Origin of the sequence: Paenibacillus sp. MMS18-CY102, assembly GCF_009789195.1 — a bacterium.
Classification (GTDB): Bacteria; Bacillota; Bacilli; order Paenibacillales; family Paenibacillaceae; genus Paenibacillus_T.
In genome coordinates this window covers 1-57671 of record NZ_WSTC01000006.1, presented here as the reverse complement: position 1 = coordinate 57671, position 57671 = coordinate 1, and the positions used below count along the sequence as shown (strand labels likewise).

57 protein-coding genes and 1 pseudogene (1 of these 58 running past the window's edge) are annotated in these 57671 nt (G+C 44.0%); 15 read left to right on the top strand and 43 right to left on the bottom strand.

Features of this window, described 5'->3' with window-relative positions:
- From GON22_RS05980 to GON22_RS05935, 10 genes are all read right to left on the bottom strand, one after another.
- Positions 1 to 850, bottom strand: the beginning of a protein-coding gene (locus tag GON22_RS05980; RefSeq protein WP_160395197.1) for a PEP/pyruvate-binding domain-containing protein. The gene continues 1124 nt to the left of window position 1, outside the view; 850 of the gene's 1974 nt are visible here — the first part of the coding sequence; its start codon is at positions 848 to 850; its stop codon lies off the left edge, out of view.
- Positions 851 to 902: 52 nt separating this feature from the next.
- Positions 903 to 1682 (bottom strand): MTAP family purine nucleoside phosphorylase, encoded by a 780-nt coding sequence (locus tag GON22_RS05975; RefSeq protein ID WP_160395196.1) that lies wholly within the window; start codon positions 1680 to 1682, stop codon positions 903 to 905.
- A gap of 13 nt (positions 1683 to 1695) precedes the next feature.
- Positions 1696 to 2559: a dTDP-4-dehydrorhamnose reductase gene (rfbD, locus tag GON22_RS05970; RefSeq protein WP_160395195.1), complete on the bottom strand. Its 864-nt coding sequence runs from the start codon at positions 2557 to 2559 to the stop codon at positions 1696 to 1698.
- Positions 2553 to 3059, bottom strand: coding sequence for a dTDP-4-dehydrorhamnose 3,5-epimerase family protein (locus tag GON22_RS05965; protein WP_160395194.1), 507 nt, complete (start codon positions 3057 to 3059; stop codon positions 2553 to 2555). The genes rfbD and GON22_RS05965 overlap by 7 nt, the downstream gene beginning before the upstream one ends.
- 16 nt (positions 3060 to 3075) lie before the next feature.
- Positions 3076 to 4074, bottom strand: coding sequence for an NAD-dependent epimerase/dehydratase family protein (locus GON22_RS05960; protein WP_160395193.1), 999 nt, complete (start codon positions 4072 to 4074; stop codon positions 3076 to 3078).
- Entirely contained in the window at positions 4075 to 5124 is a 1050-nt protein-coding gene (locus GON22_RS05955) for a hypothetical protein (RefSeq protein ID WP_160395192.1), read from the bottom strand.
- Complete coding sequence (locus GON22_RS05950; RefSeq protein WP_336604270.1) at positions 5124 to 6713, bottom strand: PEP/pyruvate-binding domain-containing protein; 1590 nt, start codon at positions 6711 to 6713, stop codon at positions 5124 to 5126. The genes GON22_RS05955 and GON22_RS05950 overlap by 1 nt, the downstream gene beginning before the upstream one ends.
- A gap of 35 nt (positions 6714 to 6748) precedes the next feature.
- The gene (locus GON22_RS05945; RefSeq protein WP_160395190.1) at positions 6749 to 7447 is read right to left on the bottom strand and encodes a hypothetical protein; all 699 of its coding nucleotides are present in this window, start codon (positions 7445 to 7447) and stop codon (positions 6749 to 6751) included.
- Positions 7448 to 7856: 409 nt separating this feature from the next.
- Positions 7857 to 8318, bottom strand: coding sequence for a GNAT family N-acetyltransferase (locus GON22_RS05940; protein WP_160395189.1), 462 nt, complete (start codon positions 8316 to 8318; stop codon positions 7857 to 7859).
- Positions 8319 to 8501: 183 nt separating this feature from the next.
- Positions 8502 to 9974 carry a catalase gene (locus GON22_RS05935; protein WP_160395188.1) on the bottom strand — a complete coding sequence of 491 codons (1473 nt, stop codon included), beginning with the start codon at positions 9972 to 9974 and terminating at the stop codon, positions 8502 to 8504.
- 148 nt (positions 9975 to 10122) lie between these two features.
- On the opposite strand from GON22_RS05935, the gene GON22_RS05930 reads away from it, so the two are divergent.
- Entirely contained in the window at positions 10123 to 10302 is a 180-nt protein-coding gene (locus GON22_RS05930; RefSeq protein WP_160395187.1) for a hypothetical protein, read from the top strand.
- A 231-nt stretch (positions 10303 to 10533) separates the two neighbouring features.
- Here GON22_RS05930 and GON22_RS05925 read toward each other — a convergent pair whose 3' ends face one another.
- The 3 genes from GON22_RS05925 to GON22_RS05915 all read right to left on the bottom strand — a co-directional run bounded on the left by GON22_RS05925 (position 10534) and on the right by GON22_RS05915 (position 13574).
- Positions 10534 to 11241 carry a DNA alkylation repair protein gene (locus tag GON22_RS05925; RefSeq protein WP_160395186.1) on the bottom strand — a complete coding sequence of 236 codons (708 nt, stop codon included), beginning with the start codon at positions 11239 to 11241 and terminating at the stop codon, positions 10534 to 10536.
- A 318-nt stretch (positions 11242 to 11559) separates the two neighbouring features.
- Positions 11560 to 12729 carry a DUF4317 domain-containing protein gene (locus GON22_RS05920; protein WP_160395185.1) on the bottom strand — a complete coding sequence of 390 codons (1170 nt, stop codon included), beginning with the start codon at positions 12727 to 12729 and terminating at the stop codon, positions 11560 to 11562.
- A gap of 191 nt (positions 12730 to 12920) precedes the next feature.
- Positions 12921 to 13574, bottom strand: a complete 654-nt coding sequence (locus tag GON22_RS05915) for a FusB/FusC family EF-G-binding protein (protein WP_160395184.1) — start codon at positions 13572 to 13574, stop codon at positions 12921 to 12923.
- 291 nt (positions 13575 to 13865) lie between these two features.
- Here GON22_RS05915 and GON22_RS05910 point away from each other — a divergent pair, with 291 nt between their 5' ends.
- On the top strand, positions 13866 to 15095 hold the full coding sequence (locus GON22_RS05910; RefSeq protein ID WP_160395316.1) for an aminopeptidase: 1230 nt from the start codon (positions 13866 to 13868) through the stop codon (positions 15093 to 15095).
- 92 nt (positions 15096 to 15187) lie between these two features.
- Here GON22_RS05910 and GON22_RS05905 read toward each other — a convergent pair whose 3' ends face one another.
- The 6 genes from GON22_RS05905 to GON22_RS05880 all read right to left on the bottom strand — a co-directional run bounded on the left by GON22_RS05905 (position 15188) and on the right by GON22_RS05880 (position 20752).
- The gene (locus tag GON22_RS05905; protein ID WP_160395183.1) at positions 15188 to 15511 is read right to left on the bottom strand and encodes a hypothetical protein; all 324 of its coding nucleotides are present in this window, start codon (positions 15509 to 15511) and stop codon (positions 15188 to 15190) included.
- Positions 15489 to 16556: a suppressor of fused domain protein gene (locus GON22_RS05900; protein ID WP_160395182.1), complete on the bottom strand. Its 1068-nt coding sequence runs from the start codon at positions 16554 to 16556 to the stop codon at positions 15489 to 15491. Before GON22_RS05900 ends, GON22_RS05905 begins: the two co-directional genes overlap by 23 nt.
- Before the next feature lie 426 nt (positions 16557 to 16982).
- The gene (locus tag GON22_RS05895; protein ID WP_160395181.1) at positions 16983 to 18095 is read right to left on the bottom strand and encodes a slipin family protein; all 1113 of its coding nucleotides are present in this window, start codon (positions 18093 to 18095) and stop codon (positions 16983 to 16985) included.
- Positions 18096 to 18699: 604 nt separating this feature from the next.
- Positions 18700 to 19248 carry a VanZ family protein gene (locus GON22_RS05890; RefSeq protein ID WP_160395180.1) on the bottom strand — a complete coding sequence of 183 codons (549 nt, stop codon included), beginning with the start codon at positions 19246 to 19248 and terminating at the stop codon, positions 18700 to 18702.
- 32 nt (positions 19249 to 19280) lie between these two features.
- Positions 19281 to 19850 carry an SF0329 family protein gene (locus GON22_RS05885; RefSeq protein WP_160395179.1) on the bottom strand — a complete coding sequence of 190 codons (570 nt, stop codon included), beginning with the start codon at positions 19848 to 19850 and terminating at the stop codon, positions 19281 to 19283.
- Positions 19851 to 19882: 32 nt separating this feature from the next.
- A complete protein-coding gene (locus GON22_RS05880) occupies positions 19883 to 20752 on the bottom strand; it encodes a phosphorothioated DNA-binding restriction endonuclease (RefSeq protein WP_160395315.1) in 870 nt (289 codons plus the stop codon).
- A gap of 144 nt (positions 20753 to 20896) precedes the next feature.
- Here GON22_RS05880 and GON22_RS05875 point away from each other — a divergent pair, with 144 nt between their 5' ends.
- Complete coding sequence (locus GON22_RS05875; RefSeq protein WP_160395178.1) at positions 20897 to 21355, top strand: GNAT family N-acetyltransferase; 459 nt, start codon at positions 20897 to 20899, stop codon at positions 21353 to 21355.
- Here the strand turns inward: GON22_RS05875 and GON22_RS05870 are convergent.
- Both GON22_RS05870 and GON22_RS05865 read right to left on the bottom strand, forming a co-directional pair.
- Positions 21352 to 21792, bottom strand: coding sequence for a GNAT family N-acetyltransferase (locus GON22_RS05870; RefSeq protein ID WP_160395177.1), 441 nt, complete (start codon positions 21790 to 21792; stop codon positions 21352 to 21354). The two genes, GON22_RS05875 and GON22_RS05870, sit on opposite strands and share 4 nt — an antisense overlap.
- A 43-nt stretch (positions 21793 to 21835) precedes the next feature.
- On the bottom strand, positions 21836 to 21997 hold the full coding sequence (locus GON22_RS05865; protein WP_160395176.1) for a hypothetical protein: 162 nt from the start codon (positions 21995 to 21997) through the stop codon (positions 21836 to 21838).
- Between the two features lie 182 nt (positions 21998 to 22179).
- On the opposite strand from GON22_RS05865, the gene GON22_RS05860 reads away from it, so the two are divergent.
- On the top strand, positions 22180 to 22941 hold the full coding sequence (locus GON22_RS05860) for a WecB/TagA/CpsF family glycosyltransferase (RefSeq protein ID WP_160395175.1): 762 nt from the start codon (positions 22180 to 22182) through the stop codon (positions 22939 to 22941).
- A 17-nt stretch (positions 22942 to 22958) separates the two neighbouring features.
- Positions 22959 to 23438, top strand: a complete 480-nt coding sequence (locus GON22_RS05855; RefSeq protein ID WP_160395174.1) for a GyrI-like domain-containing protein — start codon at positions 22959 to 22961, stop codon at positions 23436 to 23438.
- Between the two features lie 201 nt (positions 23439 to 23639).
- Here the strand turns inward: GON22_RS05855 and GON22_RS26700 are convergent, their stop codons facing one another.
- Entirely contained in the window at positions 23640 to 23837 is a 198-nt protein-coding gene (locus GON22_RS26700) for a VOC family protein (protein ID WP_442954356.1), read from the bottom strand.
- Between the two features lie 192 nt (positions 23838 to 24029).
- Here GON22_RS26700 and GON22_RS05845 point away from each other — a divergent pair, with 192 nt between their 5' ends.
- Complete coding sequence (locus GON22_RS05845) at positions 24030 to 24635, top strand: chloramphenicol phosphotransferase CPT family protein (protein ID WP_160395173.1); 606 nt, start codon at positions 24030 to 24032, stop codon at positions 24633 to 24635.
- A gap of 189 nt (positions 24636 to 24824) precedes the next feature.
- Here the strand turns inward: GON22_RS05845 and GON22_RS05840 are convergent, their stop codons facing one another.
- The 3 genes from GON22_RS05840 to GON22_RS05830 form a co-directional block, all read right to left on the bottom strand.
- The gene (locus GON22_RS05840) at positions 24825 to 25367 is read right to left on the bottom strand and encodes a cupin domain-containing protein (RefSeq protein WP_160395172.1); all 543 of its coding nucleotides are present in this window, start codon (positions 25365 to 25367) and stop codon (positions 24825 to 24827) included.
- Positions 25368 to 25657: 290 nt separating this feature from the next.
- The gene (locus tag GON22_RS05835; RefSeq protein ID WP_160395171.1) at positions 25658 to 26563 is read right to left on the bottom strand and encodes an aminotransferase class IV; all 906 of its coding nucleotides are present in this window, start codon (positions 26561 to 26563) and stop codon (positions 25658 to 25660) included.
- Between the two features lie 53 nt (positions 26564 to 26616).
- Positions 26617 to 27330, bottom strand: a complete 714-nt coding sequence (locus GON22_RS05830) for an aminotransferase class IV (RefSeq protein WP_160395170.1) — start codon at positions 27328 to 27330, stop codon at positions 26617 to 26619.
- 380 nt (positions 27331 to 27710) lie between these two features.
- On the opposite strand from GON22_RS05830, the gene GON22_RS05825 reads away from it, so the two are divergent.
- Entirely contained in the window at positions 27711 to 29882 is a 2172-nt protein-coding gene (locus GON22_RS05825) for an anthranilate synthase component I (RefSeq protein ID WP_160395169.1), read from the top strand.
- A 505-nt stretch (positions 29883 to 30387) separates the two neighbouring features.
- Here the strand turns inward: GON22_RS05825 and GON22_RS26695 are convergent.
- Positions 30388 to 30570, bottom strand: coding sequence for a transposase (locus GON22_RS26695; protein ID WP_442954355.1), 183 nt, complete (start codon positions 30568 to 30570; stop codon positions 30388 to 30390).
- Positions 30571 to 30754: 184 nt separating this feature from the next.
- On the opposite strand from GON22_RS26695, the gene GON22_RS05815 reads away from it, so the two are divergent.
- Positions 30755 to 31147 carry a GNAT family N-acetyltransferase gene (locus tag GON22_RS05815; RefSeq protein WP_160395167.1) on the top strand — a complete coding sequence of 131 codons (393 nt, stop codon included), beginning with the start codon at positions 30755 to 30757 and terminating at the stop codon, positions 31145 to 31147.
- A 73-nt stretch (positions 31148 to 31220) separates the two neighbouring features.
- Here the strand turns inward: GON22_RS05815 and pabB are convergent, their stop codons facing one another.
- The 7 genes from pabB to GON22_RS26530 form a co-directional block, all read right to left on the bottom strand.
- Positions 31221 to 33449: an aminodeoxychorismate synthase component I gene (gene pabB, locus GON22_RS05810; protein WP_237179041.1), complete on the bottom strand. Its 2229-nt coding sequence runs from the start codon at positions 33447 to 33449 to the stop codon at positions 31221 to 31223.
- Between the two features lie 61 nt (positions 33450 to 33510).
- Entirely contained in the window at positions 33511 to 34659 is a 1149-nt protein-coding gene (locus GON22_RS05805; protein ID WP_237179040.1) for a delta-aminolevulinic acid dehydratase, read from the bottom strand.
- Positions 34660 to 35047: 388 nt separating this feature from the next.
- A complete protein-coding gene (locus GON22_RS05800; RefSeq protein WP_160395166.1) occupies positions 35048 to 35833 on the bottom strand; it encodes an ABC transporter permease in 786 nt (261 codons plus the stop codon).
- Between the two features lie 16 nt (positions 35834 to 35849).
- A complete protein-coding gene (locus GON22_RS05795; protein ID WP_160395165.1) occupies positions 35850 to 36638 on the bottom strand; it encodes an ABC transporter permease in 789 nt (262 codons plus the stop codon).
- 1 nt (position 36639) lies between these two features.
- Entirely contained in the window at positions 36640 to 37635 is a 996-nt protein-coding gene (locus GON22_RS05790) for an ABC transporter ATP-binding protein (protein WP_160395164.1), read from the bottom strand.
- The gene (locus GON22_RS05785) at positions 37622 to 39679 is read right to left on the bottom strand and encodes an alpha-amylase family glycosyl hydrolase (RefSeq protein WP_160395163.1); all 2058 of its coding nucleotides are present in this window, start codon (positions 39677 to 39679) and stop codon (positions 37622 to 37624) included. The genes GON22_RS05790 and GON22_RS05785 overlap by 14 nt, the downstream gene beginning before the upstream one ends.
- Positions 39669 to 41171, bottom strand: coding sequence for a glycogen/starch synthase (locus tag GON22_RS26530; RefSeq protein ID WP_160395162.1), 1503 nt, complete (start codon positions 41169 to 41171; stop codon positions 39669 to 39671). Before GON22_RS26530 ends, GON22_RS05785 begins: the two co-directional genes overlap by 11 nt.
- 358 nt (positions 41172 to 41529) lie before the next feature.
- Between GON22_RS26530 and GON22_RS05775 the strand changes: the two genes are divergently transcribed.
- Positions 41530 to 42894, top strand: a complete 1365-nt coding sequence (locus GON22_RS05775) for an LLM class flavin-dependent oxidoreductase (RefSeq protein ID WP_237179039.1) — start codon at positions 41530 to 41532, stop codon at positions 42892 to 42894.
- Positions 42895 to 42930: 36 nt separating this feature from the next.
- The gene (locus tag GON22_RS05770) at positions 42931 to 44169 is read left to right on the top strand and encodes a glycosyltransferase (RefSeq protein WP_160395161.1); all 1239 of its coding nucleotides are present in this window, start codon (positions 42931 to 42933) and stop codon (positions 44167 to 44169) included.
- 112 nt (positions 44170 to 44281) lie between these two features.
- Here GON22_RS05770 and GON22_RS05765 read toward each other — a convergent pair whose 3' ends face one another.
- Positions 44282 to 45241: a D-2-hydroxyacid dehydrogenase gene (locus tag GON22_RS05765; protein ID WP_160395160.1), complete on the bottom strand. Its 960-nt coding sequence runs from the start codon at positions 45239 to 45241 to the stop codon at positions 44282 to 44284.
- Positions 45242 to 45943: 702 nt separating this feature from the next.
- On the opposite strand from GON22_RS05765, the gene GON22_RS05760 reads away from it, so the two are divergent.
- Entirely contained in the window at positions 45944 to 46693 is a 750-nt protein-coding gene (locus GON22_RS05760; protein ID WP_160395159.1) for a class I SAM-dependent methyltransferase, read from the top strand.
- Between the two features lie 153 nt (positions 46694 to 46846).
- On the opposite strand, the gene GON22_RS05755 is transcribed toward GON22_RS05760, so the two are convergent.
- Positions 46847 to 47869: a nitroreductase family protein gene (locus GON22_RS05755; RefSeq protein ID WP_160395158.1), complete on the bottom strand. Its 1023-nt coding sequence runs from the start codon at positions 47867 to 47869 to the stop codon at positions 46847 to 46849.
- Between the two features lie 365 nt (positions 47870 to 48234).
- On the opposite strand from GON22_RS05755, the gene GON22_RS05750 reads away from it, so the two are divergent.
- A complete protein-coding gene (locus GON22_RS05750) occupies positions 48235 to 48738 on the top strand; it encodes a MarR family transcriptional regulator (RefSeq protein ID WP_160395157.1) in 504 nt (167 codons plus the stop codon).
- 134 nt (positions 48739 to 48872) lie between these two features.
- On the opposite strand, the gene GON22_RS05745 is transcribed toward GON22_RS05750, so the two are convergent.
- From GON22_RS05745 to GON22_RS26690, 3 genes and pseudogenes are all read right to left on the bottom strand, one after another.
- Complete coding sequence (locus GON22_RS05745) at positions 48873 to 49499, bottom strand: type 1 glutamine amidotransferase family protein (RefSeq protein WP_160395156.1); 627 nt, start codon at positions 49497 to 49499, stop codon at positions 48873 to 48875.
- A 110-nt stretch (positions 49500 to 49609) separates the two neighbouring features.
- A complete protein-coding gene (locus GON22_RS05740; RefSeq protein ID WP_160395155.1) occupies positions 49610 to 50572 on the bottom strand; it encodes a helix-turn-helix transcriptional regulator in 963 nt (320 codons plus the stop codon).
- 283 nt (positions 50573 to 50855) lie between these two features.
- Positions 50856 to 51018: pseudogene (locus tag GON22_RS26690) on the bottom strand (phosphorothioated DNA-binding restriction endonuclease); the annotation flags it as partial.
- Positions 51019 to 51262: 244 nt separating this feature from the next.
- On the opposite strand from GON22_RS26690, the gene GON22_RS05735 reads away from it, so the two are divergent.
- Both GON22_RS05735 and GON22_RS05730 read left to right on the top strand, forming a co-directional pair.
- Complete coding sequence (locus tag GON22_RS05735; RefSeq protein WP_160395154.1) at positions 51263 to 51823, top strand: RNA polymerase sigma factor; 561 nt, start codon at positions 51263 to 51265, stop codon at positions 51821 to 51823.
- Positions 51810 to 52583, top strand: a complete 774-nt coding sequence (locus GON22_RS05730; protein WP_237179038.1) for a DUF4367 domain-containing protein — start codon at positions 51810 to 51812, stop codon at positions 52581 to 52583. Before GON22_RS05735 ends, GON22_RS05730 begins: the two co-directional genes overlap by 14 nt.
- Before the next feature lie 71 nt (positions 52584 to 52654).
- On the opposite strand, the gene GON22_RS05725 is transcribed toward GON22_RS05730, so the two are convergent.
- The 5 genes from GON22_RS05725 to GON22_RS26525 all read right to left on the bottom strand — a co-directional run bounded on the left by GON22_RS05725 (position 52655) and on the right by GON22_RS26525 (position 56730).
- Positions 52655 to 54082, bottom strand: coding sequence for a M56 family metallopeptidase (locus GON22_RS05725; RefSeq protein WP_160395152.1), 1428 nt, complete (start codon positions 54080 to 54082; stop codon positions 52655 to 52657).
- A 7-nt stretch (positions 54083 to 54089) separates the two neighbouring features.
- A complete protein-coding gene (locus tag GON22_RS05720) occupies positions 54090 to 54446 on the bottom strand; it encodes a BlaI/MecI/CopY family transcriptional regulator (protein ID WP_160395151.1) in 357 nt (118 codons plus the stop codon).
- A gap of 161 nt (positions 54447 to 54607) precedes the next feature.
- A complete protein-coding gene (locus GON22_RS05715; RefSeq protein ID WP_160395150.1) occupies positions 54608 to 55057 on the bottom strand; it encodes a hypothetical protein in 450 nt (149 codons plus the stop codon).
- Positions 55058 to 55633: 576 nt separating this feature from the next.
- The gene (locus GON22_RS05710) at positions 55634 to 55852 is read right to left on the bottom strand and encodes a hypothetical protein (RefSeq protein WP_160395149.1); all 219 of its coding nucleotides are present in this window, start codon (positions 55850 to 55852) and stop codon (positions 55634 to 55636) included.
- A 614-nt stretch (positions 55853 to 56466) separates the two neighbouring features.
- Entirely contained in the window at positions 56467 to 56730 is a 264-nt protein-coding gene (locus GON22_RS26525) for an integrase core domain-containing protein (RefSeq protein WP_160395148.1), read from the bottom strand.
- Between the two features lie 496 nt (positions 56731 to 57226).
- On the opposite strand from GON22_RS26525, the gene GON22_RS26685 reads away from it, so the two are divergent.
- A complete protein-coding gene (locus GON22_RS26685) occupies positions 57227 to 57520 on the top strand; it encodes an IS3 family transposase (RefSeq protein ID WP_442954357.1) in 294 nt (97 codons plus the stop codon).
- Positions 57521 to 57671: the final 151 nt, after the last annotated feature.

The following is a 57671-nucleotide window of genomic DNA, read 5'->3' as shown; positions in this document are numbered from 1 at the left end:
TATCTACAATGGCAGGAACATCCAGCGATCCTCGGAGTGATGTAACCGGGCGCAACTGCACGCAGTATAAATTCCCCTCACAGAGCCCCCATTCAAAATCAACCGCCCCTCCAACGAGTTGTTCGAATTCCTGTCCCCAATTCAGAAGCATGGCAACCTGTTCACGTTCCAAATGCGCAAGGATTGGCATATCGCCTGTTCGTGGAACTCTGGCAGAAAATCCCGAATGCTGGCCGCTAACGACCCCTTCGATACCGCCAACTTTGTAATTGAGCAGCATTTCGTTTCCATCGCTATATATATCTTGGCTAAAAGCCACGCCGCCAATTTCAAAATCAACAAACGTTTGCATCACGATAGCCGTACCTTCGCCAAAATGATTTTGTGTATACACTCCTTGCGTATAGGCCGAAGCAAAACAATTCAACACACACTGCAGGCATTCGTTATCATCTGTAATATTCGTATAGGAGGTATATAAGCCCGCCATGCTGGAGTTGGCTCCATCTTCTCCTGGCGCCGAGCTTCGAATGACTATATTCCCTCCGAGCTTTCTTTTCACTTCTAGCAGCATCATCCTATCTTCATCAGCGTAGGGGAGGCTGGCAATCATCTTCTGCAGCTTGGCAAACCGGTTAAGAACCTGTTCCGAGCGCAACAGCAGTTGGAATTCCTCAGTTAACCCTGCCTTGGCGATTAGCTGGTCGAGAAAATCATTGCGCAGCACATAACCCTCGGGAACACGGTAACCTCCTTGCAGCATGACACTCAGGAAGTAAGCTTTATTGCCTGTTCGATCACGCAACTCCATGACGGCAGGATCAAGAAGCGATTGTAACATGGGCTCCATGGGGGTTCCTCCCTTGTACTTTTTCGCCTGCATCCAAGCAAGCCTCCAGCCTTTATTTGTATGTAATCAAATCCAATGGCACTTGCGAACAACTGCATTCAACATGAACGTTTCTCAATTGAACGATTACCCCGGCTATGAGATCCTCCAGTTCACCGATCTTTTTTAATGTTTGTTCATAACAATCCTTTCTCGTTACTGGACCAGCAATGCCAGCCCCATAATTCACCACTAAAGCAGCAGAGGAGTAACAAATCCCACTCTCACGGGCCATGATGCATTCTTGCACATTGGTCATGCCTACTACGTCTCCTCCAAGCCGGTGAAACATCCTAACTTCAGCAGCGGTCTCATACCTTGGACCATCAACGCCGACATAACAGCCCGACTTATGATGCTCGATTTCTAATTGGCCACACACGCCAATCAGAAGCGCTCGTAGGCGCGAACAGTAGGGCTCCGTAAAATCGCAAAAGGCAAACTCATGCTCAAAAGCCGTAAACGGCGTACGTTTAGTAAAATCCAAAAACTGATCTAGTATTACAACGTCTCCTGGCCGAATATCCGGATTTAACGAACCTACAACGGAAGAGGATACAATCTGGGCTATGCCGAGTTTCTTAAAGGATGCCATAATTCCCTTGTAATTGACCTTATGCGGAGGGACGCATGAGCTTGCCCCGTTCCGGGTAGCCGCATAGATCGTTAGGTCGCCTACGTTAGCTTTACGGAAAGGGATATTGCCCCATTGCGTCTCACAATTGATGCCATCCCATTGCTCTGCTATTTTCGATAGGTCAAATCCCGTGCTCACAATCAACCCTACTTTCAAGCGGCACCATCCTTCATCTATAATTTCTGGCGATCAAATACCGGCCGACACTTTCCTGCCAACTGGCGTTTGCAATGCCTGCTTCACTCAGCTTTTTGCTGCTGAGTGCCGAATAAATCGGTCTTCGCGCAAGATTCAAATCGTTAACACGTTGGCTTATTGAAATAGGCTCGATTCTCTGCTTTAGATCCAAGAAACGAAAAACTTCCTCTAAAAGGCCATGCCAGGATGTCACGCCTTCATTGGCTGCGTGGTAGGTGCCGTAGCTTAAACCCTGCTCCCAAATATCAATGGAGATGCGAACCAAGTCCTCGACATAGGTTGGTGAAATAAACAAATCATCCACAACTTCGACGTTCAATCCTTGCTGAACGCGCTCCAGCATTCGTTCAATGAAATTACTCCCTTGGACACCGTACAGCGAGGACGTTCTGATAATAAAATGCCTGGAACAATGATTCTTAATCGCAGTCTCGCCGTTTAATTTGGTCATGCCATAGACCGATAACGGGTTTGTCCCATCATGCTCACTGTATGGCTTGTTGGTATAACCATCGAATACAAAATCGGAACTGAACCAAAGATGCGCCGCTTTAATTTCCTCACATATATTTGAAACGTTTCTTGCGCCCAACGCATTCACGAGAAATGCTTTTTCCGGGAATTTCTCGCAGCGGTCAGCATTCATAAAAGCGGACACGTTGATCACCAAGTCGGGCTTTAGTGATCGCAGGGCATCCGCAACAGCTATTGCATCCGTTACATCCAATTGGTTTTTAGCCAACGCCGTCACATGAAATTTTCCAGGTTCAAGCCTCTGGGCAAACGCTTTTCCAAGCATTCCGGCTGCTCCAAGAATCGCAATTTTTTTCACCATCCGCCTAGCCCCCATATTTGCCCATAATAATCAGATGGCCTCCTCAACTCATCCGGCTTTTCAGCATTGTAAGGCTGCGTTGTAACTGCTGTAATTTGTGATCCATTCATCAAAGCCATTGAACCGTGCTGAATTCCTCTTGGCACCCATAGAGCCATTGGCCGGCTTGCATCCATCACAAAACTATTCAAATGCTTATACGTGGGACTCTCTGCCCGTTCGTCCACAAGAATGAATTGAATCACGCCGTTTGTAACGAAAAACACCTCATCTTGTTCAAAATGCATATGAAATGCGCGAATAACATTAGCCTGATAATTGTTAACGAGATAAAGTTGCCCAAAAGGAATATAATCCTCTGAATCTTCCCTCAACAGTTCCGTTAGCCAGCCTCGGTTATCCGTTCGGGCGGCCAGTTCTTTAAACTTCACCCCTTGTATGGTGGCATGATTCGGTTTTTGTTTATATAATGCTTTATTTTCGAATGTCATGTGATCCATAATGCCCTCTCTCCTATTACGAAGATTTTACGAGACTGACCAATTTCATCCACTCGATATTGTATTGTCTCGGATGCATCAGTTCTTCAAAATTCGCTTTATATTTTTGATAGATGTCCGCGACGGCCTGTTCGATTTCAATAGAAGGCGAGAAACCAAGAACTTCCCTAGCTTTGCTGTTATTAACCCGATAATTGCGTGTCGTTTCGAGGGAATAGTCCATTTCGATCTCGCATTCGCATCCTTGCCGTTTCAATTCGTTAATGACTCGAAGACCTACTTCAGAAATCCGAAAATTCTTATAACTTATATTAAAAATATTATCTTCTAGCCCAATATTGGTTTGAAGTGCTCGGATATACGCATGGGCAACATCTTTTACCTCGATCATTGGGCGCCACATTTCGCCCCCTTTGTGCAAGCAGATTTTGCCCTTTACAATGGCATCTTTGATCATCGTGTTCACCACAAGATCAAACCTCATGCGCGGCGAAAGCCCAAACACTGTCCCTTTCCTCAGGATGATGGGCGTAAATTCGGCCGTTCGCAAACGGTTAATGCTGTTCTCCGCTGCGAATTTCGATTGCGAATAATGGCCGACCGGTTGAATCCGGCTGGTCTCCGACAACAACTCATCCGAATCACTGTCCAGGTTTTGACGGTCATATAACGAACAGGAACTTGCCAAAATATATTTCGGTATCCCCTGGCTCCTGCACATTTCAGCTAATGCGACAGCACAATGGGTGTTTAACTCCCAATTCGTTTCGGGATTGTAGTTAGCTGTCGGATCATTCGAAAAGCCTCCTAAATTAATAACCGCCTCATGATCCCGCATGATATTCGGATCCAGATGCTTCATATCGGACTGCACAGTCACACATGCTTTGGGAATAGCCGTTTTGCCATACAAAAAAGTATCCACAATGGTAACTTCATAGTTTTGCTCCACTAGTTGCTCCAACAAAACTGAGCCAATATAACCGGCTCCACCGACGACTAATACTTTGCTCATCTACACACACTCCATTCGAGGGTTACGCGAGAAATGAAACGCCGTTCTCCTTCGCTTCGCAAACGAACTCAACAAATCTTCACGGGAAATGACTGCGGTAGGCAGATCAAGCGCTCTAGCGATTTGTCCGATACTTCGCCAAAAATGGTCTTGAATAATATGCCGATACTCCTCTTCCGTAGTCGCTAAAGAGACGACGGCCAACGCGCTAATAAAATTATAGATTTCTGCCTTGCTCCTATCGTTGGCCAGCATATTTTCAGCGACTTGTGCCAGCTTCTGCCGATATCTGATTGTGCTGTCGATTCGATTGCTTATTAGCTGATCAAGCTCGAACTTAACCATCTCCATCGACATTTGCTTAGCCATAGTTTGAATCTCCCGAACGATATATTCTTTTCTCTGCCACTGCCTCAAAGCCAATGGATCGGACCACTCTGGATCATGTAGCCCAAACCTTCGGATGAAATGCTCGATGGCATCCCCAGATACTTGGCCATTGTGAGAAAAGTATTCCTTCAAGAGCAATAGTTTTCCCATGCGCACCAGCAGCCGGTGAGGCATGACTTCTGAGTAATAAAAATGTTCTAATTCAATGTTATGAGGTCCCATCGCACTGATTTCCTCAAGCTTGGAGCGATACCATGTGACTGGCAATGCGCCGTTAAACTCACACAACCCTAATGTCTCCCCACATATACGCACAGCATAATCCAAAAATTCAGGGGTCACCGTCTCTGATTTTACGCCTCTCTCCAAGGCGTAGGCCATTTTAGAAAATTTCTTCAGCGTACTCCACGTAATCGAATGAAGCTCTCTTTTGTAAGCCAAATCCGATTTAATAAGGTTCCTCAACTCACCGGAAACACTCATATATCGGTCCTTAGGAATAACCAGCGACCGGTAACTGATGCATTCTCCGTAAGGTTCATTTTGTTGAAAGAAAAGATTAGGCACGTTATTAGTCCCCGCTTGATACAACTCGCAACAAAACCGGCTTCTGTATTCTTCTTCAACGATTACGGAATCCTCCCTGAACGACCAGCCCATTACTGATGCTCCTTTCCTGCAGCCGACAGATGCGATAGCAACGCCGAACATATACGTCCATGTTCCGTTCTGTTGTCCAAAAAAGGGGTAATGGTTCCATAGTCAGGCTGGCTCCGTTCTCGGTACAGCGGCATAAGCATATTTTGAACAGGCCTTTGCCTCGCAGGGTTATTAAAAATTAAAACGGAAGATGCAATCAGCCACGGCAGCAGGTTAATACCTGGTGATGCAATCTCGTGAAGCCCTCTCGCGTTCGCTATCTCTTCTATGCTGACTTCTCCTGTCCAGCCGTTCACGGTATATATGCACTTTGGAGAAATACTCTCCGGAGATATCCCGCCGACACATGGAATCTTCCACTCTCTCGCAACGATCGCACAATGGCTAAGTGAGGAGCTTTCCTTAAGAATTACTCCCGAAGCTTTGGACAGAACGCCCATGTAATAGTCCGGGATATATGCCATGACTAGAACGTCCCCTTCCAAAACATTTGCCAAATCAGCATCCGTTCGAATGAAAGTCGCTCTTCCCGTTCCCGTTCCAGGTGCAATTGGCTGCCCTTTCAGATAAGATCCACTGCGGTCCATTTGTTCCGCATATGTAATGAAAGACACGGTAAGGGGTCTCGCCTGTGTAAAATAGAGCCGTCCCGAGATATCGAAGAACCACTCAAAATCCCATGACCCACCCTGGAGGACATCGCAGGCGACCTTCTTGATCCTTTGTACAAGATTGCCCAGCCTGCTCTCATCCAGTACTCGTTCAGAAGCCATCCCATCTTCGATGCGGCACTTCACAATCGCATGCCGATCGTCCGTCTCCATTACCTGCAACAGGGTTTGCTTCGGTGGATACAAGATGGAATCTTGCTCCGTAATGAAGCCCGAATCTGGATTAGCGAGATAACATGCATTTTTGTATCCCACGATGATTTCGGGGTGAGCATCATTAGGATACAAGTTGTAACTATCCGATGGCACTCTTCCGGAAACAACGCCTAATCCGAGACCAAATGCCGCCGATATTTGCAGATGGCCATTTTCCAATATGGCTACACCTGCGCACGACACGCCACTAAGCGGCTGAATGATGATTGCCATTAAAGGCAGTGCATGTTTTATCCCTTGGAGGTAGGTAATGGCTTGGCCATCGAATGCACTGAACCAAACTTCCCTTATAGCCTCCAGAAACTCCCCAAAGGTTCGTATATTTAGCTCAGACCGATAGATGCCTGCGTAGCTTCCATACTCCCCATCTTCCGAAACAGCTGATGACCGCAAGCACATGGGCAACTCAATTTTTTTAAAGAGCTGGTATAGTTCCTGCAATTGTTCTTCCGTCCAGGCACTAGTTTGTATGATAGTTCGAGCTTTGCCCACACACTCGGAATTCAGCTGGACCAAGCCAGAATAGTCCCCTGGAAGAAATCCCGATCCCGTTAAAAAACTGACCAAATATTGAGTAGAAATCACCCATCCATCAGGTACCGGTACGCCCGCTCGAATCAGCCTTCCCAGCATACCTGCCTTGCCCCCGACTAACGAGGTGTCGTATGCATCCTTTAATGCCAAGAAATGTATGTCCGTCACCACCAACCGTTTGTTCTCTTCATTGCCCGTTCTTCTTATTCCAAATGCCTCACACTCTGTTTAATAAAAGAGATAATCTTCTCACTATGTAAGCGACTGCTTTCATAATGCTCGATCTTAGGCTGTTCCAAGATCGATTTAATATAGGAAGATACGACTTCCAAACGTCTGCTTATTGTTTCATTGCTGTCCACCACAAAAACCGGAGTTTGGGTCTGCGAAAAGAAATGCTCTAAAAATTGATTTTGGCGCTCCAAAGCTTCTGGGTTCGTCCACCCTTCCCCTATTAAATGCTTTCTGGAGTTCTTCCCGCTTAGCCGTTCTTTAATAACCTCCGCATCCGCTTTAAACCATATATAAGCGCTTGGTGCGGCGAACCAGCCTGAAGCGAGGCTTTCAATTAAAAAATTGGCCGCTTGGGGAAATGATCTAAAAATATTATGGTAACCATAACAAATTGAAAGCGTACCAATTACACAACGTTCTGCGATCACATGGTGCCCATTATGGGTAGACTGTATTGCCTTTCCCCACCTTTGTTCGTCAATTGAAAGGTAATATTTATCATTTCTGATCGCTTCCATCCGATTGGATGGGGGCGGAAGCGGGTTTTCGGTCATGTGGATCGATTCTTCGTACTTTATGACATGCGGAAATTCTTTACATACCGGATGTAAAACCGTAGTTTTACCCGTGCAGCAAGTTCCTTCGAAGATGATTAACTGACCCTTCACAGCCTTCCTCCTTGCAATAATCGATTGAAATAAGACCCTCTTTTTTCTGGTTTCGTACAGAATAAGCTTGTGCAATATGTTGTGCAAACGTTTGCTTAATAGGGCGAAAAAAAATGATGTGGGTTGGACATCAAATTAGCCCCTATGACCTAATCCCGATCTACTATTGGAAGCATTTACATAGAAAAGTATACCATTACATTATAAAATAAATCATTAGCGAATATTGTCATACTATCTGGAAATATGTCGAATCAACTAATAAATTCACGAAATCAGCTCAGAATCCTCCTATAAACCTACCTACTTCACTAACTATCATCATTTTTTTCCATTATTACATACTCAAGAAAAATAGCGAGCACTTATCACAAAGTGAAAGTGCCCGCTTCTACGTTAATTTTTTCAGTTAATGATCATCCAAGTTTAAACGCATACACTTCATATTAGAGGGCTGATAGCCCTCTCCTGCATAAAAACGCTGTGCCCCCTCGTTATCTATATCCACTAGCAATGTCATTCGCAGGAAGCCATGATCCCGCCCGTATTGGACAAGCTCTTGCATAAAATATGAACCGTAGCCTTTGCCGCGCTCGCTCGCAGCTAGAATATAATCTTCTAACGTAATGACTCTGCCTCCTTCTGCCGTACTAATCGTAAAGAGCAGATTCGCCATGCCGATTACGCTATCTCCATTTAGCAACACGAACAGCTGGCCCATATCCGGGTGGCGAATAATCATCTCTAGTCCGGCCTTGTATTTGTCAACCTGATTGCTATGCGTAAAATCTTTCTCTAAACGGAATAGTTCCGTTAGCAGCTCACACATCTGCGCAATATGCTCCAATCCTGCCTTCTGAACATGTATCATGCCAACTAAGCTCCTCTCTATAAAACTGCCTTTTCCATTAAGGAGTCTCTATCATTTCAACTATTATGACATATTTTTTAAAAAAAGCGGTCACTTTTCGCAAAGTGTCCGCCCACTGCCTGCCCATTCGTTGATCACCCATCGCCATTAGGTTTCGTTCCTTCTCCCGCCCGGATGCCTCAATTACCTCTTCGCTTGCAGGCCGATTTGCCGGGTAACCCGCTCTCCCAGCTCCGGCGAAGCAAGCGCCAAATAACTGAGTACAATGCTTTGCGTTTCATGCGATATGCCCGCCAAGTCTCCAGCAAGATTGCCTACCAGGTTCTCCTGCTGCGCGGGCGAGAGCGAGCGATAAAATTCGCCTGCTTGCGTAAAATTATCCGGTTTATTGGTATGGTACCGAATGAGCCGCCCCTCCACGAATTGGCCGCTTCCGCTCGTTACCTGCGAGGCAGGCGTCCAATCTTTCTGGTGGTTGATCGGGATTTTGCGAAACTCTGGCCCCAGCCGCCTGCGCTGCGAATCCGAGTAAATATTAGCACGGCCCTGCAGCATTTTATCATCCGACAATTCCGCGCCTTCCAGTAAGTTAGACGGCGAGAATGCGATTTTCTCCACCTGCTCCATATAGTTTTCTGGATTGCGGTTTAATACGAGCCGGCCAACGGGCTGCATCGGATATTTCTGTTCGTCCCAAATTTTCGTATCATCCAACGGGTCGAACGGCAGCGTTGCTTCGTCCTCAGGGTTCATCAACTGCACATAAAGCCCATATTCAACAGTCTTTCCTGTCGCTAGCGTATCATAGAGATCCTTGGCCGCAATGTCCGGATTCTCGCCGGCCAACCGTGCAGCCTCCTGCCGATCGATATACTGCACGCCAGCCAGCGGCATCCAGTGATATTTGACATATCGGCGAACGCCTTGCGCATTCCGCCAAACGTAGGTGTTCACGCCATGTCCCCGAATGTGGCGGAAGCTCTTTACTGTACCGACATCAGAGTATAGCCACACGAGGAAGTTCGTCGATTCCGGCGCTCTCGCCACGAAGCTCCAGAACCTTTCGGGATCAAGCAGGTTGTTTCTTGGCGAAGGCAGGAATGCCTTGATCGACTCAGGGAAGCGAATCGCATCCCGCACGGAGAATACGGGAATATGATTGCACAGCAAATCGAACACGCCATGCGGCGTATAAAATTTCGTGGAGAAGCCTCGCACGTTCCGCGACGTGTCCGGCGTTCCTCTATTGCTCACAGCAAGCGAGAAGCGGACCGTGACCGGAACTTGCTGGCCCGGATGTTGCAGGAAACACAGCTTCGTAAACTCCGTCATGGCATGCGTCGCCTGGAAGTATCCGAAAGCTCCTGCACCCTTCACATGCACCGGCCTCTCGATTGGTTTGGCAGAAATAAATTCCTCCAGCGTTTCGTGCAGCACCGAATCCTGCTCCACTACTGGCCCCCGGTCACCTACTGTCTGCGAATGAAAGGCCGCCGGCCGATCCCCCGCCCACTTGTCCGCGCGAGTTGCGTGGTTTGCATTGTGCGCGGCGTTGCTTGTGTTGTGCGCATTGCTTGTGTTGTGCGCGTCGCTTGTGTTGTACGCGTTGTTCGCATCAATTGCACCGTTCGCATCGTTCCCATTGTTTTCGTGCATCATGGCCCTCCCATGTATACAGATTAGTCCCTTATACATGGTTTATGCTTGGTCACATGTCGGTTATGACAATCCGCATGGGTAGGCCACCGGTCCAAGACTCAGCACAGTCTGCCGCGATGGCACCACACGCCAGGAGACAGGCGCGGTGCGGATATTCCCTGGGCTGTCACTTATCGCCGATGACGATTCGCCCGCAGCGAAATCCCCCATCCCAGCGTACGTTGTGCACCTTGTTGGCATTATGTTGCTTGGCATTATATTGCTTCGTATCATGCAGCACAGCATGATGCATTCTGGCCTAATCGCCCGCAACCACCTAACCTAACGGACTCCAGAGCCGTTATTGGACGCTAAACACACGAATTCAAAATCTAACGGACCCAGATGCCGCTATTTCACTCAAATGTGCCTCCAATGTTCATTTACACGCCAAATAACGGCGCTGGGATCCGTTACAGCCGCAAACGTTACTTTTTCAGCATAATAACGGCTCCTGAGTCCGTTAGAACAAAAAAAGCATTCCAACTTCCCCAAGGGGAGTTGAAATGCCGATCATTTAACACCTTACATGCCTGCGCTTAAAACCAATCTGGTTTTTATCGATTGCTTTCTGGATGTTGTCCGAAGCGTTCAGCCATTTGCTGGCCTTCGCATCCTTATTCACCTCAACCGGGCCAACTGCCTTCGCGGTCTCCACGGCCTTCTCATGGAGCGGCACATACGATACGCCAACCGTGTAAATGAAATTGTTCATTGCATATTTTGCCCGTTCGGGTGCAGCGTGGATCGTATCAGCCGCCTGCTCAAGCATCCCGGCAAGCTTGCTCTCCGAAAACTCACTGTCTTTGCGGTTTCCCAGCATCCAGCAGTAACAGCTCCAGCCCGCTGACATTCTCAGCTCCTCGCCGCTTGCAATCCAGCGATCCGCTACTTCCTGCGCAATATTCGCCTCAGCCAAGGTGACGGCAACTACATAATCCGACAGCATATAAAAATAAGCCGTATCCAGCCAACGGTCATAATCGGCTGCAGCCATTCCGTTGGGATCAGCAATAATGCCGGCGAAGTACATGGCGTCATAGTTCCCTGTAGCATAGAGCTGCTCAGCCAAAGGCTGATTGATTTTGATTTGCTTAGCGATCGGCTTCATCGCACCAGTAGCCACGCCGAACACTGGTTCATGCGCGCCGTTGGATACATATATTTTTTTGGTCCTTTCCTTGCCTAGCGCCTCTAGCTCCTGCATAACTGTTTCGAAATCCATTGTTGGATAACACTTCCTTATCTTCTAGGATGGTTCCCTTATCGTAAAAGCCAGCGATGCTGCCATTATCGCCTATCGTATCATAGTTAATGGATGCAACGAAACAAAAGAGAGCCCCCATGACGGGAGCTGCTCTAGCATGTTAGTTATGCCAAAGATTGCGAGATGAAATCAAATTCCCTACCTCTACTTGCGATTCGACAGGCAGCTTAAGCGCATGAGCGATCATGACGGCCATCTATGGACCTATCGCGACAAAATACGACAAATAAGCCTCAACGCGCCAGCGCCGAGGCAATAATAACCGATATATGAAGGCTACAACGTCTCCGTATTTAACGTAAACCCTTCAATTACTGCATCTTCATCAACCTCGATGAGGATGCATCGTTTTCCTTGATAATTCACTTGCTTCACATATCTCAAATCTTGCGGGCTGATCGAAATCGTCGCTACCTTCGTCTCAATCTTAATCGATTTCGAGGTAAACTTCGGAATGACGCTGCTCGCTTTCATCTCATAATATTTGTCGTCGGTGATCGTTTGGAAAGCTTGCTCCACCTTTTCCTTCGTCACATTTTCGACGCCGCTTACCGTTAGCACGCGCTCCACATCGGTATAATCCAGCTTTGGAGGCTCTTCCCCCTCATGGTCCTCGATCAACTGATGAATTTCCTCATACACCTGCGCAATCGTTGAGGCGTCGAACTGCTCCCCAGCCACTTCCTTCACAATTTCCTCGAAAATAGCCCGTTCTTCATACGCCGTCACCGTCTTCTCCGCATTCAACACCTTATCGATGAAATGCCAATTCGGTTCATTCGCTTTCCCTGAACAATACAGAATCCGATTAATGTCGGAATAGTTATCCGTCACGCTCGGGAAGAAGAAGCCTTGCTCCGGTGTGTTTAATTTAACGATCGGATCTACGAAAACATTATATTTATATTCCCGCTCGACATAGTCAAACATGAGCGTTTTGCGGTGATGCTCCGTGGAATTTACGCTGCACAGGATGAACGGATGGGAAAACATTTCATCCTTGCCGGTCGTCTCTGCTTCGTCGTTGCGAGCCTGGGTCGGACGAGAATACTGGCCACGGACGAACGTAATGACCGTATCCCGCTCATAAGCCGTATTCGCCATCATTTTTTCCACCAGAAGGATCATCAAATCATGCCATTCATCAGGGTCGCCAGTTACAAGCGCTTGATGAAGCAGGATGCGCGAAAGCTCACCCTCCTCCGCCTCTGCCTGAAACGTTAGCTCGAACATCTTCTGGTCTAATTCGCCGGTCAGCAGCTTTTTGAAATTGCCCATGTACAGCTCTTGCTTCTCCCGCTCCAACATCGCGAACGGCTGGCGTTCGTAATGATAAATCTCGTTCGTTTCCTTCATAATATACACGTTGAGAATTTCGTAGAGATGCAGCATCTCGTGATCCAGCTTAAACTGCTTACGAATATGCGCGAGTTCTTTTTTTATCATAACGTTTCAGACAACTCCTAAGCATTGAGATGGTTCTACCAGAATAAACGATGGAGCTGGGCGTTTGCAACGCGTTCTGCTTATATTTAAAAATCCAGGGTGACTGTATGCCAGCGGCACACAAGTATTGTCACACAAAAAGGAGCGCAGCCTAACAGGCCCGCTCCTTCTATTTTAACGCATCACATTGATTATCCTATAACATTATCGATAAACCGTTCCAAACTCGCTTGATCCGAAATATTCTTATTACACGACTCACTATTCGAGCACATATAATTGCCAACCGCTTTGTAATAGTCAGGTGAGGCATTGGACGGTTTTGTTTTGGTTATGGCCGTTACCAAGCTAAGCTCCCCGTGCCGATTACAGATGCAGCAGTAGCCCTTCTTGTTGGTCGGCGTATTCCTGCCCTCGATGCCGATCCATTGCCCATCGCGAGGATAGACGATGAACAGCTTATTCGTTCCAATATCGATCCAACTGAGATAAGTCACATAACGGTAATCAATCGAGGCTAAGTTCGGAACCTTGAGCTTCTTCACTTTCGGAAATAGCTTCTGAATCTGCTTCTCCGTTACACGCGGAAACTCCATCATATACGGCTCCAACGCGCTTATATACTTCCGGCAATCTTCGCTCGACCGCAGCTCCGCTATTCGCTCGACCAGTTCCTTTTGCCAATCTGTTGCATCCGGAAACTGTTCCATAATCTCGAATATCGCGCTGGACCGTATCGCTTCCACCACTTTAGGATCAGTCGCCGCTTGGCAAGCTTGCTGCAATTTATCAACATGCTTCTTCATGAAGTTATATTGATGGTTTCTAATAAATGGTACGTTCATGTTCTCAGCTCCTTATTTTGTGTTAGCACAAGAAATAAGGTGCAAAACCCATTATTAGAAACGACAAATGCTCGTCTGGGCGATTCTATCATCGTTACGCCCCATGCAAAGTATCGCCCTATTTCATAGGCTTTGCACGAGACAGTGCAATCTGGCAATCGCGAACTGCCATGTTTAACACCCCCCACTTGAGAATAATATAAGGGATAGTGGTTGTTGGTGCAACTAACCTTAAACTGGTTCACCATCCCCAAGAGTGGTACACTCTCCTTAATAAAGGAGGAATGCATGATGCCAACAAACGCAGATTTGGAAAAATACGCCGACCTCATCGTCCGAACAGCGATACATATTCAACGGGGACAAGATCTTTGGATCAACGCGCCCATCCATCTTCCGGACCTCGTGCGCCTCATTGTGAAGCGGGCCTATGAAGAGGGGGCAAAACGCATCCATGTCGAATGGCAGGACGAGCAGCTTTCGAAGCTAACCTACGGCCTTGCCCCGAACGAAGCGTTCGAGCAATATCCGGCGTGGCGGGCGGCAGCTATGACCGAATTAGCGGAGCAAGGCGGCGCTTATTTGCTTATCAAGTCCGACGATCCCGAGCTGCTCAAAGGCGTCAACCCTAAGCGGCTTGCGGACTATTCGCGTGTCGCCTCCGCTGCTCTCTCCACGTTTAGAACCTACATGTCTTCGAAACGAATGACTTGGTCGATCGTTGCGGCTCCTTCGGACAACTGGGCGAAGCTCGTCTTCCCCGAGCTGGATACGCAAGCGGCTGTCGAAGCGTTATGGGAAGCGATTTTCCGCGCGGTTCGCGTCAAACTGGACGATCCCGTGCTTGCCTGGGAGGAGCATAACAACTTCTTGCTCGCCAAGCGCGCTTATTTGGACAGCAAACAGTACAAGAAGCTTCATTACCGGGCTCCCGGAACGGATCTTATTATCGAGCTGCCGGACAATCACCTGTGGAACGGGGGCATTTCGAAAAACGAGCGAGGCAATACGTTCAACCCGAACGTGCCTACCGAGGAAGTTTATACGGCGCCGCATCGAAACGGCTCGAACGGAACCGTGCGAAGCACTAAGCCGCTGAGCTACCAAGGAAGCCTGATCGAGAACTTCAGCCTGACGTTCGCTGATGGCCGCGTAGTCGATTTCGAAGCCGAGAAAGGCTACGAATCGCTTAAGACGATGCTGGACTTGGATAACCACTCGCGTTACCTAGGGGAAGCTGCGCTCGTTCCACATCGGTCGCCAATCTCCGATTCGAACATCATTTTCTTCAACACGCTGTTCGACGAAAATGCTTCCAACCATCTAGCCTTGGGCAATGCTTATCCAACCTGCGTGCAAGGCGGCACCGCCATGTCTCGCGAAGAGCTGGAGCAAGCCGGTCTTAACCAGAGCATCCTGCATGTTGACTTCATGATCGGCTCAGCCGAGATGGATATTGACGGCATTACGAAGGATGGCAAGGCCGAGCCGGTGTTCCGTAAGGGGAATTGGGCGTTTTAAGAGACCATCCGAGTGTTTTGAATGGCCCTATTGCATGCAAAGAGACCCTCGCATTATTTAGACGCGGGGGTTTCTTTGTGGCTTGCACCTCATTAATCCCTATCCATATAAAACTCAGCCGTCAGCTTGCCTTCGCTACATTCCGGGCAACTTACAAGAACAGGTCCACTATGCTCAACCTCCGCCTGCTCCATAACCATTCCACACCTTTTGCAACTACAAACATGTTTGTACGCAGACGTATCCGACTGCATCTCAATGTACAATTCATTTTGAATGCCCCGGCAAGCCGGACACACATACATCGAGCTATAAGCATCATACTTCGTTGAGCCATCCATCAGGAATGCTTCGATTTGCTGTTGGAGTGCGGGCTCCTTCACAAACCTACAGCTAGCCAATCGTTGAAACAACATTTCCGGCCTCATCTTTTATGTAGGTTTTCACAACTTGCAAGACCATCCCTTTGAAAGCAGACAACTCAACCATGCCTTCCTTCGGCTGTAGCTTCTGGGACCATTCGATGGCGCTCGCCTCATCCAGCGTAATGCGGACCCCGTCCTCTCCTTTATCCTCGAAGCCTGCTTTCTCCCCCGGCTCCAACACCACCCGAATGCCCGGACCTGATAAATAAAGGGATTTCCCTTTACGAATGCGGCCTGCCAGCAGCTTGCCGACGATTCCGGCCTGCTTGGCCCCTAGCTTCAGCACGGCTGGTGCCTTACTGAGCAAGCGCTTCTTAGGCGGCTCCCACCCCAATTGGTCCACGTATAAAAAGCCCGTGTTGGAGCCGTCCCGCTCCATCCCGTTTTGCACCATCTCCGTAATAACCGGAACCTCTGTGAAGCAGCCCCGCGCCAGATCCGTCATATAACGGCTAGGCTTGTATGCCTCGCAAGCATTCAGTACGCCGAGCGTATTCCACGCCTGCATCGCTTCGAGCTCACTGCCTGTAATGCCAGCCATTTGCAAAAACTGGACATGGCCATTGGGCGTATCCATCGCCGGAAGCTCCGGGTCCTCAACGAACGCTAGCGCTGTCAGCTGCGTGTCGGCTCCCAGGCAGATCGGCCCATTCGCATCCAAATAATCGCCCGCCCGAAAAACGTTCCCGCTCCTGAACACATATCTCCCCATATTTTGCAGCAAGCTCAGCGCCCAAGCCGGAGGCTCTTCTTCCGAATCCTCGCGCGCGAGCCGAAAAGTCAGCTCAAACCCGTAACCGCTGGTCTTGGCATCGTCCAGTTCCTTATCATACAGCTCCGAAAATCCATACGTAACAAAATGCCAATGAGGGAAAGGCTGCTCCGCCCTATAGGCACTGATGCCATCAAGCGGATCGTTCCCGCCCAGCCGATAGGAAACAAGCGTCCCATAATGCTTCGGCTCCTGATCGCCATACAGCTTCGACACCGCATGTTCAATGGCGTCCCACCCGCTAGCGTTTACTTCCTCGTTCATCTCAGTTCCTCCTTAAACACAATTTCTCGATTCCTTTTCTAAACGGTCATTTCCAGTAAGAGGAATATTCTTTATTATCGTGCAAAACCAGCTTTTTTTGAAGACAAACAAATAAGAGTGTCCCGAAAGCGTAGACTTTAGGACACCCTTATTTGAGTTGTAAAACAAACAGAAACCGTATGTTGGAGATTCTAACGGACCCAGCAGCCCTTATTTGATCAAAATCAGTCACTTTTTCGCGCTAACGGACCGAGGCGCCGCTATTTGGCCAATTCGCCCCCCACGAGGCAGCAAAATCGCTAAATAACGGCTGCTGGGTCCGTTACATTTGTAACGGGTGCTTTTGGAGGGGAATAACGGCTCCTGAGTCCGTTAGAAAAAATGTCCCGAAAGCAACCACCTTCCACCAGCTCTACTCTATTGCCGCTACTGCTTCGCACCCGCCCCTGCAAGCAACGAATTCAGCTGCTCCAGCAGATTGCCTCCGCCCGTGAGCGAGATCGTCCCGATCTTCTCGCAAATTTTCTCAAGGAACTCCAGCTCCTTCAAGCGGAACAACGTCTGGTTCTCATCCATCAGCTTCGCTGTGTTAAGCAGGCTGCGGGTGGACGCTGTTTCCTCGCGACGGGTAATCAGGTTCGCTTGCGCCTTCTTCTCTGCCAGCAGCACCGTGTTCAGAATCTCCTTGATGTCCCCCGGCAAAATAATATCTTTCACGCCAGCAGCAAAAAATTTCACCCCGTACTCCTCGCTCTTCTCATTCAGGCGGGACAGCACGAACGCCGCGATCTCTTGCTTCATCCGCAACAGGTCATCGAGCTTCAAGGTCCCGACATATTCCCGCAAAATCAGCTGCAACAGAATATACACCTGATCCTCGAACGCTTTGAACTCCAGTGCGCGCAGCGGCTCAACGATTTTGTACTGGCAGACGAAGTTTAAGCGAAGCGTCACCTTATCCTCCGTCATAATCTCTTGCCCCGTCATGTCCAGCTGTTGGTGGCGCAAATCCACCGTCTTTACAGCTGCCTGCACAGGCCCTCTCCAGAAATAGTATTTCCCCGGCGCAAGCTCCCTCTGCATCACATTGTTGTAGAACAGCACGCCCGTCTCGTGGCTCGCCACTTCGGACGCGTAGAGGTAGCCCACGACTTTGGCAAATATGGCTTCATCGATCTCGGCGCCAACCATCGGCTGGCGGATATCGACTCGCTTAAAATCATGCTGCTTCAGCACATTCCAGAAAGCGTATTTGCCCGGAGTAAGCAGCGCAACGAACTTGCCATCCTCGTAATGAAGCACGTACTCATGGTCCTGCACGTTAATAACGGTCAGCTCCGTTAGCAATTGCTCATCCTTAAGAAATAAATTCAGATCCTTCCCCTGCACGGCGAAAGGCTTCGTCACATTCAATAGCACAACTTCATCATCGGAAAATGTAGCCAGACGATGCACGCCGGGCTGCAAATGCTTCACATAGCTGCCCTTCTTAAACAATAATCCCCGTTCGTCCGTTTTGACGATCATCTTCTTAAACATCTTTAATCCCCTCATTTCATAACCCTGCTTGTTGTTCGTGTGCGGCCTTGATATGGAAATCCCCCTGATCCAGATGCGGAGCCTAGCTTAAGGATGGAATAGCTGTACCTGCACATGGAATGTTGTAGATGATGACGACGCGCTCGCTTTCAGCCCGGCCTCGACCATCTTGCCATTACGTGGCTCAGTACCTTTCTCCCACCCGGTATCCGCAGGCTGCATAGCAACTTGACCAGCGCCTGCCCGAAGGCTGGCCGAGGATTCCCGCTAACAGGCCTAATAGGATTGTCGTTTCTCTCGATTAACAGTCGAGTACTCTACCACTGAGTTAATCGCTGGAATAGCGATATGGGATTCGAACCCATGCATTGTGTGAGAAATGCCGGAAGCAGCGTTACAGGATACTTGCTCACAGCGTGGCAAGCACTGCCGGATCATTTGGAGATCCCAGCCGAGGTAACGTTTCCGTGTCATCACTCGTATCCTATATTCGCTTATTTTGGCAACGGCGAACATGGCGAAAGTATTACGACGGGGAAAAGTTTTCTATTTTGCCGCACACAAAAAAGCCCAGGCCTTATGGTCGGGCTTACATGGTGGAGCTTTAGAGGCGCAATTTCACCATAAATAGTATGTACAATATAGCAGGCAATCCTATGGCAGACAGCATGGTGATTACAGTACGTACTCTTCTCTTATCCCGTAATATAACGAATAACAACTTACATCCTACAATGCCAATCCATCCGCCCAAACTATTTAAAATGATGTCATCAATGTCCGCTACGCCAATGCCTAACAGCCACTGCATAATTTCAACGAATAAACTCACTAGGAATAGTAATAACACATTGGCCATTATTCGTTTACCATTTTTGAATACTAACAAAAAGATGCCAAGAGGGATAAAAATAACGATATTGCCAACCACATTACTAAATGCGAATCTTCTTATCGTCGCAGGGTCGTCAACCATATAATCCTTGATACTCTTAAAGGGGATAAGATTGATCGATCGAATGGCAGCCCTTTGGCTATCAAACAAATCCACAAGTGAAACTCTTGATAAGAACAACAATTTAATTAAAAAAATGATGTAACAAATGAAAATGCCATATAAAAAACCTGCTGTCACTCGTTCTCGTCTAGTCATACTGCCTCCATCCCTCGAGAGGGAATTGTTAATCACACCAGTCTGCGACGCAGCTCATAAAAATACTGCACACATGGATGCTTTAGCTTGATTTGCTCGGACATGTTCAAAATTCGTTTTTTGCCAACCCGCCTGTCCACCAAAGCTAAAATATTCAACAAGATATCATTGCTCTCCATGCTTTCCTCGATTGAGGTGGACAGAAACTTATTCGCTACAACAACGAAATTAGATTTGCTTAAGGCAGACTGGGCTGACATAAGCTCCTTTGCAAGCTCTGTAATTTTGCGGCTTCTTGCAATGACGATCAGCCGATCCTCCGGAATTTTTCCATTGGCTTCCTTTCTGACTGTTTCCAACTCTTCATCACTGATCGGTATCTGGATAGCTGGGTCATTCTTAATTTCCAGTTCAGACTGATACCATCGGATGTAGGTCGTTGTATCAATCATATTGAGGACGTTCTTCTTATCGACTGTGATGTAACATTGGCCTGCTTTGTCCGGTAAATACCGATAGCTGGTGGCACGGTACTCGAACCGTTCAGCTAACGCAGGACTGAGAAAGCTCTCTAGCTGCTGCTTCATTTTGCTCCAGGACATGAATCCTCCTATGTTGTGTGGTACAGGTAATGTTAAAAAGCACGATACCTAGCTGGCCCTCTAAATACTTCCCTGATATGCCAGTTTACAAAACTCTCTTTTGGCGTATAAACAGGGTTTATCGGAGAACGTACCTGTTTGCCGTGATAACGCATCAGCCACTCCTCAAAACCATGCGTGCCATGCGCTTGTTCCGCCACTAGCAGCTCCCGCTCACCCGTTATTGTAAATACGCCGCGATCAAACAATTTATGATGCAACGAGCATAATGCAATCCCATTCTCTTCCGAGTCGGGACCGCCTGCTTGATGCCATTGAATGTGGGCCGCGTCAATGCCGACCAATTGATGCCCTAATCGGACATTAAACCCGCACACCGCACAGCTGAATTCATACGCTTTCAAAATTCGATCCCTAAAGTGCGGATCGCGCTTCCGCTTTCTTCTAATGGAACAATCTAGCCCGATCTCGTCGAGAATATCCTGATGAATGCTCTCTGGAAAATGCTCATTCAACAACGCTTCAACCAGCTCTTGAATAAGGCGTTCATTATTTTGAAGCAGCACGAGCACTTCATCTGTAAACCCTGCCGATACTTGCTCCGTTAAAAGCTGCTTATCCGAAAAGTTCTTTTTGTCAACTGTGCTGGTTAAGCTCCAAATCCCGTCAGTCGTAAGCCGAACAAACGGCTCTTCCGGGTGATAGGACTTTCTTGGAGGACCAAACTCCATAAGCAGCTTTCTTAATTTTACACGTGCTTCTTCATAGGGCAAGACCGTCTTGTGCTGCTGCAGCTGAGCAAGCGCCAGAAGAATTAACAAAGGCTTATGCGGAGCCCGCTGCCCATTCTTCTTCCAAATTGATAGATTCGAAAGCTTATTTTTTAGCCAAGTCTCTTCCACAGCATCTATGCTCGCTTCCTTTTTCTCTACAGTATACACCAACTGTAAACTCCCCGTTGCTTCCCTCTATCCGTCGCACCTGGAAACTTATCTCTAATTCCTTTACAATTAGGGAATATGCTTCTGATAGGGGGATGACGAGAAATGATTGAAGTATACGAATTACGAAATAAGATGGAGTTTTTTGATGACGCCGTTACGATGTACTGGAATCAGTGGGGAAGTGAAAGCAACTTTACGTTTTACTATGATTGTATGTTCCACTCATGTACAACGGATTGTGAATTGCCACGGTTTTATATTGCTCTCCACAATAATTCCATTGTAGGCACGTATGCACTCTTAAGAAATGACCTAATCAGCCGCCAGGATTTATTTCCTTGGCTTGCTTGTTTGTATGTTGTTCCACAATTGCGAGGCAACCGAGTAGGCTCTATTCTTTTGCGGCATGCCCAAGAGGAAACGAGAAAGTTAGGCCTAACTAAACTATATCTCTCAACTGATCTAGAAGGATATTACGAGAAATATGATTGGACACTTTTGAGCACTGGCTACATTTTTAATGGAGATGCTACTAAGATCTATGAGGCTTGCTTGAACTAGATATTAATCTCCATTTTCTTAAAGCGTACGCCATGATTAACGAATAGCGGATGGTCAAGCCAGTCTGATACTTCTTGAAAGCCAAGTTTCTGCCAAAAATGAATAGAACTGTTCCTAGCGTATAACTCTACTTTACTGATAGCATTAACCTCAATATACTTCAAAACATTATGCCATATCGCGTTACCAATGCCTCTGTTTCGTTTCTGTGATGATACCGCCGCATGCCTTAACTCGATCGCTTCCTTGGTTATCACTAATACAAAAACGCCGATAACCATTTCTTTTTCAACTGCTACAAAAGAAATCTCTTCCCCATTCAGTTTTAACTCATTCCTTATTGACTCATCCATCCCAAAAGGCTTCCACATTTCGTCGTATAAGAACTTGTCAGCTTTCTCTAATAAAAGCTGATCTTGTGCAACAATAATGTTCAAAATATCCCCCTCCTAACATGCCAACTTTTCACTTATGCTCCGCTTAAACCATCCCGATCATAGAGAATACGAATGGCTGTCTCAGCAAGCTTAATAATTCGATACCCGCCAGAATCATCAGCCCACGTTGGTCGAATGTAATTAGACGGAGTCCGAAGGATCCCACATACAAGCCTTTTCCCCGAATGTTGATTAGCTGGCCCATGCCCTGTCCCTCCTGTTAGTGAAAGCTCATTTAGCTATCATACCTCATATATTTCCAAAACATTTTATAATTTTTGGAATACTCACGCACTGTAAATCGACGTTTCCAGTGGAATAAATTTCAAAAACTCTCGCCATGTGTGGTAAAATAGCTCTATATTTTTCGTACTGGAAGGTGAGTAGATGACAGGCACAATCAATATACTAGGCGTTCCCTTTTCCAAATTAACGCTTAATGAAACGGTCCACCAACTTGGTGAACATATCCAAACCGAACAATCGAAATTGTTTCACTTAATTACAGCAAACCCTGAGATTACAATCGCTCACCAAACCGATCAAATGCTTCAAACTATTATAAAAGAGGCAGATTTGATTACACCAGATGGAGTAGGCATTGTGATGGCTGCAAAAAGAAAAGGTGAACCAATTGCAGAACGTGTCACAGGCTTTGATTTACTGCTTAGGCTATTAGAAAGAGGCAATGAGCAGGGCTGGAGTTTCTATTTCCTTGGAACAGATGAAGTGACAAACCATAAGGCTGTTGAAGAGATACGCAGCCGCTATCCCAATGTAGTGGTTGCAGGCCGGCATAACGGCTTTTTCTCCGATGAGGAAGAAACATCCATCCTTAAAGATATTCAGCAATCCAAACCTAATGTACTGATCCTTGCGATGGGTGCACCTTACTCTGACAAGTGGATATATAAGAACAAACAAAAACTTGAAGGTGTTAATGTTGTTTTTGGTGTTGGAGGGAGTCTTGACGTAATTGCAGGAAAAGTAAAGCCTACACCTGCTATTTGGAAAACATTTCACTTAGAATGGCTTCATCGGTTACTTACTGTTCCTGTTGCAAAAGGACAAAAATCACGGTGGCGGCGACAGTCCGCGTTACCGAAGTTTTTTTATCAAGCAATCATTAAGCGGTCCTGTGCCGGTTAACCTTGGAGGGTGCTGCATTGATAGAAATCATTGAAAAACAGCAATTTTCCGTGATTGGCAAACTAGGGGAAGGGCTTGCCGCTGAGGCCGCAATGTGGATCTCGCCGTTATGGCAAGAGGCGAACCATAACTTTAATGAGATTAGCAATCTCGCTAAGCTCGATGAGCAAGGCAACCTTGTTGGAATATGGGGTGCAATGAGCGATGTGGATGAGAAGTTTGAAAGGTGGAAAGAAGAAGGCAAATATTTAGCAGGATGCGAAGTCAACGACGATGCTATGGCACCGACCGGATGGACAAAATGGGTCATTCCTGCTTATAAATATTGTGTAGTTAAATGCACACAAGCCTCCTATCAAGACACCTTTCATCATATGATTACTGATTACTTGCCTCAACATCATTACAAGATCGTTGGGGCCGTTCATGAGTTTTTCAATCCCAAAGATAATAATAACAGCGATTTGTACTTATACTTCCCGATTGAAAAAATATAGCGATATACATCTTTTTTATCCGACTTTAATCCCAAATCCTATCCATCGCCCATCTATATCTTCAATTACAAATTCTTTGTTATTGTAATCCGTATGATCTAATGAACGGACTATTTTACATTCGAGTTAATAAACTCTTCGAGGAGTTCCTCTTGATTTTTTGTTATAAAGTACGCGTCATACCCATATCCATAGAGTTCTCTATTGGGAATTACTTTTTTGTCCATTCGTCTTAGTTAAAATGATCTCCGTTGTATCACGGTATAAACAGATATGGGGTTCATTTGCATCCAAATAGCTGACAGCTCTAAACCCCATTATTTGTTCATAGAAATTTGCAGTTTTAATTATATCTGGTGTAGGAAATACACAGTGTGATTCCAATAATAATTTTCCCATTTTGCTTCTCCTCCCACAATAACTCTCATCTTGTGATTTCGACAATAAATAATGCCTATCAATATATTACCATAAAATGTAACCCTACCTCTATTGCTGTCGCCCATTTGAAGCAATCTAGCAGGATTACTTAATCACTACACGAAAACTTTACATATGGATAATTTTACTACATTCGCAGGGGTGACTAAATTGAAGCAAGGGATAATCGTTTTTCTAAATGGAACTTCAAGTTCCGGAAAGACTTCCATATCGACAGAGCTATTAAATCAAAAAGAAATCTCATTTCGCCATTTATCCATTGATGATTTTATTCACGGAATGTTTCATGACTACATTGATTTTATTAATACTAAATGCTCAACATCAGCCGATGGCGAAGATGATGTGGAGGTTTCGATTCAATTAATTATTGATTCATTAGTTACTTTATTTTATTCAACCGTTAAATTTATGTCGGAAAAGGGGATCCACGTCGTTGTAGATACAGTCAATGATAATGAAGCGCGGTTTAATGCTTGTCTAGATTTATTAAACGATCGTCCTGTACTATTCGTAGGCGTAACTTGCTCGAAAGAGGAACTTATGAGAAGAGAAAATCTGCGGGGAGATCGACAGAGTGGATTAGCAATCGCACAGTATGATGCAATCTATCGCTTTAATGAGTATGACATTGAACTAAATACCGAAGCCTTGAGCCCAAATGAATGCGCCGATTTAATATTAGATTTTATTCGATCAAATCGTGAATACGCTGCTTTCAAGAAGTTAAATAAAAGCAGTGTCAGCGTTTCATAAAAGCCGTAGCCTTCACATAACATCATGTGCGAACGATAGTTCATAAGACAAAAAAAGAGGGGCGATTGCCCCTCTTTCCTATTCCCGCCAATACACCTCAACGAATAGTCTTTCCTGGCCAACAGTGAGCAGCACTCCACATGCGCAGCATACGGGTACGGCACCTTGTCGCGCTTACGCCTACTTTTTCTAATCCTGCATTTCTTGCGCAATGGCTTTCGTTGCATGTACTGTGCTATGCGGATGCTCAGGCGGGGCATAGATGACGGAAACCTTCATAGGACGATTGCCTGTATTCGTCACATTATGCCATTTTCCCGCTGGAACCATAATCGCAGAATCAACCGTAGCGAACGCTTGAAAATCCAGTTTATCCTTGCTGTCGCCCATTTGAACCATTCCCTGGCCCTCTTCTATCCGAATGAACTGGTCCGTTGTCGGATGGACCTCCAACCCGATGTCGTCACCGACATTAATGCTCATCACCGTTACTTGAAAATATTTGCCGGTCCATAAAGTTGTGCGGTAGTTGTTGTTTTGCTTCGATGCTCGGGCGATGTTGAGGACTAACGGTTTTGGCCCGTAATCTTGCAGTAAGATAGCACCTTGCGGGCTATAGGCATGGTTGCTCCAATGGTAATATTGAGGATGCCAATAGTATCTCCAATCGCTGCTCCAGTGGTCTTGCATAGGATAATGCCCTGTATAGGGATAGCATGAATTCGCGTACATACTCATGCTCCTCTCCGAATGTTCTGATCGACCATGTATCCTATGCAAAGACCTAGTTATAGGTAAGTAAAACTGGGCGCACTATAAAAGCTGACTCCGGTAATGTACCAAGGTCAACTCACAAGATAGTGTTTTATTCATTGTCCGCTAAATGGGGTTTGACCACCAACCTTTCTGCTAGAATGACTCGTCAGGGTACAGAGTAGTTTAAACTCTTCTTCAATCAAATAAGTCATCAGTGAAGTAATGTTTGAATTTAGTAGGTTGAATCATAGTTTGGGCTGATGCAATTAGGGACAGTTACTTGTAGCTTCATCACTGTACTTTTTAAGTAGCTTCCGGGTAATCAGCCCCGCCATGCCGTTACCTACACTCACCTCACTACCATCAATCCCCATTAACTTGTTTACTGGTATTAGTTCATAGTTAGAGTTTGTAAGCATGATTTCATCAGCGTGAAGAATATCTTCCCATTGATAGAAGCCCTCATATACTTCTATTCCCTCATTCTTTAATGTTTGGATTGCCCAAGAACGCGTAATACCAGGCAATGCACCTGTCTCTATAGCAGGCGTATACCAAACATTACCTATTCTAAATAACACATTGGAGGAAATCCCCCCGATAATTGAGCCATCCAAAGTAAGCTGTAGTCCTTCCAAAGAATCCAGCATCAGCCATCCTGATGGTTTTTTTTCACACAATTGATATAACTCTCTTCTACCCAAGATGGTATTAAACCAACTACTCGTTCTAAAACTCTGATGTCCATCTACCCTGCCGGCTCGTTGATTCAATAATTTTAAAGTTATACCTTCATTATATAGGCGCGTTTTGTAAGGTTCTAGTGGCTGGATCAAAAGGATATCTACAGGTTTGTTATAGGGCTGAATAGGCAACTCGAGGGATTGTTCACCGGGCGTCACGATAAAACGGAAATAAGCATCTCTTAGGTTATTCATGTCCAGCAGTTTGTTGATTCGCTCTTGAACTTTTACTTCAGAAGCTATGTAGCTGATTCTCAAGTCACGCAAAGCATTATTCATGCGGGTTAAATGATCACCTAGTAAAAATGGGATGCGATTATAGGTGCGAAATGATTCAAATATTGTCAATCCGTATAATAGACCATGATCAAAAGCCGAGACCCCCACCGTTCTGCTATTCTTTATAAGATCCCCGACGGCAATATACAATATGTCCCCCCCTTATTTACTCGGACGGCAGCAGACTCTCTTCGAAACGCGAATTACAACAAAGAGGTGTTGATTTTAAACTTGTGCCAGCCACCGACACTGTTTAAGAGCCATACTCTAGATGCTCGTTTTACATCAGTGAAGCTAAGTTTCTTTTCTTGTAGTACGCCTGAGTTAAGAAGCTGAGACCTCAAAACACCAGGAATGAGACCGCATTCGTAAGGTGGCGTCACTAACTGCGAATCAAGTTCAATTACAATATTCCCTCTAGTGAATTCGGTAATCTCGTTCTTCTCGTTATACATTAAAACATCGTCATTTTCATTTCTTTCTTCATAAATCAGTTCATACAACCGGCGGTTTGTAGACTTGTGGTAAAGAAACAGATTTGAGGAGTCGACAGGTCCTGCGGCAAAACAGAACGTACATATCTTAGCATCAGGAGGAATTTCTTCCTTTGCAAATGGTCTTGTCCCATCCAATTTCTCATAGGTAATTGTCGGTATACCTGCTTTACTTAGCGTCACCCTAAACTTATAATTTCCACTAAGAAGGTTATCTAAATTACGCTTTACTTCACCAATAATTCGATCATAATCATAGTTGTAGCTAAGGCTGTTCGATGACTCCTTCAATCGGACCATATGCAAAGGCAATAATGGAATTTCTCCATCCGATAAATACATGCTCTCCATTAGCTCAAAGCTATTTTCCTCAATCGGAGAATTTTCAAAATTGTTCACTCTTGATTCACTAATTTCTTGCATAACTTCATCTCCATATGTAATATATTGTAGATTTACTTAGATAATTTACCAATGAATTCGATAGCTAAATAGATAAAGTTGCTCCATGTAAATTATACCTTTATCTACATTATATTGCAATCTAAACAAAGCTGATCCGACTGTTTTCTTCATAAGCAAGTCTTCATCAAGATTCAATCCACTTGATAGCTAACTTAACGCTTTGGATAGGTGTCACCCTTGTAAAATCTAGTAATATCTAATATAATATATATATTTATGAGTGATGAACAGGTTGTTGAGATGAGCATAAGCTGAGATGAGCCTAGCAAATTATTCTATCATTTGTTTTTTATTCGGCTTAATACCTCCTGTTCCCCCTCTCACAAAGGAGGAAAAACATGAGTATTGTTTCCAAATTGGTCGTTAATCCCTCTGAAATTTTGTACACAACTCAGGCTGGATTTCAAATTAGGAGAGCCGCAACCCCTATTGAACCAACAACTGCTTCCGACAGGATTCTAGCCTTCATCGATCAACAAAAAGGAGCACTCTTCTCCAGTAGTTATGAATATCCAGGCCGTTACTCACGCTGGGATATCGGATTTATCAATCCTCCTCTCGAACTCCGCTCATATGGAAAGCAATTTGAAATTAGCGCCTTGAATTCCCGAGGTGAAATAATTCTAAATGAACTACATAAACATATCGAAGCCCTTTCTGTCATTGAGCATCTTACCTTTACGAATTACCTGCTTCAAGGCTCAATTAAGACAAGTGATGACTTATTTAATGAAGAAGACCGCACGAAACAGCCTTCTATATTTACTGTACTACGTGCTATTAAAGAACTTTTCTACGCTCCTGAGGATTCCTATTTAGGTCTGTACGGTGCTTTTGGCTACGATTTGGTGTTTAATCTAGAATCGGTGGAGCTATCACAGAATCGCTCAGAGAAGCTCCCAGATATGGTACTCTACCTGCCTGATGAATTAACAATTGTTGATCATCAAAAAGAGTGTGCTTACTTGTTGTCCTATGATTTTATCTTTCAGGGCGCTAGCACGGAAGGAATAGAACGCTCCAGTGAAGTTAACGTTCTTTCCCAATTGACAACAGATGGGAACCTACCACCTCAGTACATAAAGGGAAATTACGCAAAACTTGTCGAAAAAGCTGTAGAATCCTTTAAACGTGGCGATTTGTTTGAAGTCGTCCCAACCCACTCATTTTTCGAAAAATGCAAAGACGCACCCTCCAACATTTTTTCAAGGCTCCGCGAAATTAATCCTAGCCCTTATGGGTTTATTATTAATTTAGGCACGGAGCATTTGGTTGGATCTTCACCGGAAATGTATGTCCGCGTAAAAGGCAGCCGAGTGGAAACTTGTCCAATTTCCGGCACGGTAAGAAGGGGCAGCAACGCTATTGAGGATGCTGATCGGATATTGCAGTTGCTAAGTTCGACGAAGGATGAAGCGGAGTTAACTATGTGCACAGACGTGGATAGAAATGATAAGTCCAGAATTTGTGTCCCCGGCTCTGTTAATGTTATCGGTCGTCGTCAGCTTGAAATGTACTCGCATCTTATTCATACCGTCGATCATGTTGAGGGTCATCTCTTGCCAGAGGTGGATGCTTTGGACGCATTTATCAGCCACATGTGGGCCGTAACAGTTACTGGTGCCCCTAAACGCAACGCAATTAAATGGATTGAACAGAATGAAAGTTCACGTCGAAGATGGTATGGCGGCGCTGTTGGATACTATTCGTTCAACGGGGATTTGCATACAGGACTTACGCTACGGACCATGCGAATTCAAAATGGTATTGCAGACATTCGCGTTGGGGCGACACTTCTATTTGACTCCATCCCCGCAGATGAAGAAGAAGAAACCGTAACAAAGGCAGCTGCATTAGTCCAGGCCATTAAGGGGAGCCAGCACGATCTTAAGCATGAAGCTCCCCCGCTTCCGTTACAGAAAACGGCAAAGAGAATTCTAATTGTGGATCACGAGGATTCCTTTGTCCATACATTGGGCAACTACTTCAAACAAACAGGTGCTGATATTTTGACAGCTCGGCAACCGCTTGCCAAGAAGATATTAGAAGACCCTGCTTCGTCATTCGATTTAGTCGTACTATCGCCCGGACCCGGTACGCCTAGCGAATTCACCCTAAACGATACAATAGGTTTATGTATCAGCAATAACATCCCGATTTTCGGAGTATGCCTCGGACTTCAAGGCATTGTCGAATACTTCGGAGGAACCCTAGATTACCTTGAGTATCCAATGCATGGGAAATCTTCGCCTATTCATACCTCTAATGAAAGCCGATTGTGGGATGACTTACCGAAAGTATTTATGGCCAGCCGATATCATTCGATTCATGCCAGCACAGTCCCCGATTGCTTAAAGATAATTGCTGTATCAGATGATCAGGTAGTCATGGCTGTCGAACATAAAACATTGCCAATTTCCGCAGTTCAATTCCATCCGGAGTCCATTTTGACTACTAGAGGGGATTCGGGATTGAAGATTATCCATAATGTCGTGACCATGTACAGCTGATCCTATTGAGATTCATATACCGCTAATATTCGGAGCAATCCGGCTATTAGCGGTTAAACTCCTAATAAATTTGGACACTAACCACTTTCAATTGAAGCAGCTCGTTTTTAAGCGCACTCTTACTTGTTTTATCTAGCCCTCGTCCACTAAACGAAGGTTTTCGACTTGAGGCCAGTCATGGAGGCTGTTGTGGATTCGGTCTTTGTTGGAGTAACAGATAAAACGAACGACCTCTTTATACACCTCGTCTTAGGTTTCAGAACAACGTCTTTGGTAACGCTCCCTCTCCAGAAAACTATAGAAAGTCCCGAAGTAGGCGCTTCTTATCCAGTGTTTTCGTTGGATTCGTTCATGCTCAACACCCACTTGTCCACAGAAAGCGTAAAATGCCTTACTGATGACTATGCGCCTTTATTGGGACGAATTACGAGCGGTTTCGTCGCTTCTTATACTTCTTCTGCATGTCTCGGAATTCCGCTGCATCTTGCTGTAGCTGTTCGTCTTTCTAGTGCTTTTTAGCTATAGCCACATCCACCTCATCTCGGTAATGGCATAACCATTTTCTAAGTGAGCTAGATGAAAATCCATGTTTTCTGGCCACAACCTTCATTCGGTAACCCGACACCACCTTGGCAACATACTCCCTTATCGATTCAATAGGACACCGAAACCATCTTTTCAATGACACTCAACACAATTCTATCTAATCTATATGAAGCGTGTTAAGCGTCCAAGTGAATTAGGCAGTTGAATAGTTATCTTTTACAGGCACTTGTATTCGTATTCGATCGGGTCAGGAGGAGTCGCCACTGTTCACTTACCGAAGAGCAACCATTCATGACACGCAAACGCTCGTTAGGGCCGTCAAGCTTTTGCTGGAGGAATTGTCGGGCATAATAATCGACGAGTTCTCTATCCAACAAACATGTGAATCCCTGCTATCCAACATCGATCATTATATAGCCTATGTTGCTTTGGATCATTCAGAAACTTGTATCGGGGTTATAACTACTTTTGAAACGTATGCTTTATATGCCTGTGGTAAAATTGGAACCATTCAAGAGCTCTATGTTGCCCCCGAGCATAGATCCATGCATGTCGGGAAGGTTCTGCTGCAATGCGTCATCGATTACGGAAAAACCCATAGTTGGAGACGTATTGAAGTCGGAGCACCCAATGCCCAACTGTGGGGGCGTACACTTTCTTTTTATAAGAACATGGGATTTAGCGAGATTGGCCCCCGACTAAAACTGACTTTTGAATAACTGAATTTTTGAATTGGAAAAAGTGTGCGACCCGTTTCCTCTTCTGAAAACGGACCGCATACTTACCAAAAACCTAATGTAAGAAACTTACTAACTCACGGGCACCATGAATAACATAGTTGACTACTCTTTTCTCTCCGTTTAATGCGACAACTATAGCGTTCATTAACGCTTTCGCTTTAAGCAGCATTTCTTCGTATTCCGAATCTGCATTTGACTGAATCGTAATTCCGCCTCCAACTCCAATCGTTGTTTTCTCAGGCGTACAAACAATCGTTCGTATAACGACATTCAAATCCGCTGATCCATTTAAGCTAAGTAATCCCAAGGTACCTGAATATACTCCTCTTGGCTCCTTTTCTAACGTATCTATAATTTCCATCGTTCTGATCTTCGGCGCACCCGTCATGGATCCGGCCGGAAAGCCCGCTTTAATGCATTCCACGACCGACACCTCTTGCTTCAATTTCCCTTTAATAGTCGAAACTAGCTGGTGCACCGTCTCAAATGATTCTACTTCCATCAATTTCGGCACGTGGACCGATCCGACTTCGCAAACGACACCTAGATCATTTCGAATCAGATCGACGATCATCAGATTCTCCGAGAAATCCTTTACACTCGTCAAAAGCTGCTGCTTCAGCGTCTGATCCTCGTCAGGCGATTTACCACGTGGCAATGTTCCCTTAATTGGTTTTGCTTCCACGCTTCGATCCGATGAGACCTGAATGAACTTTTCAGGAGAACTGCACAAAATAGCAACTTGATCAAAACGTAAATATGCAGAATAAGGGGCTGGGTTTACCTTGCGTAACACGCGATAAGTGTGCAATGTATCTTTGATTGGACCTGTGTGTATCCGGTTTGTCAGATTCACTTCATAACTCTCACCTTCGACTAAATACTGCTTCAATTGATTGAGATCCTGGATATATTCCTTATAACTCCTGCTTAATTGAAACTCAACCGTTTGATTGACATATTGCGGTGAATATTCTTTTGAAGCGGACAAGTTTTGAAGATGCCGCTCAAACTCATCTAACCATGTATGAGCTACTGCCCGGGTAACATCATCGGTTAACGAAACGAGGTAAGTTTTTCGAAGTTCGTGGTCAAACGCAACAAACTGATCAGCAAAGATAAACATTGCGTCATGGATATCTGAAGCATGAACGCGATTGCCTCCACACTCTTCTTTAAGCTCATAGCCAAAGAAGCCTACAAACCCACCGTTAAAATCGAACGGAAGCTTTTGGTCGCACCTAAATGCTTTAAGTTCATGCTCTAAATAATCGAAGATTGAAGCTGTCCATTGTTTCGTTCCCTCGGACGTCGTTACTTCCAGCTGTTGATCTGCTGTACGGTATCGGATAACTTTTCGGAAGGGCCCTGTATTCGCCCCAATAAATGAATATCTTGAACGCCCCGGTTCTATTTTACTGCTGTCCAGCCAGAAAGCGTAAGGCTGGTCGGCCATCTGTTGGACAAATACCTCTTCGGGATCATAGTAAGCAGGCAGTTCCCTTACGATCACTTCGTATTTGCCGCTGGAATCCGTATCGCCATCACTGTTTTCTCGGGATGCTGCAGTTTCCTGCTCTTTCTCAAGCCGATCGATCATTTGTTTATCCGTATAATACTTTATCGTTAAATCGTGGAAGTTTTGAAACAATTGTTCACCATATTCTGTACAAATAGATTCTGGATGAAACTGGACACTCCATTGAGGTTTCTCTCTATGTCTCAATCCCATTATCACGCCATCCGAGGTCCACGCTGTTTTCTCCAAGCTAGCGGGTAAACCATCATTTACGATCAGCGAATGATATCTAACAACCTTGAAGCCTTGAGGAATATTTGTAAACAGCCCCAATTCATCATGAAACACCTCACTTAATCGACCATGAAAGATCTCGGGTGCATGCATTACCTCGCCACCGCAAACGTAAGCCAGCGTTTGGTGACCCAGGCACACGCCTAATATCGGAACTTCCATGTGAAGTAACACCTCAGCAGATAATCCGACATCTATCGGAATTTCCGGTCGTCCTGGTCCAGGTGAAATGATAATGTTATCAAAATCGAAACGTTGCAGTGAAGCAAAGCTCATCTGATCGTTACGAATAACGATCGGTTCCTGTCCACTGATTTTGGCCACAAGCTGAAAAATGTTATAGGTATACGAATCGTAGTTATCAATTATCAATGTTTTAATAACGATTACCCCACTTAATAGTTTTTCATTTAAAGGCTCATATACAAATGAGTTGACTCGTCCTTTACGTTGAACGTGCCAACTCATTTGTATTACTCTATACGATCACGTATTAGCCATTTTAAGTCCTAAGGAAGTGTGGCTATTCCTATTTATTTTGGATAATCCACATTGCATTACGATCAAGAATACTGTCCAGACGATCCCCTGCAGCTGAGATGGCGTTCTTAAGAAGCTCATCCATTAATCCCAACGAAAATCTGCCTCCCTTCTCTTTTTCGAATGATTTATGTATAAAATAAGTTCCGGATACAGAGTAGGCTCCAACCGTTACACCTGCACACTTAGCCTCAAAAGCATCCAAGTCAGCTAGGATTTGGTCCACTTTATGTTTCACGAACGGATTAGCCTCAAGCAGTTCTTTTGCCTTCGCGCTGTTCAAAAATGCTGCTACAGATTGCGTATTCGTAATGAAATCCAAAGTCAGCGTAATGAGATGGAAGTTTTCAATAGGTTTTACGATAATGACATCTGCCCCTTCATGGATATCCAAAATCGTTCGCAGATTCATCTCTGTTAGGTTGCCTACTAAAATTTTTTGGCCTGTTTCCAATTGATCGGGTAAATTTTCAAGATACATGTACGCATTCGTAGTTTCGGTATTTTGTGAGAACGACTTAATCTTCATGTTGGAACTGATCTTTGCTAAAGCTTTTTTGGTTACTTCTACTTCACCCTCGACCCTTCCCAAGGTGATAATCCCATCAGCGCCAGCTAAACTATAATCTGTAGCAATTTCCGCCAATAGATTCAAGGTTTCAAGATATTTTAATTTCCCGAATTCATCCTTAACACCCCAGCTGCCATCTTGGTTGAATGCAGTCATGAACGGATCAATCGTAATGTTCAATTCCTCTTTTGAGAAATGCTTACGCACTTGTTGAATTGCCTGTACGTGATCCTGAAGGACCTTATATGGATCTTGACCGTACTCATTTCCAACAAGGTGCAGCAGCACGGTGTTTATATTGGATTTTTTGATTTCATAGATATACTCTATCGTGTTTTCAATGGAACGGTAAGGATAATCTTTCATATTAATCATGTCAACAGTAACGTTTCCTTCCAAATAAATGTCGACATCGATTGATTGACAAAGGTGATTAGCTTGAATTGTAATTTCATCTTTATTTGATAATCTTCTTGTCGTATTCGTTAACGCTGAGAATTGTTTAATTTCATTTTCATTGTACAAAGACTCCAACATATCTACCTTATTGATAAGTACGTTCTCCATAATGAGTAAACTCCTTTAATTCATTTTATAAGTTAGGTGATTCGCAACTTACGTACAATATTGACACCCGATTTTCGAAAGTTTCATAAATACTACTCAATAATCTACCCGGTATCAATTAGTTAATTCGTCCGCACTCCTTAGGATTTTCGGTCCGAACAGTACATCGTTTCTACCAACGTGAGCGGTGCACTCATGTCGCTTTTTGTCTGAACAATTTACATAATTTTTTTCGTTTAATCACCCCCTTTCACTGACTCATCTTGCTATTAAATACAGGTCACACGCTATAGCAACCGATTCCTACGAAAACTCGCGCTTCATCAGTCCCTCCTCTTAGACACCATTTATCGCCATTTCAAACCCGTTAACATTTTCCTTCTGTTGATTAACTTCCTGTCGACGTGAACGAACGAAGCCCAACTAACCAAAACAAATACGCAAAACCACATAAAAAGATTGCAACTAGTGGAGACAACAAACCTATGTACTGAAAGTCAGAGGATTTTAATAATACCGTTGCTGGATAAAAAGCAACAAAACCATAGGGAATTATCCATGTCAACAACAGTTGAATCCATTTGTTAAAGATCGAAATTGGATAACGAGCATAATCACTTAGATGAAAAACTGCCGTCATAATAGGAAGACTATCCACCATCCAAAAAGAAAATGTCGCCACGAATAAGTTAACAGCAGCAAAGATTAACCCACTCGAAACGATCATAACGAGGAGTATAGTGACCTCTAAAAAACCCCAGGACAAATCTAGATTGGATAATGAGTAACTTAGCATAATGATTCCCATGACCATTTGTCCGATTCCATCCAATTGAACTCGTTCGGCGATTAAATGAAAAAGCGGGTTTATTGGTCGAATTAACAACCGGTCGAAGTTTCCTGGTCGAATATACTGGGAGCCCAACGTCCAAAGATTATCAAAAAACACGTGATGAATAGCCCTTCCCATTGCTGCGACCCCGTAAATTAGCATAATCTCTTGAAAAGTCCAGCCTTTAATCGAATGAATATGGTCAAAAACAAACTTCATTAGCAAAATTGATGTCGACTGAACGATAAGTACAGATAGGATGCCGATCAGAAAATCTGTTCTGAACTCCATTTTGTTTTTCAACTGACATTTAAAAAACTGGCTATACAAATGTAAATACATCCGCGACAACCTCTCCCTACCCGCCAAAGATGACAACTTTTTTCAAGGCAGTTTTATAAATAAGTCGAACGAGGAAAAATAATATAACAAGCCAACCCACTTGGGCAGTCATGGCGACAACGATTTGCCCCCATTCCATTGTGCCTGAATAAATGGCCGACGGTGTAAATACCATCGACTGAAAAGGCAGATATGCATTAATACTTTTTAGCCAGGGTGGATATAAATTTACAGGCATTAGCGCACCGGAGAAAAACAAGACGACAGCACCTCTTAACAGCCTCATCCCCCAATCATTGATCGTCCAGAAGGAAGCTAACCCAATCAACAATTCAAACTCTTTTCCAATAAAGAAACCCAATAACAGGCTAACCAAAAATATCAGCATGTGTGCAATACTCGGTGGGTAGTCAATTTGTAAAAATAGATACCCTACCACGAGCATTGGTAGTGTCTCTCGGACCAACAGAGAAATTTTACTTCCAATATCAAGTGATATGATTTTAAGTAGCGTATGATAGGGACGCATCAATTCAATGGCAATACTCCCCTCTCGTATCATCGAGGCCAAATCACTGGAGCCTCCGAATACATAGTTCACGATAACTGTTGCGATAATCATGTACGTCAACGTCTCGGTGAATGACATGCCACTGATTGTGGGCTGGTATTCAAAAATGGCCCTCCAAAAAAAATAAATTACGAAAAGCTTCATTAGAGAGGTCAAAAATCCGGACCAGTACAACAACGAGTAAGCCGCATCCAATTTCACTTGGGTCTTTGCAAATCTCCAATAAACGCCCAACTTACGATGCCTCTCTCTCATACAAGCGTTTTACGATGTCTTCGATCCGCGTATCCGTAATCGATAAATCATGAACCTCAAACTTGGACATCATGCGTGCAATAACCTCCGCGGCCGTTATTTCGCCATTATTGAATGATAGCGTAATTTTCCCATTCGAAGGATCCTTCTGGATGACCGATACGAACTCCGTTATATCAATGGGGATCCTGTCGTTATCTGTAAAAGTTAAATCGAAATCGATCACACGCTGATTTCCAAAGTCCTCCTTAATGCCCCCAGTGTCGCCGTCATAAAGGATTTTCCCTTGATCTAGAATAATGATACGGTTGACAATCTCTTCGATATCCTGCATGTCATGTGTGGTTAAAATTACAGTTGTCCCTCTCGTACGATTCATTTCACGAATAAAATAGCGTATCTTCGATTTCACGGAGATATCAAGCCCGATCGTAGGTTCGTCGAGAAAGACTACCGATGGATCGTGTAAAAAAGCCGCAGCCAGTTCACATCTCATTTTTTGGCCGAGCGAAAGCTGACGAACGGGAATACCTAACAAAGACGACAATCCGAGTGTCTCCACGAATTGCTCCAGATTTTGTTTAAACTGCTGTGGTGGAACTTTATAGATGTGCATTAGGAGTTCGTAGGATTCTCTAACCGGAATGTCCCAGAACAGCTGCGTTCGTTGACCGAACACAGCACCGATTTGCCCCGCATTCTTTTGCCGGTTTTTATACGGCTCAATGCCGTTCACCAGGACCTCTCCCGACGAAGGGGTCATAATCCCCGATAACATTTTTATCGTTGTCGATTTCCCCGCTCCATTAGCTCCGATATAACCGACCAACTCACCTTTTTGTATTGAAAAACTAATATTTTCCACGGCCTGTTTAATATAAAACTTCGGTCGAAATAGGCTTTGAACTGCTCCCATCAACCCTGGCTTCTTATCCGCGATTTTGTACATTTTGCTTAGTTGACTAACTTCGATCATCCGCTTCACCTCCTATTGGGCATCCCCATGTAACTCTAACTTCTCCCGTTTGATCAGTTGGGCTAACCCATACATGATTTTCACCGTCTTCATACACGACCTCCCCGGAGAAGTTTTTCTTAATATATTTATATTGAATTTCTATTCCTGCCGGTACGCTTATGTCGTAATACCAGGTTGGATATTGATATAGCACTTTTTTGAAGAAAGATCCTATTGCTTTCGCCGGTTCCCAATTTCCAAGTTCAAACACGTTTCCGATCAAGTAGATTTGCTCATCATCATTCGCGTATGCCTCATCAACGATAAAGCGAACAGAGACTTGCTCGCCCGTATTGATGCGAAAATGCTGATACACCGCCGATTCAGTATCGATTCGTGTAATCTCAACGTGGTGCTTCCCTGGAGTAAGCTCCGGTACTACAATTTCGATGCTGTCATCTTGCCAGTTCAGTATATGAGCCTCAACGGTGCCTACTTTGACCCTTCCCTGTTGCTTATCAAAAGCAGTTCCGTAAATACAAACCTTGTCTCCACGCTTTGATACCGCCGGGAAAATATGCGAGATTGCCGGCTGATACTCAAAATGATCACTTGTTCCTAAAACGACACTATCGTAGGGGTGAAGTACCATGGCTTCAATCTTACCGAACTTATCTACATTTACTTCCTTTTCACCTCTAAATTCGCCAACCAGATTGCTATAACTTCCCTCAGGCAGTTGCGTGTATAGGGACATAAACTCTACGCTAGTAGTACCCAGATTAGTTGCAACGACAACGACGTGCCCACCAAATGCTCTTTGGTAAACTATGATTTCCGGTGAATGATACAGTATACTTGTCTTCCCTTGAGCAATGGCCATATTCCGTTTTCTCAAACCGGACAGAATCCGAATAATATTGTACGCTGGCGTTTGTTTATTGAATGAATTCATCATTTGTCGATTAGCCGGATCAGAAGCACCTGTCATGTACTGCTCTGTCCCATAATAAATACTTGGTATGCCTCGACTTGTTAACAAAACAACAAGCGCAATGTCCGTAACAATCGAATTCTCCCTTGTAAATCTAGGCAAATCATGATTGTCGATAAACGTAACTAGTTCATGCGTACGCTCATACTCCTTCTCTGTAACGTTGAGCATACTCACAAAACCAGACCAATCATCTTCTTTTTCAAGCATGATTTGCTTTAGTTTGTTTGCAAACTTGAAATCCAGCAGCCCCATACCACTCTCATTTGCAAGCTGGGGGTTTCGAGGATCCCTCCGATGCTTTCCAAGGTACCATTCACCAAAAATAAATAGCCTTCCATCTCGAGCAAACGTTTGCACAAACGACGTTAACCATCCAATCGGAAGGTGCCTTACCCCATCTATGCGAATTCCATCTATTCCAGTGTCGATCCATAACGATATTGCTTCTTTCAAGTATCGATCCACAATATCGTTTTGAACATTTAGGCCCGCTAACCCGTATAGCTTCTTGTATAATCCATCTTCATAGGTATCAAAATCCTCATCACTATCTCCAGCATGATGAAAACAGTTGTGAGGATCCCAATTATACGAAGCGATCGCTCTCCCATTATCAAGCAGGACCCCATCTTCCATATAACCGAGATCGCCAACTTCCGCAGGAGACGTATGATGCGGGGCAAAATCAATTACAATTTTCATATCATGTTCATGAGCAATGCGAATCAATTCACGGAAGTCCTCCATGGAGCCAAACAACGGGTTCGGCCGTTTGAAATCCCGGGCCCAGTAACCATGATACGAGGACACATTCTCTCTTAAGGCGAATACATTTTCAACGGGTTGAGAAATCCAGATTACATTGAAACCCATATCAGTTAAATAACCGTCCTCAATTTTTTCGATAATCCCTCTCCAATCTCCACCGAGGTACTTCGAAAGGTCATGACCGCTATCATCGATTAGGTGCGCACACATCTGATTTTCTTTGGAGTTTCCAATATAAAAACGGTCAGTTAGAACTTGGTAGATGATCCACTGGGTAGGATCGACTCTATAATTCACGTCGTCTGCTCCTTTGATGTTCGCTTATGATGGATACATAAGGATCTATTCTAAGATCCCAATCGTACTGCTGTGACATTGCCCGCTCAATCAGTGATGACCAAACATCGGTTTGCTCATAATGGAAAATCGTAGTTTCGATAGCATCGTATAAACCTTTAAAACTATACTCCTCCATCCAAAACCCACAGCCCTGTCCATTATTTTTCAATTCGCAAACAATAGTATCTTTCAAACCACCAACGGGATTAACAATTGGAATTGTCCCGTAGGCCATGGCATAAAGCTGCGTTAAACCGCAAGGCTCAAACTTGGATGGATGGACTAAAATATCGCTGCCAGCCAATAATCGATGTGCCAACTCTTCGGTGTAGCGGTCTATATAGCGGAAATCCCCCTCTATCGACATCGCCAGCTTTTGAAATTTTTTATCAATTTCGTTCTCTTGTGGCTCGCCACATACAATAAATGCTGCACCTAGGGCCATTAATGCTTCAATATTTAAAGAGAAATTCGCGCCTTCGTTGTAAAACAATTCTATTCCCTTTTGGGGCGACAGACGTCCTAAGAATAATAAAATCGGTCTAGTTTCGTCTATTTCTAATCTAAGCTCTTTGATTAACCATTTCTTGTTCTTTAACTTATCTGTAACGGAATTTTTATTATAGGGGACAATTACGTATTCACTTAATTCGGGGTGCCAAATTGAAGTCTCATAGCCGTTTACAATGCCCCTTAAATCTGCTAGCTCAAGAACATGCAAATTTGGATGCGGCGCACTCCTTCCTGATAGTTCTTCCGCATAGGACTGACTTACAGTAATCACTGTATCTGCTTGGTTAATTGCCATGCCAGAAAGGGAACAATGACCGAACTTATTGAGAAAGATCTTGAAATCCACTTCTATATTTTCTTCTGCCAGATGGAGCATATCTTCGTTTAGTGCGCCCTGGTAGTGAAAGTTATGAATCACATGAAGTTTCATTGCCGGAATAGCAAGCTGCTTTATGTAGGGATAGACACATGCAACGTGCCAGTCATGCGTAAGAAGGGTACAGGGTGAAGAAGTAAGTTTGGTGATTACAATGGCCGTTATTTTGCCGAATAAGAAGTGTGATAAATTTACATTTCCATCATAGATGTCCAATCCTGTGTTATACATCTTGTCGAAAATCCAACTGTCTTTCACTTTTACAAATAGACTATAAACTCCTTCGGATATGGCAACATAAACCTGGTAGGTATAAACTCGGTCATTGTATTCGACTGAATCTTCAATGATCAGCTCGGGGTTGCCTTTTAGTGTACTGTAGTAAGGTGTGATCGTAATATTCAAAAATTCTCGTCTACTCAATGCACGGGGTAATGACTGAACCATATCCCCTAACCCCCCCTTTTTAAAGTAAGGGCTAATTTCGGCGGATAAATGAAAAACCACCTCCGTTAGGCATCTTCCTATAGCCACTCGTACATCATTCTCTGTAGAAGCCACTCAACTTCCTCCGTTTAGTCAATTGGAAAAATGATCCTTTAGTTCACATTTATACATAATATCAAATCAATCAGGAGAAGTCATGATAAATTTGAAGAATTATCAATTTTTTCTTTACTGACGCAAGTTCAAACTTTACCACCAGCCTCCAATCGGTGCTTCACAGATTTCAAAGCCTCAGTTACTATGGTGTCAGCCTCGTATACCGGGATCGATTCTTGCCTGATATCCCTTCACAATCTGAATAACTGTGCGCTTTACTTCTTCCTTCGATTCGTTTTTGTTGTTGACTATATACTAACTTTTACTTTTTAATATAATTATTTACACAAACCTATGGACAAATTTGGAGGTTACGATGAGAAAACAGATGAAGTTAGCTGCATTTTTAATGACTCCAGGTCATCACTTAGCCGCTTGGCGATATCCGGAGACGAATGCGGCGGATATACTTAGTTTAAGTTATTACAAACAATTGGCTCTTACTGCCGAACGTGGGAAGTTTGACATGCTGTTTTTAGCTGACACCCTCTCAGAAGGCTATGCAGTATCTGAAAAACTTCCTGTATCTGTTTCTCAAACGATAACCGTTCGGCCTGAACCAGTGACGTTGCTTTCAGCACTTTCAGCTGTGACTTCCCATATTGGGCTCGCAGCGACAATTTCGACGACGTATAATGAGCCCTTTAATCTTGCTCGAAAAATGGCTTCCCTGGACTATTTAAGCGAGGGACGTGCGGCATGGAACATTGTAACTTCCGTCAACCCAGAGGAAGCGCAAAATTTTAATCTCGAGGAGCATGTTCAGCATTCCGTTCGCTATGAACGAGCTGAGGAATTCTTTAATGTTGTAACGGGGCTGTGGGATAGCTGGGAAGATGATGCTTTCATTTGCGATAAAGAAAACGCGATATTTGGAAAAAGCGACAAACTGCATAAGATTAAACACAAGGGAAAGTGGTTCTCGGTTCGTGGACCACTCAATGTAGCCCGCCCCATTCAGGGTTACCCCGTGATCATTCAAGCTGGAGCCTCTGAAGTCGGAAAAGAATTAGCTGCACGTACTGCGGATGTCGTTTTTACAGCATGTTCGACTTTAATGAATGCCCAAACGTATTATCGTGACATAAAAAGCAGATTAGACAAGTATAATCGTCAGCGAGGCGACTTAATCGTCATGCCAGGCGTATTCCCTATTATTGGGAGTACTGAAGAGGAGGCATTGGAGAAAAAAGCTCGTCTTGACGAATTGGTCCCACATGAAGCCGCAATCAGTCTACTGTCGGCCCTAATCAGCTTTGACCTTTCCGAGTATCCAGTAGATGGATCCTTGCCAGATCTCCCTGATATCGAGAAAGTTAACGGAGGCAAAAGCCGATTTAAGTTACTGAAAGATCTTGCCGAACGGGAAGGGCTTACAATCCGTCAACTTTGCAAACGGATTGGAGGAGCTCGAGGACATTGCGAAATCATCGGAACACCTGTTCAAATCGCCGATAAACTCGAAGAATGGTTTACGCAAGAAGGAGCTGATGGGTTTAACATCATGCCGCCATATTTACCTGGCGGACTCGATGATTTTGTAGAACTCGTTATACCGGAGTTGCAGCGTCGTGGAATTTTTCGGACAGAATACACAGAAAAAACGCTTCGAGGTACACTCGGTTTGAAGCGTCCGTCACATCCTGCCCATCAAAAACAGCAGTCAATGTACCTAAAATAGGAGTGACCAAACCACTTAAGAAAGGCTATGATCATCATGGAAACCAATCTCAACCTAAAAATATTAGTTCTAGCATTTTTCCACGGTCTCGGTCATTTGAGCCGAAGCATGTCAGTCGCGGTACACCTAAAAAATAGGGGACACGATGTACTATTTGCCTGTTCAGAAGAAGCTCTTCATATACCTCAACAAGCCGGCTTGACTTGCAAGCCCATTCGAGAGATTGAGCCTTTGCCGCCTGAGCGTGAACCCAAACGCACGCAGTCCTCAAGCCAGACAAAGACGAGGAGCCGATTAGCGAATCCCGAGTATCTGAAAAGATGTATCGAAGAAGAAACATTGCTCATGAAGGAATTCAATCCTGATGTGGTTTTGCACGACTACCGACTGTCTGCAGGCGTAACTTCTGCCTTGAATAACATCCCATCCATCTCCCTGCACAATACGAATTTTTTTATTTATCCCTTAGCTCAAATGATCCCTGATGTCATTGATACCTTGAATGAGCTCGAGACGCCACAGTATGCAATACAAAAATTGTTTGGTGATATTATGGTTATTCCGGACTTCTCAACCTTTGATAATTTGTCACACATGCCACGAAGCATGAGAGAAATCGTTCTAAACTCAGTTAGAGAAATCCATCATACCGGTCCGTTTATTAAAAATCAGCCGAATAACCTACCGTCCAAGACTCAGTTGAAAAATTCTATTTCTCCCCACGGAATGCCGCTAATCCTCATCACATTCGGCGGAACCGCGATGGGATTCGCGAATTACATCAAACTGCTTCATAGCCTTCGGAACATAAAGGCTCATTATTACGTAATCACTGGACCAAATATTGATCCGGATTTATTAGCTCTAGAAATCAAACAGTTCAAAGGGAGCAATCCCGACTCCATTCTTGAAATCATCAGCTTTACAAACCAAGCCTTAGAACTAATGAAAGCTGCGGATTTGGCAATCATTCATGGTGGCCATACAACGGTCATGGAAGCGTTAATGTGTGGTACTCCTATGATCGTTATTCCACAACACGAGGAACAAAGGCTAAATGCACAAAGAGCCGTACAATTAAAGCTTGGGGAAATCGTTCACCCGGATGAAATTGAAGCAAAAATTACTTCTGCTATTGAGAAACGTTTAAAATCTAATCATTCGCAATTAGGTATTCAGGTTGCCAATCTGCTGCAACGCACCAACGGCATTGAAAATCTGATTCAATTAATTGAAAACGATGTAATGGTGAACCTTCAAAAGATGCAACATTAATAGATAGACAAGTCCTAGCATTTCACCTAGAAAAAAACGCCATACCCTCAAGTCGAATGGGAGTGCTCCTAATCGACCTGATTCGGTGTGGCGTCTTTCTTACTACTGATTTTTAATACCCTTTTCGATAATCTAGGACGTTTTTCATAACATGCTCTTCACCGTTGAGATAACACTCTAAATTCATCACGAACAAATTAACGAGACGCTCCCTATTCTTTACCGTGTTTCCACCTGAATTATGAGGTGTGAGTATGACGTTCGATAATGACCATAAAGAATGCTCTGCAGGAAGTGGTTCCTCCTCAAAAACATCAAGACCTGCGCCTGCTATCAGACCTTCTTTAAGCGCCCTAACCAAATCATCCGTTATCACAGTTGAGCCACGTCCAACATTGATAAAATATGCACTTTTTTTCATCTGACTGAATCTCTCATAGTCAAACAGATAGTAAGTTTCTTGAGTCAATGGCAAGATATTAATGATGAAGTCACTTTCCTTAAGCACATTTTGAAGCGATGTTGTTGGATAAGTCCAATCGGCTTCTGGAATAGGTTCTCCGGAACGCCGAACTGCAATAATTTTCATTCCGAACGCACGACATAAGTTAGCAACCTCCTTACCGATCTCGCCTGCCCCAATGATTGATACTGTGCATCCGTTCATTTCGACTAATGTTGGCGGGCTCTCCCATTTTGCATCAACTTGATTCTGCAGTGCCGACACAATTCCTCTGGAAAAGCCCAGCATCATCGCCAATATCGTTTCAGATACAGATGTTGCATGGACTCCGCTCGCATCGGTTACTCGTATATTCCGTTCCTCGAGGAGTGACAGAGGTAAATATTCAATACCTGACGACCAGCTTTGTAACCATTTCAACTTCGAGGGTTTGCAAAGTGTCTCGGTCACAATTCGGGGGTCCCAGCCGAAAATGATTTCTGCCTCCAAAAAAAGTTTATCCTCTAAGCCCGAAGCAGGAGCAAAATGAATTTCAAGATTCGGTGCTTGTCTCCTTATGCGCTCTTTCTGCGAATCTGTCATATCTAAAAGACAAATCATCATCCCCATTTACATTCCTCTTTTCCTTTAATTCCAAATTTAGTACAATGTTGTATTATCGGTGTCTTGCTTCCTAGCCATCTAGTCAACTAGCTATTGATTCCTGACTGTGCATACGTTAAAGTGACAATATTATGTTATCTGGTAAAAAAGTTAGACTAGTTATCCTAATGAAATGAATTTAGCTACCTCCTCTCTTCATCACTTCCTATGGAACGATTTCTTTACAATTTTTGTGATTGTTACATATTTACCACTCTTTATATATAATAAACACCCTTCGCTCGACAAGCTCTAATTTTTGAAACGAGACCTGTTTGTTAAAAACGTTGAAAAATAAAACTGTGTTCTCAATGAGACTAAGTACCCTCTTTCCGAGCAACTCACAAGTCGCGTTGGAAAAAAATTCTAGCAAAACCAGCTTCTTATTACTAATAGGACAGCTCTGTAACCATAGGTACTACATCACCCTTCTTTGCCTTTTACTCGTTTTCAAGTCTTGATTCACAAACTCTCTTCGAACTATAATTGAACCAATCTTTCAAATGGGGTGAACTGGATGTCTTTCCGTATCGTTCGAGGTATTTAGTTGTCGGGCTGGATAAAACGCGTACCAGCCATCGAGGGGGGAGTCTGCCCTTTGGTCTCATGAAACTAAACATATGAATGATATCGGTCAACATGTTATTCTCATTAGAAGGTGGAATACAAATGAATTCATTGGAATACAAAGAATTTTATGATAAAGTCGGCAAAACCAACGGTTGGGATTTCAGCAATGTGCAATGCGTTTCTGAAGGAACAAGATGGGATTTGTATCGTGAAGTAACGAAGAACTGCAAGAAATCAGATATATTGCTTGATATTGGTACTGGTGGTGGAGAAGCGATCTTATCAATAGCTGCATCTGCACTACTTCTAGTTGGGATTGACCAATCCACTGGAATGATTGAAACCGCAACTAGAAATTGTGCTAAATCAGGCATACCCAATGTACGCTTTCTAAAGATGGAAGCTGAAAACTTGGGTTTTCCTGACTGCTTTTTTAATGTAGTCTCTTGTAGACATTCGGAATTTTCCGCTAGAGAAGTTGCAAAAGTTTTAATTAAGGGCGGTACTTTCCTCACTCAGCAAGTGAGCGAAAACGATAAATCAAATATTAAAGAAGCATTTGGAAGAGGACAGGCATTTAGATCAAAGGCAGGTACATTACAGCATCAATATATTACTGAATTGAACGAAGCAGGCTTTAGCGACATTCAGGCATTTGAGTTTAATGTTACTGAATATTACCAAACCGCTGAAGACCTCATTTTTTTACTAAAACACACTCCAATTATTCCCGACTTTGGACGGACTGATGTTGATTTTCAAATACTCCAACAGTTTATTAAGGAAAATCAAACTCAGAAGGGCATTAAGACAAATTCGGAACGCTTTATACTAGTTGCTAAGTTATAGATTATAGAGATTGAATGCAAAAAGGATACTCCTTAATCGGGTATCCTTTTTACTTATAAGGCTTTATAAAATAAATTTTCAGGTCTCGCAACCTTTCGTTCACCTTCCGCCCTAACGTAACTCCATTCGTTTCTACAGCGGCAGTCCATTGGATCATAAATGCGTAATATTCAGCACTGGGGAAGTTGTTGCGGCATTCGATTGACGAGCATCTCCCCCGAGCTCCAACACAGCTACGATCCGTTCCTGTGGCCGAATCCCAAATGGCTTGCATCGTTCCCGATCATAAATCCATTCCGGTATCATGCGGCGCACATGCCATGGCACCGATTCGGTCAATAATCGAAAATTTTGGATCAAGCAGCATACCGCAGCGTAATCTTCTTCCCGCTTGTGGGGATCCGCCTCCTCCTTTGCTACAACCAGCAGGAATGACAGTGACGCATCCTCGTATGAAGCTCCGAGTTTACTGGCCGCATCGTCCCCAGCAACATAAATAAAACGCCAAGGCTCCCGCATTCCATCGTTTGGCGCCCAGACTGCCTCATTCAGAATATCCAGGACGCTCTGCGAAGACACCTGATGGCCATCCGAATGTCGCTGAACCCCTCCGTCCATAGCGAGCCATTTCTTTTCTGCCGGCGTTCTTTTCCTCCGGTCTCTTAGCGGTTGATCAAAGTACCCCATATGCAAAATCCCTGCAAACCGTTCACCCTCCCGCAAGCCTATTTCATTAAAAAATGACTCGCCTTGAATCATTGGATCAGTGAACCACAGCATGCCCAGCCCGCTCTCCCAGCCCAGCAATTGAAGGTTTTGCATGATGCTGCATACCGCTGCATAATTATTGTCGCTCAGTCGCTGATTTTCGGCGGCTTCTGCAATGAAGACTAAGTTAACAGGCGTATTGGATACTTGTTTCTTGAATAAATTCGTTATTGGGGCGGGGATAAGCTTTCCCAGCTTGCTTTCCTTTATTCTAGCGAACATGCTATCTGCCAGCCTTTGGCGCGACTCGAACGTGCTGTAATGAACACAACGCCAATGTGGCGTTTCCTCCGATTCATACAAGCTTGCAGCGTTATTCAGCAATGAAAGAATCCGTTCTTGTTCGATCGGTGTTTCATGAAATTTCCGAATCGTTCTGCGTTCTCTTATCGTCTTGGCAATATTCATTCGTATTCCTCCCTTAGCACAGCGCACTTATTCCAGCTCGATTATAGAAACGACTCATTTTGTTAAGGAATAAACAATAAGCAGATTAAGCTATATAAAACAATTGATGAGGAATACGATTCAATCACTTTATTTTGTTAATTAGTAAACAATAATCCGTTTTAGTTCGCTTGTCAAATTGTTTTCGGCTTATTATTAGAGTGGATGGGCTGCATTATTGATGGGATTTTCTCTGATCTGTGCTGTCAATGCCGTAGAATTGGTTCAGAAATTGATAGTTTATCGCTGATGTGGTATGTTTGTTTACACATTAACAATTCGGGTAATCTGACCAATGAAAGTGTCACAAGGGGGATCTCAGCATTATGCATCCATCGGAGGGACTTAAGGAATTATTGTACGATCGCTTTATTCATTTTTTGCATTTAGCCGAGCAGATCTCTTCGACCGAGACCGAAGAGTTTGCTGATTTTGCACGGGTGCATGGGCTCACCTCATTCCCGAGCAATTTGACAGCCATACACATTATTGATTGCATTGGCAAAAACGAACCTATCAACAACACGTCTACTGCAGAAAAAATGAATCTGTCCAAGGCGAGTGTGACGAATGTCAGCACTAAATTGCATAAAGATGGCTACATAAAGCGAAGCCAAATGAACGACAACAAGAAAGAAGTCTATTTCAGCCTCTCACCCAAAGGCAGGCATGTCTTCGAAGTGCACGCTATGCTGCACGAAAAGATAAAGCGCAGATTTTTCGATGATTTGAACACTTTCTCGGAGCCAGAGCTGCAGGCATCGTTGAAGTTTTTCCATACGATGCTTAATCAGAATGAAGGTCACAATAGTGGGGATTCCACGCCATAGTGGGGAATTAGGCAAAACAAAAAGCCCAAGCGCTAACTATGCTTGGGCTTCGTCAGATAGGTAAATGTGGCTCCGACACGCTATTTCCTGATAAGCGACAAACAGCATTCAACATGCCTTGTATCCCTATACTGTCATTGGATTGAGCTCATTAGCTCGTAGAAGTATTTAGGTTCATGCGTTTTATTAAGACGATACCAAGCGTCTAATGTTTCTGGAGAAACTACATCTAGCGCTTTTAAAACATGAACAGTAAATTCTAACGGAGCTACTCCGGTTGCAGTGATCAATTTCCCATCGGTGACAGCGGATTCCGCTTTGTAGTATTCTTCGCCCGTGTAAGAAGGGCAGATCATTTTAAGGTAGCCCAAATCATTGCTTGTGTGCCCACGTGAATCTAACAATCCTGCTTGAGCAAGTCCGAAGGTAGCACCGCAAATTGCTCCAACGACGATCCCTTCCTTTAAACACATCTCGGCCATTTTTAATAGGGGTACGTGAACAGCTTCTCCCCATGTATCTCCACCAGGTAAAATCAGTGCACCTACGCTTGTAATGCTGCATTCATCCACTTTGATGTCAGGCATTATTTTCAATCCGCCCGCTGTAGTTACTGGAGTCTTTTCGATCCCAACGGTGACTATTTTGGCGGGAGCCAGCCCCTGTCTGAAGTATCTTCCAGAGTTCAGCTCGGCGGTTAAATAACCTATTTCCCAATCGGACATGGTATCAAACACATAAAGATATACGGTATTATTCATTTCTAAGTGCTCCTCCTCAAGTTTATTAGGTAACAGCAACCATTCATCTGTAATGCGTGGTTATCCTTATAATAAAACAGCCTCACTGACAACTACTGTCAGTGAAGCTGTTAAGCTTGATAATATTCCATTAGCTCTGAAGCAACCGCCACAAGTTTATTCTTTAGATTCTGTGGCTCTATAACTCGAATGGATTTACCATAAGAAAGAATGATTAACGGAACATATGTATACAGCGCCTCTTCCTCAAGTAAAAAAATGGCTTGCGTCGATGTCCGCTCCTGCAAATGATGCTCCAAAAACCAATGTATGCATAGATCATCCAAGGCGTCTGCCTTGCCACTAATAATTAAAGAAATGTATCCGGATTTACCTGCCGCATCTGGCAACAGATTATTCATAAAAAAAGTACGCGCTGAAAATTCATTGGGACGCCTAAATGAGAATGACGTGCGTGTGATGCTCAGAATTCGTTCTACCCGAAAGCTGCGGATCTCATTCCTCAGGTGGCAGAATGCAATGGTGTACCACTTATTGTTCCAATTAACCACGCCATAGGGGTCTATTACCCTATTGGGGGACTGCTCTTCATGACTGTTACGATAAGAAATTTCCACAGAAGATTCATTTGCTACAGCGTGCTCCAATTCCTGCAATACCGGCTGTACAGCGGGGTATCCCCTGCGGTTTATTACTTCAAATCCGGCTAAATGATGGCTTAGTAACCTTTCCTGCTCCTGATTCGAATACATTTTCAACTTGGATGTTGCATTCTCTAATGCCTCACTCAAAGGATACCCGGCTTCTTTTGCAAATAGGGCAGCGTGAAGCAATGTCTTTTTTTCATCCATACTAAATAACAGAGGAGATTTGATAAAATTGTGCAGCAAGCTATACCCGCCATTGTGCCCGGTGTCGGATATGATAGGGACGCCACTGGCACATAAGGCATCCATATACCGATAAACGGTTCTTATATTTATCTCCAACTTTTCTGATATTTGCTTCGCAGTCAATTTCTCTCCCGAATTCAACATCCATAGAATGTTTAACATATTATCATTTTTTGGCATGACAGAACCCTCACCTTTGAATGACACTATAATTAAATTCTAATAAACACTTTATGTGTTTGCGAATCAACTATATTCCTTTATTCTGAGCCTAGTCGTGTTGATACACTCCTGAGTTTCTTATTATGTTGACTTATGTTGACAACGGCACCTTAAACTCAATTGCCACGCCGGCGTTATTCGGAATCTTAGTCACTTAATACCCAATACCTATACTGTATCGAGTAACCCCACGCCCGCACTCACGCTCATTCACTTTACCAATTTTCTCTGCAGAATGGGTATCAGAAAAGTTCTTTTTATCAACCGGACTGGTTAATCTCCATATCCCGTGAGTGGTAAGACGAACGAAAGGTTCTTCAGGGTGATACGATTTACTAGGGGGAACCAAACTCAATAAGCAGCTGTTTGAGTTGCTCGCGTACTTACTCGTACGGTAAAATCGTTTATTGCTACTGCAGTTGAGCAAGCGCTTCACCACTCTCATAGGCATAGCTCGTTTCCTCCGGGATCACCGCAAGCCGGATCATGGCGCTCTTGCTGTTTGCTATATAATGTTTGACACAGGCTATACCTAGTACCTAACGCACAAAATCAACAAGAAATATCGCCCTTTATACCCCCTTCATTTCCCATAAATGATGTATACTTGAATATGAAATAACTGAAATACATCTTTGGGGGAATCTCATGGAACAATGGTACTATTTCCTGCGAAGCCCACTAGACGACCTTGATACCTCAATTCAAGAATTGGTTTATCGTTCCTTTTACCAGTTCGTCTATAGGGATATATATTTTATAGTTCGTGACCATGCGCTTACGGAGGATATTATTCAAGATGCTTTCATGAAGGCCATAACGAAGGGACCGGAGATGCGATCCGATGTCAACATTCCCGCTTGGATCAAGCAACTCACTCGCAATACTGCGCTGGATTATGTGCGAAAGTTAAAACGAAACCGTCAGATAACAGAAGAATCTTTCGTTAATAATTATGAGGCAGCTATCAATGAAGTAAGTGCGGCCAGCGAAGCAAGAGACAGAAACGAGCTGCTTTATCAAGCAATGGATGAACTGCCAGCGGACTATCGTGTGAGTTTGTTTCTATTCTACATAGAAGGAAAGTCCTACCGAGAAATCTGCCAAGAACTAAATGTAAAGGAATCTGTACTCACCCAGCGCCTAGCGAGGGCGCGTAAAAAATTACTTAAACACTTTCTACAGAAGTGGACTGATGACAATGGATGAACCAAACAGGCAAGAATCTTTCATTAAAGAAGCGCTACAAGATTATCACGATCACATTGAAATTCCTGACGCAACCCCCACTTGGGAGAAGGTATCTGTCCGGTTACAAAAACGGCGCCGTCACAAGAAACTTCTTTTCCGATTAAAGATCGTGGCTGCTGTGATCGCAGCTACTATTGTGATTGATCTCACTACGACAACCAATATACCCGCAACGTATGCGAGTATGTCTTCATTATTTCGAGAGGTCAAAGAGAACATCGTGGAGTTTTTCTTTACCAAAGACCAATCCGATACTTCCACAGCTAAAACCGTACCGCCACCAGCAATAGACAATGAAAGCAATGAACCCGCGGCTCCAATAACAACGACGCTAGAGGATGCTAAATCCAAGCTCTCATTTACACTTTTGTTACCAAGCTACATTCCGGATCATTATGCACTGGAGACGGTACGTATCTTTCGTGAAGCTAGCGGGCGGTACAGCAACGTCTATTTGGAATATTTGAATAATAACGAAGAAATTTTTAAAATTAGCCAGCGCTTTATTGAGCCTGGATCAACACATGTAACCAGTGACGTGCCTATTACGGCGGGAACGATTAAAGAACCGATGATTGGAGATAACCGTGGCGTGCTTGTCATTTTACCTGAAGGTTTTGTTACGCTAGAGTGGCTCACAGCAGATTCCATTAAAGTATCTATCTCCGGAAAATTGACGGAGGATGCGATTCTGCAAATGGCCAGGTCCTTAGATTAAAAAGAGAGTGGGCGAACAAAAGTTCGCTCACTCTCTTTTTAATCTGGAATCAAATACGAAGGAGAATAAGCTTAATTTACTTGAAGTTGAACAGATAGCTCCACATTTGTGCTTGATGTTTGGCCTTCATTTACTAATACAAAGTAGTAGTTTCCTGATTCGGCCAAGTTGTATTTGTTATTGCTGCTCAATAGCTTGCCGTCTTCCAACACCTGATCCTCATATTCCAACAAGTAAACTTTAAGGTCACCACCAGCAGAAGAAAATTTCGGTGTAAGAGAATCGCCATTTTTTAGCGCATAACCGCCAAACCCTTTACTTGCGCCTGGTTTAATTTCCGTATAAGCAGTTTGATACTCTCTGCTCGACACTTTTTCTACAGTAAGCTCGATGTTGCTTTCCTTTTTAATTTCACTCAATAGAACAACGCCAGGTTTTGCATCGTTCAATTCCGGCACGCTTTTAGTAGTAATGCTTCCTGCGTATACAGCAGCAGAGCCACCAAGAATTAAGAATAGAGTAACCACACCGGACAGAATTTTAATCGACTTTCGCTTTGTGCCTTTATTTTTCAATATCATATTAATTCTCCCTTCAAGAAAGATTCTTTTATCGCTAAACGCAGTATAAACTTGGGATTTTTGGTCAGTAGCGTTCCACAGCACGCTTAACAATAGTTCGCAATACCGCTTTCGCTCCATCAAATTCATAGAACGAACCAGATGCTCGTCACAGGACAGTTCACAGTATCGGTCAATGTCTCTCCTTGCTTTATAAGCAAGCGGATTAAACCAATGCAAGGAATTTACAGCAATCAAAAATAATTTTAGCCAAATATCGTGTCGCTTATAGTGAATCAGTTCGTGAAGAAAAATCTGCCGATACTCATCAGATGTAAATTCAATACCTGCGGGCAAAACTATGCGCGGTCTAATAACACCATAAAGGAACGGTGAGCTAACGAATGGCGCGAAGTAAATCGCAACATTTTTTTTGATCCCCAGCTTTTGCTTGCTGGCTTCCAGTCCCAATATGATGTCAAGATCACTTACTGGTTCACAAACCGAAGTAATTCGGTGATGAATCCTAATATTGCGAATAAACGCTACAATGAGAAAGATAATAGTCCCTGTAAGCAACAAATAGGGAATCACATTCAATATATGCCAATCAGTTTGCAATACATAGGTTGACTGATTAATTCCCTGGTTAATATCCTCCACCATATGAAGGTTGGACACTTCTGTTGTTTCTTGAACTGCTGCTTGAATAGGAACCATTATAGAATCGGATTCTGATTGAATCGAAAATCGGTCATTAATAAAAGTTAAGACCTTAAAGTAAGGGAAAATAAAGAACGTGTACACCAGGATATAAGAAACGTAATGCCATTTCGCCGAGAAATAGGTTCTAGTCCACTTCTCTAGCAGCCATAACCCAACATGTAACATTGAAGCCACTGCGGACATGAGCAATAAGGAATAATATAGAATAAGCATACTGCACTTACCCCCTAAGACGCTTTATAAGCTCTTCAATATCTTCCTTATTCAATTCTCCGGTATCACATAAAGCGCTAATCAGCCCAGATACAGAGCCTTGATGAACATCCCGTATAAATTGCTTCGTTTCTATAGCCCGATATGCCGATTCAGTCATAGAAGCCTGATAATGATTAGCTTTTCCAATCCGTGTTGCTGTAACAAATCCTTTGTCCATCAAACGAGCCAAAAAAGTAATTACGGTACTTTGCTTCCATTTCCCATCAGGAAGCACTTGCAAAATCTCTGCTGTTGTCATCGGGTGTGCATACTTCCAAATAATCTCCATAATTTCTCGTTCGGCCTCTGAAATTTTTGTCATTTACACATCAACTCCTCCTTCATCTACATGATGTAGTTATATCATAAATCTACATCTTGTAGTTATATATGTCAACAGAACGGAACTCATAAAAAAAGCAACTCATACTTGGATGAGTCGCTTCATTTAGCAGCTTATATCAGTTGTTACGGAACTGTATATTAATGTTGCCGTGCCGAAACAGTAATGTCCATGTTATGGCCATCAGTGGTATATACATAGACTTTGTATGTACCTTGCATCCCCCCGCCGCCAGTCATGAAGAACGTGCGCGTGAGTTGATCCCCTGACCCAACTGCAACAGCCCTGAAATCTTGGTTATTATCTGTACGCTCTACTTTAAAATACACAGTCTTCGTGCTGTGGTTGTTTTTAACCCAAACATTCAAATTGTCGCCATTATCCGGAGAAAGCGTAAACGATTTTTCATACGCGCTACAGCCTGTATGTCCAACGCCATTAATTAACTGAACATCAAAAGGCACTATAGTCGGACCATAAATTGACGGTCCTTCACCGGTTGTTGAACTTGTAGGTGCTGCGGATACCACAGAGGAAAATGAAAATACCAGTACCATGACCATGAACCACATCAGACTTCTTTTTTTCAATTGAATCAGCTCCTAATTGATTTAGTTTGTCCTTACACAAATCATGACTACTTGCCCCTGCTATTCCCCTCCTTTGCTGTATCAGCCAGTTGAATTCATCCAGTCGTCTCCTGCTGTCTACTTATATAACGTTTGAAACAGGCCGGACCTAACGCGCACAAAATAAAAAAATGTCGCTTTATGTATCCCCTCCATTTCCTATAATTGATTCCCATAAAGGATCTATATCCGGAAAATTGACAGCAGATACGAATCTAGCAAATGGCCAGATCCTTACATTAAAAAGAGAGTGGGCGAACAAAAGTTCGCTCACTCTCTTTTTAATCTGGAATCAAATACGAAGGAGAATACTTATAGCCCGATTCCGAAACCGATCCATCTTTGATCCAATGATAAGACTTGGTTCGATAATAATAACCGCTTAGAACTGAAATATTGCTAATCGAAGAATATGCATAGGCCGAGTTGACATCTTTGGCATCTACTCCATAATATACGTCGATCCAAGCCGATCCTGTCCAGCGCTGCAAGGTGAGCTGGACGCCGATTTCACTAACGTGTGCTGTGCCATAGCTTTCACCCCATATATTTGCTTTCTGGTTCCCTTGATAGGTGAGGTAGCCTTGTCCCTTTTCTAAAAAGATCGAAGTCAGGCGAGAAAACGGTATACGGAGCAAACACACCTAGCGGCGGTGCTGTTTTCGCATTCGAAGCGAATACCTGAACCGGCAGCAACGTTACAGCTAACCCCAATAAAACAGCGAGGTAAATAAGCCTCTTTTTCATGATCTTCAATGAATATCCTCCCTTTAATGCATGTTGAATGTACACTTATATAACGAACAAGATCGGCATAACCTAAAGCACGACAAAATTTATTCTTCAATTTTGTACATTAAAGTCGTACTGGGGAAGATGAGATCGAATACCGTATGCACGTATTGTTTTGATTTTTAGTTCATTAACTCATGTTCATTTATCAGCGACAAAGCTAATAATTGTCTCAGCATAGCTACTTGCATGCTGCATAAACTACTCCCCCATACTGCTCACCTACGTTTCAAGAAACCGCGAAAAGCAGAGATCTCCAACAGAATCATGTACATCTCTGAACTCCGCCTCTGTTTGGCTACTCTGCTTAAACATCTAATCCGATGACGTTGGTTTATCGCTCTAATAGGATTCTCACATCTCCCAGTGTATATTGGTAAAATAACAGGCAAAGTGGTCGTGGCGCACATAAGACCGCAAGATGGTTTCCCTGCTCATCGTATTCACAAGCGCTACTTCGCCTGACGACAATTCGATGTTTCCCGGCATCAGGTCAAGACTCCAATTTGCGGACAATGAAATAAAGCCCTATCTTGCGAGCTGGATTCGGTACATAACCGGAGTCAGCTTCTTAGTCTTCACTGTGGCCGACAATGGTTGTAAAAGTGGATGTAGTCCTCAATTCTGCTTTGTGCTTCCTCGATCGATCGGATATCATAAGAGTAGAGCGCTTCCGTCTGTAGATGGGAGAAGAAGCTCTCCATTGAGGCATTCTCATAATAATAGCCTCGGCGTGACATACTGATTTGGGCGCCAACTTTTGGCAGCATGTCGTGATAGTCGTAGGACGTGTACTGGGAACCTTGATCGCTATGAACGATCAGCCCAGTCACGTCTTTCACTTATTCAAATGCCTTAGTAAACGTCAAGTACAAGCTCTTTGTCGTTGCGCAAACTCATGTTGTAGGCTACAATCTCGTTTTGGCACAAGTCTTTGATAGCGGAGAGGTATCGCCATACGTCACCAACTCGATATTGGGTAACATCGGTTACCCATTTCGTTTGTCTGATTGAAATTCGCGAATAAGCACGCTCTTTACTACTCGATCTCCAATATTCTAAACTCGATTATGACGGTATTTACGGTGTATTCTAGAGCGGAAGTACTGGGGATCGTCAATGTGGGCAGATTGAAGGTGTGGATGCGTCGATACAAACAGATAGGTGACTGTGGGCTAACACATACCGCGCGGGAAGCGAAAGGAATATGTCGATGAAACCGTTATGTTAGATGGTTAGAGATGGAGAATGCCATCCTAAAAAAGTGGTTGGCCATTACAAAGGCGGAGGGTACCAGAGAAGTGTCGGCTCGTCGAAGAGCTCCGAGAGCATTTTACCATTGCAGAACTATGCAAAGAAGTTGGAATCTACCGAATCGGATTCTATGCCTATCTGAAGCAGAAGAGCATCGATAAGGACCATAAACTCAAAGCATTGATCCGAAGCACCTTCGAGCGTTGTAAAGCTGTTTATGGCTATCGTCAGATTCAATTGTTTTTGCTTCAAGATCATGGTGTTGGGGTCAATCATAAGAAGGTTCTTCGATTGATGCAGGAAATGGGCCTACGTTCTTACTTTCTGCTTCGTCACGCCTTCAAGCCGTCTTATTCTTCGTTTCGAAGCTATATGTGACCAGTTTCTGTCCCTTCTTTGTCATAACAAAACCTCCATGGTTTTTGAACCGCTACCCCCACATGAAAAGTTGATCATGTCGAGGTTAGCGGCTCTTTTGCTTTTCCATACTGTTAAGGAACGTAATTGGAATAAACACGCAGCTTTTTAT

Excerpts from the sequence above, each read along its gene's own strand:
- GON22_RS05910 (WP_160395316.1), top strand. The coding sequence starts at position 13,866 with ATGCCAACAAACGCAGATTTGGAAAAATACGCCGACCTCATCGTCCGA.
- GON22_RS05725 (WP_160395152.1), bottom strand. The coding sequence starts at position 54,082 with ATGCTTATTCTATATTATTCCTTATTGCTCATGTCCGCAGTGGCTTCA.
- GON22_RS05885 (WP_160395179.1), bottom strand. The coding sequence starts at position 19,850 with ATGTCCTGGAGCAAAATGAAGCAGCAGCTAGAGAGCTTTCTCAGTCCT.
- GON22_RS05860 (WP_160395175.1), top strand. The coding sequence starts at position 22,180 with ATGACAGGCACAATCAATATACTAGGCGTTCCCTTTTCCAAATTAACG.
- GON22_RS05800 (WP_160395166.1), bottom strand. The coding sequence starts at position 35,833 with ATGTATTTACATTTGTATAGCCAGTTTTTTAAATGTCAGTTGAAAAAC.
- GON22_RS05965 (WP_160395194.1), bottom strand. The coding sequence starts at position 3,059 with ATGGATCACATGACATTCGAAAATAAAGCATTATATAAACAAAAACCG.
- GON22_RS05825 (WP_160395169.1), top strand. The coding sequence starts at position 27,711 with ATGAGTATTGTTTCCAAATTGGTCGTTAATCCCTCTGAAATTTTGTAC.
- GON22_RS05875 (WP_160395178.1), top strand. The coding sequence starts at position 20,897 with ATGATTGAAGTATACGAATTACGAAATAAGATGGAGTTTTTTGATGAC.
- GON22_RS05790 (WP_160395164.1), bottom strand. The coding sequence starts at position 37,635 with ATGATCGAAGTTAGTCAACTAAGCAAAATGTACAAAATCGCGGATAAG.
- GON22_RS05740 (WP_160395155.1), bottom strand. The coding sequence starts at position 50,572 with ATGCCAAAAAATGATAATATGTTAAACATTCTATGGATGTTGAATTCG.
- GON22_RS05840 (WP_160395172.1), bottom strand. The coding sequence starts at position 25,367 with ATGTACGCGAATTCATGCTATCCCTATACAGGGCATTATCCTATGCAA.
- GON22_RS05770 (WP_160395161.1), top strand. The coding sequence starts at position 42,931 with ATGGAAACCAATCTCAACCTAAAAATATTAGTTCTAGCATTTTTCCAC.
- GON22_RS05895 (WP_160395181.1), bottom strand. The coding sequence starts at position 18,095 with ATGTTTAAGAAGATGATCGTCAAAACGGACGAACGGGGATTATTGTTT.
- GON22_RS05925 (WP_160395186.1), bottom strand. The coding sequence starts at position 11,241 with ATGGATTTCGAAACAGTTATGCAGGAGCTAGAGGCGCTAGGCAAGGAA.
- GON22_RS05760 (WP_160395159.1), top strand. The coding sequence starts at position 45,944 with ATGAATTCATTGGAATACAAAGAATTTTATGATAAAGTCGGCAAAACC.
- GON22_RS26700 (WP_442954356.1), bottom strand. The coding sequence starts at position 23,837 with ATGGGAAAATTATTATTGGAATCACACTGTGTATTTCCTACACCAGAT.
- GON22_RS05900 (WP_160395182.1), bottom strand. The coding sequence starts at position 16,556 with ATGAACGAGGAAGTAAACGCTAGCGGGTGGGACGCCATTGAACATGCG.
- pabB (WP_237179041.1), bottom strand. The coding sequence starts at position 33,449 with ATGAGTTGGCACGTTCAACGTAAAGGACGAGTCAACTCATTTGTATAT.
- GON22_RS05755 (WP_160395158.1), bottom strand. The coding sequence starts at position 47,869 with ATGAATATTGCCAAGACGATAAGAGAACGCAGAACGATTCGGAAATTT.
- GON22_RS05720 (WP_160395151.1), bottom strand. The coding sequence starts at position 54,446 with ATGACAAAAATTTCAGAGGCCGAACGAGAAATTATGGAGATTATTTGG.
- GON22_RS05905 (WP_160395183.1), bottom strand. The coding sequence starts at position 15,511 with ATGTTGTTTCAACGATTGGCTAGCTGTAGGTTTGTGAAGGAGCCCGCA.
- GON22_RS05745 (WP_160395156.1), bottom strand. The coding sequence starts at position 49,499 with ATGAATAATACCGTATATCTTTATGTGTTTGATACCATGTCCGATTGG.
- GON22_RS05890 (WP_160395180.1), bottom strand. The coding sequence starts at position 19,248 with ATGACTAGACGAGAACGAGTGACAGCAGGTTTTTTATATGGCATTTTC.
- GON22_RS05830 (WP_160395170.1), bottom strand. The coding sequence starts at position 27,330 with ATGCAAGAAATTAGTGAATCAAGAGTGAACAATTTTGAAAATTCTCCG.
- GON22_RS05765 (WP_160395160.1), bottom strand. The coding sequence starts at position 45,241 with ATGGGGATGATGATTTGTCTTTTAGATATGACAGATTCGCAGAAAGAG.
- GON22_RS05865 (WP_160395176.1), bottom strand. The coding sequence starts at position 21,997 with ATGGGCCAGCTAATCAACATTCGGGGAAAAGGCTTGTATGTGGGATCC.
- GON22_RS05920 (WP_160395185.1), bottom strand. The coding sequence starts at position 12,729 with ATGATAAAAAAAGAACTCGCGCATATTCGTAAGCAGTTTAAGCTGGAT.
- GON22_RS05775 (WP_237179039.1), top strand. The coding sequence starts at position 41,530 with ATGAGAAAACAGATGAAGTTAGCTGCATTTTTAATGACTCCAGGTCAT.
- GON22_RS05750 (WP_160395157.1), top strand. The coding sequence starts at position 48,235 with ATGCATCCATCGGAGGGACTTAAGGAATTATTGTACGATCGCTTTATT.
- GON22_RS05730 (WP_237179038.1), top strand. The coding sequence starts at position 51,810 with ATGACAATGGATGAACCAAACAGGCAAGAATCTTTCATTAAAGAAGCG.
- GON22_RS05960 (WP_160395193.1), bottom strand. The coding sequence starts at position 4,074 with ATGAGCAAAGTATTAGTCGTCGGTGGAGCCGGTTATATTGGCTCAGTT.
- GON22_RS05805 (WP_237179040.1), bottom strand. The coding sequence starts at position 34,659 with ATGGAGAACGTACTTATCAATAAGGTAGATATGTTGGAGTCTTTGTAC.
- GON22_RS05735 (WP_160395154.1), top strand. The coding sequence starts at position 51,263 with ATGGAACAATGGTACTATTTCCTGCGAAGCCCACTAGACGACCTTGAT.
- rfbD (WP_160395195.1), bottom strand. The coding sequence starts at position 2,559 with ATGGTGAAAAAAATTGCGATTCTTGGAGCAGCCGGAATGCTTGGAAAA.
- GON22_RS05940 (WP_160395189.1), bottom strand. The coding sequence starts at position 8,318 with ATGATACATGTTCAGAAGGCAGGATTGGAGCATATTGCGCAGATGTGT.
- GON22_RS05935 (WP_160395188.1), bottom strand. The coding sequence starts at position 9,974 with ATGCACGAAAACAATGGGAACGATGCGAACGGTGCAATTGATGCGAAC.
- GON22_RS05915 (WP_160395184.1), bottom strand. The coding sequence starts at position 13,574 with ATGAACGTACCATTTATTAGAAACCATCAATATAACTTCATGAAGAAG.
- GON22_RS05955 (WP_160395192.1), bottom strand. The coding sequence starts at position 5,124 with ATGGGCTGGTCGTTCAGGGAGGATTCCGTAATCGTTGAAGAAGAATAC.